Genomic DNA, 57,355 nt, shown 5'->3' with positions numbered 1-57,355 from the left:
CATCTGGCAGATAGACAACAAAGAGTCTACGCCATTGAGAGTTTTAGATTTAACAGGAACGCCTAATACTGGCAGGCTGGTAAATGCTGCAGCCATGCCTGGCAAATGGGCTGCACCGCCAGCACCAGCAATAATGACCTTAATGCCACGTTCTGCTGCTGAGGAAGCATATTCTGCCAACAAATGGGGAGTACGGTGTGCCGAAACAACTTTGGTCTCGTAATCAATACCGAATTTATCCAACATCTCCGCTGCATGTTGCATTGTAGGCCAATCGGACTTAGAGCCCATGATGATGCCAACCGTCATAATTATTCCTCAGTTAAAATTGAACGATTCAGGCGCATATTTTTGGGGTGTGCGCCAACTTCGGGCGTATTATACCGAAGTGGCGCTTCAAAGCGAATCGACATTTCCTACAGCCGTGTTTTCAGCTTTGATGAATACTGTTCTGTGCTTGCGCTTCAGTAATACCTTTAGCTTTGCGCCAGTGATGGAAAAAAGCATCAGGTCCTAAAATAAAAAAGAGTATAACCAACCCGCCGGGAACGAGTACCACTTTGAGCGCCGGGCCCAGCACATAGCTGTAGAACACAATGAATGGAATAAACAAGAGATAACCTATCAACCGCTGCAACATAAAGCCTCCTTAATCAATAATTGAGCGCGCTCATATTTTTAATTGAGCGTGCTCAATTGTCAATGGTTATTACGATTACAATAAGTGCTAACACTCTTTTTGTGTGTAACGAAACCTTGAACGGGCTGGTATGTGATGTGTTAAGGTGCCCTATAGACGTGATATAATGACAAAAAGTTTCCAGCTTAGTACCGATGAAAAAAAGAGAAAAAACAAGGCAGTTGATATTAGACGAAAGTTGGCAACTGTTTATAGCACAAGGCTACACCGATACTTCAACCCGGCAGATAGCGACTGCCGCAGGTATTGCCACAGGCACAGTATTTAGTCATTTCCCTAACAAAATAGATATTCTTAAAACGGCCATGCATCAGCAAATAGACGGTGTTATTACACTAGCCCAAAATACGGATCAGCATCATTCCGCAAGGCTAAAGCTCAGACACTATGCCAGTCATTTATTCGCTTTTTATTTGCAACACAGAGAGTTTAGTAAAGCTTTACTGGGCGATCTACTTTGGCATCAGTCTTACTTTTCAGCGCAACTTGATGCTTTCAAACACCTGCTTTTTGCCGAGCAAGAGTACGATGAAACAAGGGCAACAGTAATGATGGATTGCTACTTTATGACACTGATTCAGGGTTTATCCGACCCCTCTTCTTGTGAAGACTCTATGCTGCGAACTCTTACTAATAAGCTAACATTATTGTATTAACAATAATGTATGATGTGTTCTTTAATGAATATTAAAAAGGCAGAGCCTCATACCCTGCCAGGATTTGCGCGCTAAACAGAATGTCTCGCCGATATCTCAGAGGTCATCGTGGATTCCTTTAAATACCAGATACTACCCGGCTCATTTTGTAGGGCGCGATTCACAATATGTTTAGACAGCAACCAAAAGAACAGGCCAAATAGTGACGACACCACTTCCACCAAAACCGCTTCCAGACTGTTTGGAGTCCAAAGGTCTGTGCCCGGAATAACCGCTGCGATAAATGATGTTACAGGCACCATGACGCACAACAACGCCAGTAGTTTAAGTCCGTAAATTGCAGTTCGTGCCGGGCCGTAAACAAATGCAGATACCACGACACTAAAAAAGCTCATATAGTAAAGGAACAAATAAGCCTGATTTATACTCTCAGTCATTAACGTTAGCCATTTATTACTGGCAAATACCGTCGCGATACCCATAAGTGCTCCAAGGCTGACACCAACGGTGAGAGCGCCCATCACTTTATAACTCCGAGTCTGTTTTACTCCTTTGTTACGCCGTTTCTCGAGCCACAAAATATTCCCAGAATAAAACAAACCCGCGCCAGCCAGCCCCATCAAAAAATATGCCCAACGTCCTAAATCCCCGCCATAACTGCCGAAATGCAGACTAAAAAAAGTAGATACGAGTTTCGCCCAAATGTTTTGATCCGGATGTGCGGCACTCGATGAGGCAATTTCAAATGTATAAGGATTTATAAAGACATAGTCATTTAAAGCTCCTCGCATCAGCTGCTGTTCATTTACGACGCCTACGCTGGCAGATGCAATCGGTTTAGTCAGGTTTCCATATCTAATATACGAGACAGCGTAACCGGGTGCATGCGCTTCTACTTTCGCTACTAGTTCTGATACTTTTGGTAAATCTGCTAAATTCCGTTCTATTTTTGAAGGTTCATTTCGTGGGAATAAAGGCTTATCACCATAAAGTTGCGACAAACCGCCATAAAACAGGTCATGATACGCAAAAACGGTCACGGTAATGGCAATCACAATATGAAAGGGTAAGCTCGCAATACCCAACAAATTGTGACCATCCAGCCAGAAACGTTTTCTTTCTCCGTCCCGGCGCAGAGATTGGAAGCGCTTAACCAGGGTTGGAAGCAGAAATATCACACCAGAAACTAACGCGATAAAATAGGCAAATGCGGCAATACCAAGCACAAAAATACCAGCCTGATGATGATCAATTTCACCAATAATCCCTGCAGTACGATGTAACATATCCAGCATAGCCGAAAGCGTATTAACGGGCACCAGTTGGGTAACCAACTCACCGTCACTATTCAATGTACCGTGCCACTTAACCTCATCCAAGGCAAGCCCTCTCCCATTACCATGCTCATACCAACTTACGGGCGATAACGACTTATCAAAATGCAAGGTTACATTGTCAGCGGCTTTTGGATACGCCTGTAGCACTTTTTGCAGCAATTCATCATATTGTCCGGCTTCTATTGCAGGCATATGTTTTTCCGGAGATGTCGCCCACCGATCGATCTCTGGCGCAAACATCACCAATGCACCAGCAAAAAATCCGATAAACAACAGTAAGCTGGTCGTTATACCAGTCCAGGTATGTAGCGTTTGATAGGTACGCAGAATGTCCGCCCTCACTTTCATAACATACTCCTGAAAACCACCTGCATCGCAAAACATACCGCACTGGCCAATAACAAATAACCCCAGGCCTGTTTTCCCGTTTTAAACAAAAAAGTCAGACTGAGTATTACCAACCAGACAGGCGCGATGATCCACATGTTGAACTGTGTTTTCCACAATAATTCTGAGTTTGTGAGCGTCCCGTTGAGACCATCCGGACCAAACCAAACGATTAGACCAACAAACGCAAAACTCAAAAGCCCCCCGGCTACAACGCCAGCCAGAGACTTACTCAACCAATGTGGCTGAATAGGCGCCACGCTCTTCATAGCTTTCCCTTTTTGTTGCTTTTTAACAGCGCAAAAAAAGGCGAAATAATTAACCCTAACATGATCACGACAAAGCTCTGGAAAATCACTGAGGGCCCTTCGTTCTGAAGGAAGATAATGCCATATGGACAAAACAGTATTAGGTAAGATGCCAATCGAAAACCGTTGTTTAGCGCTTTAGGTAATAACTGCTGGTTTTTATTACTGAGGTAAAATAACAAGGTACCTGCAATCAAGAGCAGAACCTGAAATGAATTTAGCACGATTCCTCCCTGTATATATGGACAATAGCCTGTGCATTATACACAAACGGTATTGATAATCACTACCATTTGATTTATCGGAACAGATTATACGCTATGGTCGACTTTTTTGTTTTTATACAACGCGTGAGTACGTATCAGGTGGTAAGCACGGCCAATCAGAACCAAACAAATTGCACCTGTTAATACCGGAAACAGTAAAAATATCCATCCCTGACCTGTGAGCATAATAAACACTGGATTTGCGCCAGCTGGCGGATGCACCGTTTTTGTAAACATCATTAGCCCCACTGCCAGTCCTGTTGCACAGCCCAGTGAGAAGGCATTTAATGGGACGAGCTCAACAAAAATGACACCCACCAGTGCCGTAATACAATGGCCAGCAATCACATTTCTCGCTTGTGCCAGCGGACTTTCGGGCAAGACAAAAATCAGTACGCAAGACGCACCAAATGCTGCCATTAATAGCAAATGTTCTTGCTCATTCTGGCCTATAAGCGCCAAAACCGTAATAGCCAGCATAGAACCTAAACCTGCAGAAAAATATACAGTCCAGTTTGACATAGCCCCCTCATGTAGACAGATTGTTCTACCCGCATGGTAGACAACTCTTTCTACTCATGTCAAGATATGCGTAACTATTAGGAGATAGATATGTCAGATAAGCGAGAGTTGTTGTTAAGCAAAGCGTTAGAGCTGTTCTATCAAAAAGGGATTTGTAGCGTTGGAATAAACGAGATTATCTCGTACAGTGGTGTAGCTAAGAAAACCCTTTATCATCACTTTAGTTCCAAAGATGATCTGGTACTTTCTGCATTGTCACTTAGGGATCAACAATATTTACAGTGGCTGAAAGGTAAGTTGTCTGGCGCTCAAAGTAATGCAGCGCTGATTGAGCTGCTTTTTCATGCATTGAGCGACTGGTTTCACGACCGTGCACCAGAGCTTGGTCCCTTCAGAGGGTGCTTTTTCATTAATACCGCCAGTGAATCTGCGTCACTGAACGCGCAAATCCTGGATAGCTGTGCCAGACATAAAACAGCTGTCAGACACTTGATCACACAAAGTTTACCTCAGCCAGACGACAGATTGGTTGATACCTTGTGTTTACTTAAAGAAGGAGCAACAGTATCAGCCTTTGTTCAAGGTGACAAACAGGCTGCTTCGCGTTGTATCGAAATTGCGCTCGCGTTCGATGCTCAATCAGCATTTGGGGTGTAATCTGGTGAAATTTAACCCTCACCCCCGGTGCTCTATACTGTCTGTATTATTACTTACTGCATGCTTTGGTCAGATATACCATGCAACAAAATAACTATCTCAAACATGGGGCACTGACACTCAGTGTCTCGGTTATAATCGGCTTTATCGTTGATTATGCATTTAACCTCAGCCTGAGCCGGAATCTCAGCGCTCATGAATACGGCGACTACAAGGTCGCCTATGCTTATGCCACAATTTGCAGTGTGTTAGTACTTTTGGGAGGTGATCGCGTCGCCCCTAAGTTTCTGGCTAAGCCACTGGCGGACAATGCAACCAGTCAAGTCGGCGGGTTCGTCTTGTTCTTTAGCAAAATTGCAGTCGCCCTATCCCTGATACTCTTTATTTTTACTTATTTAAGTGGTTACTGGCACATAGGCAGCTGGTCGCTCGAAGAGCATCATGCTTTACTGTGGATATCTGCAGCTATTCCACTTATTGCCATCGGTGCAATATTGAGCCGTGTATTACAAAGCGCAAAAATGCTGGCTTATGCCAACTTGCCCTGGCGAATTGGCTTGCCGCTGGGGAAAACAATGGCCATCATTGCACTGGCTGCTGTACTGGAAGAAGTGCACCTTTGGCAGGTAATTGCCGCCGGTATTGGGCTGTTGCTTATTATCACCTTCTGGCAATTCAGCATTTTACGAAAGCAAAATCTACTGTCTTTCACTCCTTTCACACCCGTCAATGATGGTACAAAACTCCTTATGACGTCCGTTCCCATGATGCTTGCAATGTTAGTCACAATCGCGATTTCTCAATTGGACCTGTACATGTTGGAGTTACTGGCTTTAGAACATGAAGTAGGTCACTATGCCGGCGCAGTGACGACAGCTCATATGCTTCCGGTCGCTCAAGTTAGCATCATTGCCTTATTTGTCCCCTTACTCGGTCAGGCCTTAGAAAAAGGCGAAGAACATGCAGAGCACGTACTTTGGCAAGCTCAACGAGTCATGGTAGTGGCCGTTGTTTTACTCTCTATAGCATTAATGGCCTCAAGCTCTCACCTTTTAAAATTGTTTGGTGAGGATTTTTTTACAGCTAATGAAGCATTAAGGTACCTGATCCTGGGCTCATGTTTCTGGGCTGTTACTGCATTTATTTCAACCTGGCTTCAATACACGGGAAAGGGGAAATATGTCGTTGTTATTGGGCTTTTAACATTAGTTACTGATGCGATATTGAACTGGCTACTCATTCCAACTCATGGCATTACTGGTGCAGCGATTTCGACCTGTACGGCATTATTCCTCGCTTCTCTGCTAACCTGGGTAACTTTCTTAACATTTAAAAAGCCGCGTCACTCCGGCAGGAATGTACCAACGACGCGATAAGAAAACAGGTAAAACACCACTATTCATAATAACTTGTTAAAATAATTGACACATTCAATACCCTTTTGTAATTTAGGGACAGTGCTAGCTTGCACCATCATAATAAGAATAATAAGGAAAATTATGAAACAACGAGTAAAACAAAGTGGTTTGTTTATACTGATGTTGTGCCTGGGTTTAGGTATAGGCGTAGCATTGAAACATGCATATAACAAACTGTCTTTCCATCCCGAAAAAATTACGCAAAGTTCGACAGTACTTTACTTGATACAACCAGAGTCGCACCTGTCACCTCACTTTAACCAGAGTATCGGGTTTTTAGCTTGACCTAGATAGAGCGTTCTTATAAGTCTCTTAAATAGCGTCCGGAAATACAGCGATTACAGGCATCCCTGTCTCAAAGTTGTATCCGGCCGCGCCATTACTTTGTGCGAATACCTGATATGTAGACGCGCTTTCATTGTTGCGCTATCTTAAAAAGTATTACAAGGTAAGCTCAACATCGGGAGGTAAATTGCGATACATCTTATTCGTGCTTCTCTGCACTTTGTATATCAAGCCCGCAATTGCAGTACCTCAGATCACCTCAAGGTCTTCAGCGGACATTCTAAGAGAAGCCGAGGATTATATCATTGTAGAACCCTCTCATTCTTATCGACTGCTCAGGCAAGTTACGACAATCACCAATCTTTCACCACCGCAACAGATCCGCTGGCATTTAATTAAAGTTCGCTCAGCCATCGCCACAAATAATTTTGGTGATATTGAAGCAGAACTCATTGCGTTGTTGGCGCTTCAGCATCATAGCGACTTCCAAAAACGCCTTGCGAGTATACTAAGCGCAATGGGTATCGCTTTGAGGCGTTTGGGCTACTTTACACAGGCTAAAGCTTTCTACACCTGTGCACTGGATCATAAAATAACGGAAAAGAAGCGAATGGCTTTGCTTATTAACCTGGCGGTGCTTTCACGCCATATGAATGATTACGTACTGGCTAAACAGTCATACAGGGAGGCACGCGACATAGCGCAGAGGCTACACCATGAACGTGCACTCGCAAACGTAAATAACAATCTTGGTACCTTAGCTCTGGATGAAGGTAATATAGAGTTGGCAGAAAAATACTATCGAGAGGCACTAATCGGCTACCAATCCAGCGATAAGCGCAGCGGTAACATAACCGCTGGCACTAATTTATTGCTCATTTTTGCAATTCAGGGCCATACTCTCAACTTTCAGAGGCTAATAAGTCCGATTTCAACTTTAGTTGACGCGTACCCTGATGAGTCAAAAAAAGCCTTACTGTTATGGTTAATCAATGCAAATGAAGCAAACTTGGGTAAGCCTGTTCCTCAGAGTACAAAAAACGAGTTAGTATCTGCATTTGAAAGCCTTGAAAGTGTCAAGCTGCAAATTTTGATTGAACGCTACCTCGCGCCCAGGGTGCATGTAAATGTCATCCCGGGGAAAAGTCCTGCTCAGCTCGCGAAACCCGCTCCCGTCTGGTTAAAGGCTCGTAATTTTTGCGTTAAGCCCTGAGATACCTCTGTCATTTCGCGAAATCCTTGGTTTCCAGATAAAGTGCTTCAATAAACTTATATGATATCGGGATTTGTTCTGTCAGAGGCAAAATTGAACCACTCTCTATCAGGGTTGGAAGAACCGATTGATGGTGACACTTAACCTTAATCATTTGGTCAAAACTGGGTAACTGACCAATTTTATGAATGAGTAAGCAAAGATCCCGTGTAACGGATCTGACGTAAAAATGCCCGTTTTTAACCGGCTCCACTGGCTCGTCTAATATGACTTTGCCCACTTCGAATGTCACGTTCGTTTTTGCTATCTTTCCATCACGCTCAAAATGCCCCTGATACACACTCCCAGACAAAGCCGGGATTTCGCCAAGACGCAATTTGTCAAGTTCAAAGGGGTTCGGCACAAATGTGACCAAAGTTTTAGATCTAAAAAGTCGCTCCAAAATGTGCGCTATCTGTGGTGTTGGTTTAACCTCAAATAAAACCTGCCTGGCATGCATTCCCCGCGGCATAGGTAAATGTGAAGCAATCACCTTTTGACCTACTTGCATCATCACCATTCCATGAACACCAAATGTAGTGTGTTCCTGGTGCGCCAATAGAACTGGACTTAAAAACAACAACAGCCACCTAATCATAAAATACTCCGTAAATGTAACATCTAAGTTGACCAATTTAAGGTATATTTAATTCCATATCATCAACCATAAGAAGATATTAGTTCCAATATGGAAATTACAGAGTTAAAGAGATTTGTAGCTATAGCAAATACACAAAACCTACAGTTAGCTGCCGTAGAACTAAACACAACGCCCGGCGCGCTCTCTAAATCTTTAAAAAAGCTTGAGTTATCATTAGGCGTTATGTTGTTTGACCGAGTTGGTAAGCAGCTAGTTCTAAATGAAAATGGCGCAGGCTTGCTTCCTGATGCGATTAAAATTCTTGATATCGCGCGCAGCGCAAAAACGGCACTGGATCCCACAGGCGCTGTCTTCACCTGCCGAGTATCTGCACCTGCGATCCTTCAATACCGCTGGATTGGACTTTTCGGTGCCACCGCCTCAGGGGTCCTATTTGAGTATCAGTCTGACTTTGAAATGGAGGCACTCAATAAGGTCAAACAGGGATTAGTAGATGTAGCACTGACAACTAGCCTGGTTCGGCCTCACTTAAATGAAGATCTCGAGGCTGTGCCAATTGGAAAGTTAACCCTTGAACTGGCCGTTGGCAAAAGTCATCCGCTTGCATGTAAGGATACTGTAACTCTCATAGAATTATCGAATTACCCTTTCGCGGTGCCTAATACGTCACCATTTTGCGGCGAATTTCGCGGGTCAAGTTGTGATGGCTGGTATCATGATACGATAAGCAGACAAATAAAATGGACTGTTAATGATTACGCTGCACTATGCGAGCTGGTCAAAAATGGGCTTGCTGTCGCCTACCTGCCCGATTATATGATCTCAGCTTGGCAACTACGTAAACTGACACCCCAGTACGATAAAAAGAACCATACTGAGCAAGTATGTGCCATATATCGACGGAATACTCCATTTTGGATAAAATCTTTGGTTGAAGAGATGGGATTAGATCGCGGTAAGTAGGGAATTGTTTTAGAAGCTGCATAGTTACAGTTTGGCTTATACGTAGCGACCACCTGAACTAGTAGCTCAAAGAAAACGAGTAATTAATGAAAAGCCAGCTTTATGCTGGCTTTTATGGTTACAAATACTATCAGGACTAAATGTGACTACTTTTTAATCTCTACCGAAATCACAGGACCTGTCTGATTTCAGTGGATAGCAGCCTAATCCAAAGCCTTTTAAAAGCAATCACCCCTGATCTGCACTCTGTTATCTGACATAAATATACGTAACCTGACTATGCGCGTAGCCATTGACGTTTGTCTGCTTGTACATAGCGCTATTGAAGTTGTATATATTTGCATAGTTAAGCATAGTGTAATCTTGGCCACTACCAGAACAACCTGAAGATTCGTGCCAGAATAAACGGAATCTTGCTTCACCTGTTCTGTCTTTATTCTCTCCAAGTGTGTCCTGAAGCGGAATACAGTTAGCGGTGTTTAACACGCTGAGATCGGCAATGGCGTAGTTATTAATCGCAGGCATCACCATTAGCATTTCTTGCATGCTGTTTTTGTAGTTTACCCACTGTGCATCCGTCAGATGGTAGTTAGCATCAAAACTTGTGATGTTTTGCGTGGCTTCAAACCAGCCATCCAGCGTCGTGTTACTGTTTGCGTAGTTATAACCAACCACTCGACGCAAACCAACCAGCGTCCAGCCACCACCGTGCTCATCCATATTACAGTATGTTGTAAACTCAGGCATAGCACCGTTACCGTCCTGATCAAGCACATAGAACCCGGATGGAGACTGAGGTTCATTTTGTAGTAGCGCATTACAGCTAGCGTAATGAGGACTTGGTAAAGTAATGGCGTCTTTGTTTGCTCGAATACTTACCGTGTCTGAGCCATAAGAGGTCACGTCCTGAGCAAACAGGTGGCCGTCGATGGTCAGGACGTTAACGAATTCCTCAATGTGTGTTAGTTCAGCGTCTTTTGATTGCTCTTCCGACAAAATAAGTTCGTGCTGCTTAAACGCCGCACCAGTGTGGTCCATAACGACTTGATCGATATTGTAGACCTCACCTGAATCAAGCGTCCCTTCCTTATTTGGTGCATAAACAGCCAGATACGCAACACTCTGCTGCGTGGTTGCACGACCAGCAACCGGTTGCTCCTGGTACTCTACATAAGCACTGAAGCCAAACTGATTAACATTACTCGCGCGAGCAACATAAGAAGACTGGTTGGCATCACTTTGACCACTCAAAAATAGGTAAGGCACCTGCGGTAACTGCTGAGTGAAGCGAAACGCTTTTTGTGAAGTTCCAACTACAATACTACCGACTTCCCAAACTGAACCATCCGCCATTTCATGGCGACCTTTATCCAGCGTAAGCGTGGATACCGTTTCGCCTTGGTGAGTCCCATCCAGGTAATCCCACTCAGCAAATCGTACCGACACAGTACCATCGCCATTGTCTGAAACCATCACGTTGCCCGGCTCGGCATCGTTTAAACTTGCCACACCAGTAACGAGGACCTGTTGTGCTGTTTTGGGAACGGCCACGCTTTGATCTGTCACGGTGATCTCTGCCAGGTTAAACGCCTGTGCAGAAGCACCAGCAAGAATACAACAGGTGAGTAGAGTTTTCTTAAACATATAAAAGTCCTTTGTATATAATAAGCAAATAGTATCTTTCCCTTTTGGGAATGTTTTTATAAAAAGTGCTACAGTTAGTTAAAAACAGTGATAATTTTACACAATCAACTAAATTCAAGCATATATTATCTATTTAATCTTTGACTTAATTCAAGCTTATTTTATTTATTATGAATGAATTAATCGGTATTTATCGTTATGCCTGTACCAGTCAGCACTCATTAATTACTCGATAGCACTACCTACCGAATGTCACGTACTGAGAAATAAAAAAGCCAGCGTAAAGCTGGCTTTTTTATGCTGGTTAACTCAATTTACTAAGCTGTTTTAGCTCGTTGCGCATCTTTTTTTGCTTGCTTCCGCTCTTTACGGGCACGCAAAGTTTCCTGTGCTTCATGACCAATGTGTCCTTCACCGCGCTGTTTCGCTAACTCAATTTGCTTTTGACGCTCAGCAAAACGGGCTTTTTGCTCTTCCGTCACATTTTCATGACAGTGGTGGCATGATACACCTTCCATATATTCCGGACGTTGCATTTCTTCTTCAGTGATCGGCATGCGACAGGCATGACACTGATCGTAAGACCCCTTATTAAGGTCGTGGTCAACAGCAACGCGGTTATCAAAGACAAAACACTCACCTTGCCACATTGTTTCTTCTTTTGGCACGTCCTCAAGGTACTTAAGAATACCGCCTTCCAGGTGATATACTTCTTCGAAGCCCTGCTCTTTCATGTACGCCGTTGACTTTTCACAACGAATACCACCGGTACAAAACATGGCTACTTTCTTATGCTTTGCAGGATCAAGGTTTTTCTCAGCCCAAGCCGGGAACTCGCGGAAAGTTTTTGTATTAGGGTCAATGGCGTTTTTGAAAGTACCGATCTCGATTTCATAATCGTTACGGGTATCAACCAATACCACGTCTGGGTCAGAAATCAGGGCATTCCAGTCTTGCGGCTTAACATAAGTACCCACCACTTCTTTAGGATCGATACCCTGAACACCCATGGTGACGATTTCTTTTTTCAGCTTGACCTTAGTGCGATAAAACGGGCAGGTTTCGTCGTATGACTCTTTATATACAATATTGTCCAGGCCTGGCTGCTTGTCTAGCCACGCCAACAAGGCGTCAATGCCTTCACGTTTGCCGGCGACTGTGCCATTGATCCCTTCTTCTGCAAGCAATAAAGTACCGCGCACTTCATTGGCTTCCATCACGTCTAATAAAGGCTGACGGATCGCTTGATAATTTGGCAAAGACACAAACTTGTACATTGCGCATACAACAAAATGGTTATTCATAACTTTCTCTTCGATAAGCTTTAAAACAGCCTACACTTAAGCACGACGTGTAAGCACATAACCGGATCGTAAATCCGGCGCCAGGCGCGATATTTTACGGATTTTAAGGATAATTGCAAAACCGTTTGTCAGCGACCAAAGCAGAACTGACACAAAGCGCGGTAAAGTTATGGTGGTAGGTAGACTTAGTTTGTTATAATACTGCGTTTTAGAAAATAATTACTGGAGAAAAGTACCTTGAGATTTTCCGAACTGGGTCTTGACCTGCGCTTTGAAAAACAATTAGAACACCAGGGGATCACAACCCCAACCGAGATCCAGGCTCAGGCCATTCCCACTGCCCTTGCCGGGCACGATACCTTTGCACAATCAAAGACAGGTTCAGGAAAAACTCTGGCTTTTCTGCTGCCCGCTGTTCAGCGCGTGATGAAACAAAAAGCGCTCAGTAAACGCGACCCTCGTGTACTCATTGTAGCACCAACTCGTGAGCTGGCCACGCAGGTGTTTAACCAATGTCGCCTATTAATTGCCGGTACCGCTATGTCCTGTACTAAAGTGCTGGGTGGTGAGAACTTTAACGATCAGGTCAAAGCCCTGCGTAAAGATCCTCACTTTGTGATCGGCACGCCCGGACGTATTACCGACCATATAGAACAACGCAGCTTACAACTTCATGGCCTTGAATTACTGATTTTTGATGAAGCCGACCGGATGCTGGACTTAGGCTTTGAAAAGCAACTTTCGACCATTAACCAGGCAGCCGATCACCGACTTCGTCAGACCTTATTATTTTCAGCAACGCTTGAGCATGCTCAGATTGAAATTACTTCCAGAGATCTGCTCAAATCACCCAAGCGAATTCTGCTCAGCGGCAGTAACGAGAAGCACGACGATATTCGTCAGGCGATGTATTTTGCCGATCACCTGGATCACAAAGAGGCGTTGTTAAAGCACTTCGTACAACAGGATAACGTGAAGCAATGCATTATTTTCACGGCAACGCGGCAGGACACGACTCGGTTCAGTGAAATGCTTAATGAACTTGGCATCAAAGCTGTTGCACTGGCAGGCGATCTGGCCCAAAGTAAACGTCTTGATATCATGGACGCATTTAGCCGTGGCTTGTATAAGGTCTTAGTCACCACAGACGTTGCTTCTCGTGGCCTAGATCTGCTCAACGTGTCACACGTGATCAATTTCGACTTACCAAAGCAGGCTGAAGAATATGTGCATCGAATTGGCCGTACAGGCCGCGCCGGCTTTAAAGGAGACGCGATTTCTTTTGTCGGTCCTAAAGACTGGAAAAGCTATGAGGCAATTGCAGCTTATCTGAAAGAATCAGTTCAGTTTCAGGCAGTCGAGGGGCTGGAAGCTAAATTTAAAGGGTTTAAGCCAAAAACGACCAAACCGAAACAAAATGCAAAGCCTCAATTAGCGAACACAAAAGCCAAAGCAAAACGCGCCCCCAAACGAAAACCGCAACAACCTAAAAAGGCCGTTCCGGCACCGTTTGATGTCGACGGACACGCACCACTAAGAAGAAAACCTAAAAAGCCAACCGAGGAATAAATATGCTAGGTACTACTCAGTTTTTAATGATCGAAGAGATCTGTGCCGAAGGCGCTTACCTGGATGGCAAGGAACATGGCGACGTTTTCCTGCCGCTTAAAGAGCTGCCCGACCATCTGGAAGCAGGTGACAACGTTGAAGTATTTGTCTTTAGTGATAATCAAGGCCACCCCTGTGCAACCACGCAGAAGCCTCTCGCTCAGTTAGGTCAGTTTGCCCTGCTACGTGCAAAACAAATTAATAAAGTAGGTGCATTCTTGGATCTCGGGATCAGTAAAGATGTATTGGCCCCCTATAACGAGCAGAAGCCAAAAATGCGCGAGGGCTTCAGTTACCTGGTGAAGCTTTACCTCGACAATGCCAGTAAGCGTTTATGCGCCTCAAGTAACCTTGGGAAATTTCTTAACAAAACGCCTGCTCAGTACAAAAAATTTGAGCAAGTCGATCTGATTGTCGCAGCCAAGACTGACCTGGGATATAAGGTTATTGTTAATGAACAACATTTTGGTATGGTGTTTTTTAATACCGTGTTTAAGCGTATGTACATCGGCCAGCGCATGACAGGCTATGTTAAACAGGTCCATGAAGACGATAAGATAGATATCTTACTTGAAAAACCTGGCATGGATAAGATTTCAGAGCTGGGCGAGCAGATCCTTAAAAAGTTGGAAGAAAACAACGGCTTTTTACCACTGGGTGACAAATCAGATCCTGAATTGATCAAAAAGTCCTTCTCCACCAGCAAAGCCAATTTTAAAAAGGCCATTGGTGGTTTGTTCAAACAAGAAAAGATCCAGATTGAAGCAAAATCAATTTCACTTTTAACAACCAAAAAGAAAACTTAAGTCTTAGCCTTACCGCAAGCTTGAGTTTTCCCTGATATGCAAGCGCGCTTGTCATTTGAATACAAGCGCGTATGACATTACTGATGTGTACCATTTTTGCTTTTTGGCTAACCAATTTCAAACGATGTTACGCCAAACGTTTTGTCTATACCAATATCAGGCGCCATTTGCGTGTACATTCGTGCCGTATCAAACACCGGCGTCATGTTGAGTTTTTCTGCAAGTCCAACCGCCGATGAATTACATGCCGGCACATCCAGATAAACGGCACAATCACACTCAACTTTTGAGCTCAATGCACCAATTATAGCCTCAGCCTGCTGTGCATTTTGGGCAAACAAGGGGCCTATTTTATAGCCCTCCCGGCACTGTCTGATAACCCCTACTCCCTGTAATTCTCCTCCAATCAGCAAACCAGTAGACATTGCATTGCTCTGTGCCTGCCAGGCATGCCAAAACCTGGTTCTCTGTACCGGAAAAAACGGCTCAAGAAATCGCTCTATTGTTTTGTGTGGTAACGCGTTCAGATCTGTCATTTCGGTCGTACCTCGAACGGCCAGCATCTGACTGCTCCCCTGATAGCGACGATTGGAATAAGCCAAAGTAAAACCAGACTTCTTGTAGTTCTCCTGCTGTTCGACCACACCATCCAGACCAATATTGCACCTGTCAAGCCTGGCCATGGCGGCCTGCCAGATTTTCAAACCAAAACCCTGTCCTCTATATTCAGGTTTTACTATGTAAAATCCAATAAACCCGAATGTATCATCATATTTGACAGCGGAGATGACTGCGATTGGTTCATCATCCAAAACCCCCACAAGAAACCCATCCGGATCAGCCTGATAGTAGCATTGCGCATCTTCCAGCCCCGGATTCCAGCCTTCCTGTGCAGCCCAGTCAACCGCGAGGTCAACTTCGGCACGAGTCATAGTGCGGATTGTATAGGTGTTACTCATAAATTAGCTCCTTGATGTGAACCCACATCTGACTTTCTTATATACCCGCACTATAACTGGCGTAACAGGAAAAGGAAGTCCGATTAGCTGGGCGCGTACCCTGCCCATGTCCGAGGCTTCAATTCAGATACGAACTGGGCTAATGGTGATAATGAGTATGTTGATTCAGCAGAGCATGCCGCGCAACACTTGATCACAAGAATCCTTAAGAAGTTACCAGAAATTTGTGGTAAAGCTGGATAAGCCTAGTAACCGTTCGGTGAAGGTGGATCTATAATGTGAGTCGATATTGTCTTTCGAGACATTTGACAACGCTTGAGTAAAACGACTCATTGTCTGACGCCAGTTTTGAATAGGCATCAACCGCTCAAAACTGGCATCTTAGGTCGTGTTCAGAACTCTATGTCATTTCAGTATTATGATTAAAATAGGGGGGACACATTACTCAACACTTCGATAGCTAGTTTTTCAGACAATTTTAATCGCTAAACTGTACGCTCCCATGAGTAAGTATATTCCTTTGACCTGAGCAACTCCCAACTTCCAGGTAAACTAGTTTTCGCGCTGCTGCTGCCGAAAGAACTAAGCTATAAAACTCGCTAAAATTCACTGCAGAGCGGCTTATATGGTAAAAGTTTGAGCCACACTCGCCATTAACATTTACTTTATTATTGTCTTTTAAGACAATCACAACATCTGTTGGATCAGCATATAATCGATACACGTAACCGCTTCTCGACTCTGCATTGACCTGAGCAGAACCTGAGAGTAATAACGCAGCAAATACTCTTGTCCAAATTTTCATTCAATACTCCCTATTCGATATAAAAACACATTTAAGAGACACTTTAGTCTCATCTTTACACGACTCACTTGTCGAGTCTAAATAGTCATTTGCATGATACGGAACTCCAACTGTGCGATAAGTGATATTAGGCAAGAAAATTACCGACACTGTTTACCGCTTTACCGGTTCTATCGTTTATCTGAATTAAATTTAAAAGTAATATCAAAACATCGCTGAGCGTATTTTGACTCATTAAACCGCCAGTTTTTTAAAGCCCGAATTGACGCGCGGCTGAAGATTCGGCTCATTTTAGAGTCAGTGATGTGATAACCAAGTAGCTTACCGCTATTGTCAACCGTTGCCCGAATATGGACAAAAGCGACCCCCTCAAGGTGTTCAGTATGTAATGGCCAGACGGGATGGACATGCTCCACCAACTGAAACGGCTCTCCAATGCAAGATTCAACCCTATATGTTTCGGTGTCAATAAAACTGACAAATGTCGAGGCTAAAAACAATCCAATCATTTTTTTATAATAGCTTTAGTGGAAAATGCATCAACAAATAGCTGATCGTAACTTTATTCATGGTCCTCAACCCACTCACAGTGTTGTTCCATGAAGTATTCCCAGTACTCTGTTTCACCCGAAATAGTTTGCAATTGACGCTCGATAACAGCGAGCTCTCTGGGGTCTGTAATTGTATTCTCATCGGGGCTAACTTGAGCAAAGCTCTGCTTACTGAGTTTGTTTAGATACAAGAGCGACTCCAAGAAAGAATTCAATGAAGTTGAAACTTGCTCTGGGATCCATTGCCCTTCACCATGCATAGCTGTATAAACCGGCATCGGAGGGTCACTTGTGTCAACAAAAAACGGGTCGCCCAGCACACTGTCAGTAGCTATGACAATCCAGCTTTGATACCAACTTCCGTCTTCTGTTCCTGTTAAACCTGAGCCATCGGGGTGAATGCTAAAGCCTATTTGTAGCCTGGCCAAAGTTGACTCATCGGCTACGCTAATGCCGGATGCACCAAAGAACACCCCACTTATGGCATGAGAGGTTAATGCTGTACTTATTTTCGTTATTGAACATTCCACTTAAGCGTGCCCTCTTGTTGCGATTAAACTGCTATTCAACAAAATCCTTGATAACCACGTAAAGAAAATAATTCCCACCATATCAGCAATATAGTCGTGCATATCTAACGTTCTTGTTGGTATAAGATACTGACTTAATTCTTCCACTGTGACAAAAACAAACACAGCGGCTGTGCCCCAAAAGACATCAATCGTACCGAGCTTGAAAACTTTAAATTTGCTGGCAACGTTAACGCATAAAGTGAGGGTACCAAACAATACGAAATGGCCAACTTTATCTCCATATGGAATCATTTTCACCAATTCAAAAAAGGCTTGGCTGAGCTGTAATACCCGGTAATGGTAACTTCTTTAAATTGCTCTAGAGTTAAGGTGACCGTCTCGATATTGAAAGGAATTTGTTATGCCCCCCCTCAAGCTTTCTCTGCTCAGTGCTGCACTCACGACCTTGCTTGCATGCTCTACTGAACCTTCAGGTCCAACGACTGGCTCTGACAATACAGCCAGCCAGGATCCCTTGTTTTGCCCTGCAAATATTAACTGGGTAACGAACCCCAATAGTCCACCAAACGAAATTCCGGGTGGTGGGCAAAATCTGTGTCAGTTCTATCAGTTTTCCTGGCAATGGTTTATCTCTTTAATCAACGCCCCAAATGGCAAGGATCGGACCTTCTTAAATGAGGACCGCTATGCTATTTATCTCGGCAGTGATCAGGACTCTTGTGCGCCCAATACACTGGAATCCAAACTGTTTGTCAGAGGGGATAAAGATCCACACACCACCAGTGAAGACTTCACAGCGCCCCATGAGATGAATCAGGCACTGAATAACGCCGTTCTGTATGACCAAAATGGGAATATCGTACTTTACGAGACTCGTTTTGACCGAGGTATGTGTAATGTTGCCAGGGGCTCTGCAACTTTACCCGCCGGTACTACTGAGATTAAAACATCGTGGCGTAAGATCACTGAAAAAGACATGCTTAATTACGTGTGGGTGCGCTCCGATACCAACAATAATGGCGAAATCGATGCCGATGAGCTGTATGGCATGGTGGGGTTTCATCTGGTAATTAGCACCAAAGACCACCCTGAGTTTATCTGGGCAACTTTTGAGCATAAATACAATGCACCTGATTGCCAAAAAGCAAATCAGCCAGCCTCTGACTGGAGTTTTGCCAGTGAGCAATGTGCAGCTAGCCTGCCAAATCCAGATGTAAATTGTGAGTTTAACAAAACAATCGACCCCTCCAAAACCGGCAAATCTCCTTTAACAGGTAAACCGACGGAAGTCTGTCAGGTTTATGCTCAGGGTACGGCCGAGGGAGACAATCAGGCAGAGCATAATCGGGCTAATATCATTTCTCTTAACGAACAGTTAAACAAAGTATTTAAGCGTATGCCAACCTATAACTCATTACGAGTACTGGCTGAGTACGAACTTGTTGGCGGGCTGTGGTTAAATGATGTGAGTCAATCTTCTAAGAATCGCGACAACCAGCGTGGATCGATACAATTGGCAAACACGACGATGGAAACCAATGCACAACAAGGGTTTAGTGAGGTTGTCTATACAGGCCCGAACAATCTGCAACCAGCTGCAAACTGTTTTAATTGTCATGGCTATTCTGGTCCAACTGAGAATGCGAAAGTAAGCCACATCTTTAGTTCTATCCATGGATCAAGCAAATAGCTTGTCTATACCGGTGATAACTCGCACCGACAGGGTTATCACCAGCTCCTTGCTCTCCTTTTTTCAGAAATTAGTTAAACCTTATTTTTTGTCCGTGTTTAAACACCGCTTTTACGTCTAGAATAGAGCTAATCTCCATAACATCCGATGAGGAAAAATCATGATTGAACAAGGACACGCCTTGCCCCAAGCCACTTTGAGTGAACTGACAGCTGATGGCATGGTCACGCACCAGAGTGACACCCTGTTTTCTGACAAAAAAGTCGTTGTGTTTGCCGTGCCAGGCGCTTTTACTCCGACCTGCTCTGCAGCTCACTTGCCAGGTTATGTTACCCTGGCTGACAAAATCAAAGCAAAAGGAGTCGATGCCATTGTCTGTGTTTCAGTAAACGACGCCTTTGTGATGAAAGCCTGGGGTGACGCGCACAATGCAAGCGAAATTATGATGCTAGGCGACGGTGATGCCAGCTTTACCAAAGCGCTTGGTCTGGATATGGATACAGACGGCTTTGGTGGGATCCGCTCTCAACGCTACGCTATGATTGTTGAAAACGGGGTTGTCACCACTTTACTGGTTGAAGCACCGAAGACGTTTGAAGTCAGTAAAGCAGAAGTGATCCTGGAAAAACTATAAGTTTCGTTAACTCAGGGAGCGTCAGCTCCCTTCCATTTGATAGTAGACGTGTTTTATACCATAAACCTGCGTTCGCTGCTGTTTTGTACTTGAAGCCTTGTAAAAGATACAAAAAGGCGAGAGTAATAGAAATTGGCAGACAAGTGTGAATTGATTGGAGAAATACAGTGACAATCAAAATAGAACAAGGATGGGATCGAAAGCATAGTCACTCGATTGCCAGGCTTTACGACCAGGCTTTCGGAAACAAGTTTGCCAATGCAATCCCCTGTCAAGCAAAGCGACTTGCAGTCCTGGAAAGCTGTTTCCTACCCGAATATTCGTTCATTGCACTGAAAAACGATGAACCGGTAGGGATTGCAGGTTTTAGTGAAGTCAGTGGTTCATTAACAGCAGGCCTTGATATAAGCGGACTGTTCGAGCATTTAGGGATATTAGGCGGCATACGTGCCTGTTTATTGTTTAGCCTATATGAGCGTAAGCCACGACAGAATGAAATGATTATGGACGGTATAGCCGTGCAAGAATCCTGTCGCGGGCTGGGCGTAGGCTCCAGGTTATTGGATAGCATCACCTCTCATGCTCGGACACACGGCTACGCATCGGTGCGGTTGGATGTGATTGACAGTAATGCCAGAGCAAAAAAACTCTATGCGCGTAAAGGGTTTGTTGCCACGAAAACGGAGCACTTTCCTTACTTGAACTGGTTGCTCGGCTTTTCAGGTTCTACAACCATGCAGCTGTTTCTATGACTTAACGAGTGTCAATCAAACGCCTCAATAAAGGTCGGTTCAGCGTTATTTGAAGCGATGTCCTTACAAACCAACAATCTCTCTGAGCGCCGCGACATGACCAAGATAAGCCGCTTCACCTAACTCAGTCAAAGACAGCCAGGTGCGGGGACGAGATAAGCTTACTCGCTTTGCCACTGAGATGTAATTAGCCTGCTCAAGTGCTTTGACGTGTTTGGATAGCACGGAATCGCTGACTTCAAGCTGTGCCTTAACCACAGAAAACTCAAGCTCTGAGACGGGGTGAAGTAACGCACAGATCTGTAGCCGATTGTGGGCATGAATAAGTGAATCAAAGCAGGCTTTACTCATTGCCAGAATCCTTTGTCAGCCACTCTCCCGCCGGCAGCTTATAAAAAGCAAAGCTGCTAAACAGGAAAATCATCGCACCTGCGACATATGCAGACTGCCAGATACCCTGTTTGGTCAGATAAACTGCGAGCAATACAATAAAGGCACTCAAAAACGCCAGAGCAACAGTAGTTAGCGTTTTTCTTGATACACCTTTCAGGTGTTTTGCTTTTACGCCTGACACCCGCAGATAATGAGACCAGCCCAGTGCCAATGCAATAACACTCAGTGCTGCGCCTATCGCTATCAAAGTCCAGAAACTACTTTGACTTGCCTGAGCGCTTGCTGTTGTAGCCAGTGCGGCCAGCAGGCTAATAAGTACGTTTAACCAAACGGGCGGCCTTAAAAGCAGATTAGCCTTACGCTTAGCGCCATTCGCCGCAATAAGAGACGCACGTGCTGCCTCTGCCCCGATATTTGAATTTTTGTTCATAGTCATTCCTTTACTTTCCGTTATGGAAAGTAAAGGTTAGCAGTGACTTTCCAAAGTGGCAAGTAATTAATATGAAAGCGCCCAGGCACAAAGCTATGCAGTATTATACTGCTTCCAAATGGCTTAAGGTTGCTTACAGGTTCTTATAGACAACGAGTAACCCGCTCATTGTGAACCTGGCAGATTATGTATTGTCCGGAGCAGTCAGCAGAGCTGGAAGCTTGACCAGAGATCACGATAAGGACATTAATTTGGTGTACAGTGGATACCCAGGACAGGAACCCCTTGGAGCGCACATCAACAACCGCCCCAGCGGCAACAACGAGCCAATTAGCTTTCACCGATAAGAGATAGCAACTGTTCACCCGCCATAATCGCATTGCTTTCGCCACTAAACACATTGTCAGTCTCTTTCTCAACAAAAACATCATTGAGCCAGCTGTTAATGTCTTTATTAAACATCAGCAAAAACTCGATTGGGAATGCGGGATCCGCGGCCTGAGACTCTAGACGATCTGCTACCTCATCGATCATTAATGCCCCATCGTTGAACTCAATGCAAAAATACAAGGTATTGGCCAGTTCTTTGTAGAGTCTTGCAACATTTTTAAACCGAGCTTCAGAATAGCCGTTCAGCTCTATTAAACCTGTCTCTGATTCCAACTCGTTCAGAGCCCCAACAATGGATTCAACATCATCCTCTTCAATTGGACTATCGGTCCAGAACGCCTCAGCAGACATAGCTTGTTTGTTTAAGCGCTGATCAGCACCACTGCCTGAATCTTCGTCGAGATCAAAAAATAGCTCATCAAAGCTGTTTTCATCTGGCTCCTGATACGGAAAAGCCTCCTGAAAAAGCTCAACATTGTCCTTGAGATGCAATCGGCCGTTGAGCAATTTCGCACTTCTTTTCAGGGCATTCAGTACGGAATCAGCTCCCTTACCGAAGCGACTGCCCTGGCGAGCCGACTCCTGATAAAACTGCTTAAACACGTCCGTCGATTCTCGGATCTGCCGCACCAGACGGCGCATGTTGGTGAGATCTTTTTGCAGGGAAATGTAATGTGTCACCTCACCCGCTTCATTTGTTATGGCTGAGATATTCCATTCAACCGGATACATAGATCCGTCTTTTCTGTAATTGACCGAAGAACCGTAAAAATAGCCGTTTTTTTCGAGCGCCGGGCTTAATCTGGCCAGCACTCTGCGGTTGCTCTTGGGTCCTTGTAATATAGCAGTTGACTGGCCGACTAACTCGGCAAGCTCATAGCCGGTATGACGACAAAATACCCTGTTAGCATACACAATACGGTAACCCTCATTACGATTAGCGTCGGTAACGACTATAGCGTGCTGCGAGCGCATTAGAACTTGTTTAAGTAGTTCAATTGGAGAGGAGTTTTCCAATAACTGGCCGAAAAATAGGGTTTCTTCCATGGAGGGATCATTGGTATTCATTGGCAGCTCAACTCATATTCGACAATAACAGTACCTAGCTCGCCTGACGGCAGTAAGTGGTGTACGCATGTCTGTTTGCGTGAGTTTAACTATAGTGCAAATTACCGAATACCATGAATTTTTTGCTCTGAAACACTGACAGCTTGAGTGGGATAGCCCCAGCACTGGCCTACGTGCTATCCCTTTGCTTATCAGTCACTACGTTTCGCAAAACTAAATGACTGTTCAGCCTCAAGCTTGCCACTTTGGTCATGTGGCGTCGTGTAAAAAGACACGTTCAGTTTGTCCAGATTGTTATCCAGCTCAATATGGGCGAAGCCCCAGATGAAACTTTTTGACCATACCAGATCGTATTCTGGATAGCGTTTCTCCTGCTGCTGTGCAAACGGTGTATGTGTTCCGCGCATTTTTGCTGCAGCTCCGCTGATAATCAAGGGCAGCTTAGGTTTAGCGTTACCAGGCATCACACGACTACAATCGTCTGTTAACAGCTCCAGATCGTGTTCATGCCCCGCAATATAGGCGTCTGCATACTGGCATAGCTCAGGTAAAATGAGTCTTCTCAGTACATGGCCCTCGTCATATTTGGAGCCACCGATTGACCACAAAATATGGTGCCCGTACACCAGTTTCCACTTAGCCTTAGAGTGCTTTAATCCATCTGCCAACCAGGCAAGCTGCCGATGATCTTCGCCGTTGACTGGGACTTCATGACGCTCTATCTCTTCAACCTCTGCCTGGCCGGATGCAAGCGCGCTGGCTAAGCCCTGCTCACTGCCATCGGGGCGTAGCGGCACCTCGTAATAATGCTGACCTGAGAGTAGCATATTAGTATCCAGTACAAACAGCTCTACATCGTTGCCAGGTTCACCTATGGTGTAGCTGTAGTAGCCTTTGGGCGACATATAAAAATTTGGTTGTTTTGCCATCCATTCTGTCTGAAGCTTCACGCCTTTTCGTGACGTTTTCCAGTCATGGTTGCCTAATGCGGAGTATACGACCAGATCCGGTTGCTGCTCAAATAACGGACGCAGCGGTTTTAGGATCAGGTCGTTCATGCGCTGTTGATCATCTTTGCCATCGTTGGCACCGGCACCATCCGGATATATGTTGTCGCCCAACTGAATAGCAAAGTCGCATTTTTTCTGCTGGCATAAACTAGCCATCGCTTTGCCAGTTGCAAGTGCACCTGTTTGCTCAGTGGCGATGTCTGTGCCCGGATAAACGTAAACCGGCGCGTGATTGAACTCGTCAACTGGTCGATGCTCCGCTATCCAGTCTGCCCGCTCAGCAGCAATGAATTGTGCTTTGTTCTTTGGCTTATGGATGTGTTTTAACTTGGGGTAGTCAGGGTGGTAGCCGCCATCACCAAACGCCAGGAAGGACACCGAATTATCTGACTGGGCTGCAAAAGATACCAGAGCAGACACACTCAGACAGGACACTACAAATCGCTTTAAAGTCATAAATAAAACACAGCGCCGGGTTTCCCCGGCGCGCTCCGCTAAACAGGTTAGAAAGAAGTGTATGTGAAGCCGAGCTCGAAAGAACGGCCATATTGCTCATACTGGAAATTGTACTTTTGCTCACCGTGATAAATGTATAGCGGTTCATCGGTCAGGTTAATGGCATTGAAGTACACCTGCATTTGCTCAGTGAAATAGTATTTAACGCTTAAGTCCAGCTGCATATGGTCGTCCTGATATACACGGGCATCGTTTTCTGTGCTCAGGTAAGCTTTACTTTTGTAGTTGCCGCTCAGACGCGCACTCACAGAGTCGTCTTCGTACCCGACCATCAGGTTCGCCACGGTATCTGACTGGCGGGTCAGCTTGTCATCGGCATCAATTAAGGTGGTATTGGCAGAAAACATCAACCCGTTTTTAAAGTTTTTGCTGTAAGCCAGCTCAATACCTGTCAGGTCTGCCTCGCCACCATTAACGTACTGCATGACTTTTTTATAACCTGCCCATTGGGCCTGATCTTGCACTTCCTGCTCAGTAATGAAGTTATCTATTTGCTTGTAGAACAAGCCTGCTGACATAACACCAATGCTGCCTGTGTAATATTCAACAGACAAATCTAAGTTGTGAGACTCATAAGGGTCCAGCTCGGGGTTGCCTACCTCTCCTTCTCGCTCAGTCACGACTTGTCCGTCGTCTTCATCCGTTTCGCTTTCCAGCAGCTGATAAGCAGCGGCTTCCTCAAATCCTGGACGGGCAATCGTCTGAGTATAAGCAAATCGAGAGATCACATCGTCTGCCAGCTCATAACGCAAAGTCAGATTCGGCATTAGGTGGTCATATGACTTATCCACTTCCCATGGACTGATATTGACCTGTTCGCTGTCGGTTAGTTTGTCTTTTTCGAGTGCAACCCGATAGCCTCGGGTGGTGTAATCTGTGTCCTCGTAACGTACACCCGTGATCAAATTGAGTTTACCAAAATCTATGTTAACCATGGCATATAACGCACTGACTGTTTCTTCAGAGCGATAGCTGCGCCCTTTAGACTCTATGCTGGTTTCCTGGTCATTGCGCTCGAAGGCACTTTTGTTATTTGCAAAATAGCTTTGCAGGGCCTGCTCAGACAGACCCGGACCAAAGTCACCCAAGTCATACTCAGGTGCGACAGCCTTGAATTGCTCTGCCGTCACATCATCAAATCCGCCGTCATAGACTACCGCATTGACAGAGTTGAACTTCTCACGGTCGCGATATTTAACCCCAAATTTAAGCTCAGCATTGTGACCTGAAATCACCAGATCTTTTGTCAGGTCCAGCTTAAAACTGGTCGCCTCGTCTTCACTCAGGTTATTTTCATGAACGATTTCATCCAGTTCGAAGCCATTTAATTGATGAGCGCCTTCACTGCGAGACAAAGTAGGCGTATCACCCAGGCTGGCATACCCTAACGTCAAATCCTCAGCCGCAAATGCCATATCTAAACGATCCGGCTCCTGCTCATCAGACTTTGAGTACACCAAGCTGTATTCTATAAACCAATCGCTGACCAAATGCTCACCACCGGCCACCACAGACAAGATGCTTTGCTCTTCATACCTATCTTTGCTGTCCCGATCCATTTCGGTACCACTGAAGTAGGCCATAGTATCGCCAGATTGATCGCTCAGATACTCGCCTTTGTCGAACTTGTATTCGTTACGCAGACGGAATTCGTTATCCGAGAATTCACTGTACATGGTTCTCAGGTAATACTTATTGAACAGACCCTGGTGCAGATCCAGATTCAATGCAGCCCCCAGACGTTCACGCGTGATGGTATACAGACGCTGCTCAATTTCTTCGGCGCCAAAAAATGTCACTTCTTCACCTGTATTGGCGTCCTCCATTTCCAGCTCCATCCAGCCGCCATCGGTTTCCATATTATGCGAGCCAAACTTGCGCTCGAACCAGGAAACCGCGGTTGCAACACCCAGCTGTGTCTGGCTGCTGATCTCATAGATATCGCTATAACTGGCTGACAATTTGGGGCTGCTCTTTTCAACTTGCTCGTTGTATGCGCCCTGAACGTTAAAACTGTAGCTTTCCCCTTCGCGGTCAAACGCACTTAAGCTTTTCACTTCAATACTGCCACCAATCGCATTAGCATCCATATCAGGGGTGACTGTTTTGCTGACTTCCAGACTCTGAATAATTTCGCTCGGAAGTACGTCCATGGCGACACTGCGAACACCTCCTTCCGGTGAAGGCACAGCAGCCCCATTGATGGTGACGTTGTTCAGGTTCGGATCAATGCCCCGGATCCCAACAAAACGCCCTTCCCCCTGATCTCGCTCAATGAATAAACCCGGTAAGCGTTGCAGCGCTTCTGCTGCATTCTGATCAGGTAACTGACCAATGCTGTCTGCACTGACAATAGATTTGATACCATCGGCATTTTTCTGTCTGTTCAGGGCTCCGGCCTGTCCTGCACGCTGCCCTTTGACAATAATATTATCCATTTCGCCCTGATAGGCACTCAGCACAACTCGTGTCTGAGTAACCTCTTGGTCTTTAATCACGACTTGCTGAGTGACAGATTGTGCGCCAATGTAGCGAACTTCCAACGTGTAAGTCCCGGCAGGCAGGTTGATGAATCTAAACTCACCATTTCGCTCAGAGCTGACTTCACGGCCCAATTCCTTGATGATGACCTTTGCCCCCTCAAAACGCGCCTTATTTTGCGCATCAGTCAATTCGCCCTGTAATGTATTCGCTGAGGCAGACGTACTCAGCAGGCCCAGTGCAATGGCAACGCCAGTACAGATTTTCGATATACCAGTCGGTAGAGTGTTTTTCATGTTTTTTTCTCGCACAGAAAAGGGGTTTTAATAAATTTCGGGACGACCTTAACGGTGCTCAATGAACGAATTATTGCAGCCTGATAGAGAATACGACTCATGTACCACCAAATTGAATGTTTTTACTCCACAATGAGCTGAAATGACCCCTTTTGGTGCGGTAACACTGTGGTTTTTTTGAAATAAATGTGCATATGTCACATGCTTGCTGACTTGTATGAGCTATTTTGACCCGGTGCCAAAATAAACAAGCAGATATGTTTTTCAACTCAGATGTTTTCTTACAGGAAGCTGGCCTGCTCTACTGACATTTTGCATTGACTGGCTTAGGTAGGTGCATATCACGCCTAGACGGCAAAAAACACGCAGTGTGACTTAGTTTACTCCGTAATAAACGAAAAAAGCCGCGGCATATAAGTGCTCACGGCTTTAACAACCAGAATTTGTTGTTACAGGGCTTGCTCAAGCTGAGGTAATACCTCGAACAAATCAGCCACCAGACCATAGTCTGCCACCTGGAAAATAGGCGCTTCCGGATCTTTATTGATAGCAACGATGACCTTTGAATCCTTCATACCTGCCAGGTGCTGAATAGCACCGCTAATGCCCACTGCGATATACAGGTCCGGTGCGACAATTTTACCTGTCTGCCCGACTTGCATGTCGTTTGGTACAAAGCCTGCGTCTACCGCAGCACGTGATGCGCCAATGGCAGCACCCAGTTTGTCTGCAATTCCTTCAAGTAAAGAGAAATTCTCACCATTTTGCATGCCACGACCACCGGAAATAACCACAGGTGCCGCTGTCAGCTCAGGACGCTCTGATTCAGTTTGTTCAACACCGACAAAGCTGCTGCTGGTGTTTTCGACCGACGCACTAAGTGTTTCGACAGCAACAGGGGCTTGCTCACCGGCCGCGTCAAACGCACTGGCACGCACGGTGATAACTTTTTGTGCTTCTAATGATTTAACCGTAGCAATGGCGTTACCAGCATAGATTGGACGCATAAAGGTGTCTGCATCTACCACGTCTACAATTTCAGAAATTTGCGACTTATCCAGCAAGGCCGCAACGCGAGGCATGATATTTTTGCCTGTAGTCGATGCCGCAGCCAGAACATGGCTGTAACCTGCAGCAAGTGTGATAACCAAATCCGCTGTGCTTTCAGCCAACTGATGATCAAGCGCGCCGTCATCCGCCAACTTGACCGCCGTTACGCCTGCGATTTGTGCCGCAGCCTCAGCCACCGATCCAACGTTATGACCCGCGACCAGAACATGGATCTCTGCGCCAAGCTTGCTCGCGGCATGAACCACTTTTGCCGTTTCTGGCTTTAGTACACCATTTTCGTGTTCAGCAATAACTAGTACGCTCATGAGATCACCTTAGCTTCAGTTTTTAGTTTATTAACCAGTTCTTCTACACTTTCAACAACGATACCCGCTTCACGTTTAGCGGGCTCTGCCACACGAACCAGCTCCACACGCGGCGCCAGATCTACACCCAGCGTATCTGCTGCAATCACATCAAGTGGTTTACGTTTGGCTTTCATAATGTTTGGCAGAGATGCATAGCGCGGCTCATTCAGACGCAGATCTGTAGTTACAACCGCTGGCAAGTTAAGTGCTACCGTTTGCAGACCACCATCTACTTCACGCGTGACAACCGCTTTGCCGTTAGCAATTTCGACTTTAGACGCAAACGTGCCCTGAGGGCGTTTAGTAAGTGCTGCTAACATCTGACCAGTTTGATTGTTGTCAGAATCGATAGATTGTTTGCCCAGAATAACCAATTCAGGGCTTTCTTGCTCTACCAGCTTTGCCAGTAGTTTAGCAACGTGAAGCGACTCCAGCTTAGCATCTGTTTCAATATGAATGGCTTTGTCAGCGCCCAGAGCAAGTGCCGTACGCAGTTGTTCCTGGCAAGCTTTATCGCCGATTGATACTGCGATTACTTCGCTGGCGGTACCGGCTTCTTTAAGGCGGATTGCTTCTTCTACCGCTATCTCACAGAACGGGTTCATTGCCATTTTTACATTGGTCAGATCAACATCACTGTTGTCGGCCTTGACTCTTGCCTTGACATTGTAGTCAATCACGCGTTTGATTGGCACAAGTACTTTCATGGTTACTCCATCATCTGGTTATTCTATAGGGCTGACGTAAACGTCAACAAAACAATTTAATGAATCCAGACTACTTCCTGTTGACGTAAACGTCAACCTAAAATAACCTTAGCTTAACCTTAACAAAACTAAAGCCTCGTTTTAGTTAAACTACCGTCAATCTATGTGAGGTAAAAATGGTCGAACGCGAAACCATGGAATTTGATGTCGTGATTGTTGGCGCGGGCCCTGCGGGCCTGTCGTGTGCGATCCGACTTGCACAACAGGCACAGGAAAAACAACAAGAACTGATGATCTGTGTCGTTGAAAAAGGCTCAGAGGTCGGAGCACATATATTGTCTGGAGCTGTGTTTGAAACTAAAGCGCTGGACGAATTAATCCCGGATTGGGCTGAAAAAAATGCCCCTGTCACCACAAAAGTGACTGAAGACGAAATCTACCTGTTTAAAGATCAGAGCAAAGCGACCAGCATCCCGCATTTTGCTGTTCCTAAGACCTTTAAAAATGATGGCAATTATATTGTGTCTATGGGCAATGTCTGTCGCTGGCTGGCTGAGCAGGCTGAACAACTGGGTGTGGAAGTATTCCCCGGATTCAGCGCGCACTCGCTGATAGTCGAAGATGATGAGGTGAAAGGCATCATCACCGGTGATATGGGTGTTGGCAAAGATGGCGAGCCAAAAGACAGTTACATGCCAGGTATGGAACTGAGAGCCAAGTACACCGTATTTGCAGAGGGTTGTCGTGGCCATCTGGGTAAACAGCTGATCAGCCAGTTTGCACTGGATAAAGATGCAACCCCTCAGCACTATGGGATTGGCTTTAAAGAGATCTGGCAAATTGACCCGGCAAAACATCAGGAAGGTAAAGTTGTCCATGGTACGGGCTGGCCGCTCGATAACGAAACCCACGGTGGGTCGTTTATGTACCATGCCGAGAATAATCAGGTCGTAGTCGGATTAATCATAGATCTTAACTACAAAAATCCGTACCTGAGCCCGTTTGATGAGTTTCAGCGCATGAAACATCAGCAAGTATTTAAAGACACGCTGGAAGGGGGTGAACGCGTTGCATACGGTGCCCGAGCGATTGCCAAAGGGGGTCTACATGCGTTGCCTAAAATGCACTTCCCGGGCGGTTTGCTGGTTGGCTGCGATGCCGGTACTCTGAACTTTGCCAAAATCAAAGGCAATCACACGGCAATGAAGTCGGGTATGATAGCTGCGGATACCATTTTAGCTGCGCTAGGGGAAGAAAACCTTCGCGCAGATTTAAGCGAGTTTGCCGATAACTTCAAAAGCAGCTGGCTGTATGACGAGCTTTACCAGTCCCGTAACTTTGGCCCGGCCATGCACAAGTTTGGTCGCATATTGGGTGGTGCCTACAACATGGTTGACCAAAACCTGTTTTCAGGTTCATTGCCATTCACACTCAAAGATACCACGCTGGATCATGCTTCTCTCAGGCTGGCAAAAGACTCTCAGGAAATTAACTATCCTAAACCGGACGGTAAACTGAGTTTTGACAAGCTGTCGTCTGTGTTTTTATCCAACACCAACCATGAAGAAGAGCAACCTTGTCATTTGCAACTCAAAGATGTCTCTATTCCTATCAAAGTGAACCTTGAACAGTATGCAGAGCCTGCTCAGCGCTACTGTCCGGCTGGCGTTTATGAGGTCAACGAAGATGAAAACGGCGATAAACAGTTCGTAATTAATGCACAAAACTGTGTCCACTGTAAGACCTGCGACATCAAAGATCCAAGCCAAAATATCACCTGGGTGACGCCAGAAGGCGCAGGTGGTCCTAACTACCCTAACATGTAAGCCTATCCTAGCGGGGGCAGCTCCCCCGCAACCATCCGATTTTATCCTAAATTGCCGGGGCAAAATGCCCCTTTTTTTCTATACTTAAGCAAGTATATTTAGAAGATGAGGTGCCCTATGGCGCAGCAATCGGAAGTGGTATTTCGCTTTTTAGCAGAACCAACCGACGTAAACTTTGGCGGCAAAGTGCATGGTGGTGTGGTAATGAAATGGATCGATCAAGCTGGGTATGCTTGTGCCGCAGGCTGGAGTGGCGCCTATTGTGTCACTGTATCGGTTGCTGGTGTGCGTTTCCACCGCCCTATTTTGGTTGGCCAAATTGTTGAAGTCTCTGCACGCATTGCCCATACCGGCAAAACCAGCATGCAAATATTTATTCAGGTACGTTGTGGCGACCCACAAAAGCAACACATGGTCGAAACCAATCATTGTATCATCAGTTTTATTGCCATGGACCAGGCGGGTTACCCTATCCCTGTTGCCAAATTTGAAGCAAAAACCCAGGAACAAAAAGCGCTGGAGCAATATGCCATTAAGATGAAAGAAATTGCGATTCAGACCGAGTCTCTGTTACAAAACACGCTGGATCAGGGTGACTGACCCAGCGTGTGTAACGAGTTTGCAAGTGTAGCAAGTACGCTTAAAAGGTGTACAGTGCGCCGATAAAGGCCACATCCATAGTATCGTCACCAACCAGAGGGCTCTTGCTGATGACGCTATCCAGCTCTGTTCTGCTTACACTGCCTATCAGGGTAACTTCTGGCGTCAACTGGTAGTAGGCGTTTAAGCCAAACGTGACGTTCACGGCACTGTCGTCAGTCTGATACGCTGTCCGCCCAACTGATGCATTGATATTTTTGCCGCTGATCCCGTATACGGTATTCACGTAATCTGAATCCAGCCAGCGCACCTGTGCCTGTGCCGAAATACCGAATCCATGAGCACTTTCATACAAAGGAACTTCTGCACTGAGTGCAAAATTGGTGGCGTCTGATTCGTCGGACAAATCGGTATGTCCGGATACACCGAACCATAAGAATCTGGCGCCATAGTTCAACACTAGCTCACCATCAGGTGCGTCATAGCCGTCAAACACTTTACTGTCTGAGCTGGTGTTACCAAACAGACTATCATACCCTTCGTTGCGATATCCAAGACCTGCGTAAGCTGTAAAAGTATCATTTAAATTCAAAAATTGATAACCGATGGTGCTGTCTTCATTGGAAAACCAGTTACCTTTTTTGATGTCGGCCATCGGTACTATCGCAAATTCATTGCCAACTCCTTTCCAGGGCAAGTCTGCCACTAATACACCTGCACCAATTTTGACTTCCCAGTCATCCTGCCCTTGCTCGGAGGCGTTACCATACATGCTTGCCAGACCCAAAAATAAACCGCCAGCCATGGCCACTGAGTTTTTAAATATCCCGATCATTATGAGCTCCTAGTCTCTAAAAGTGTTATTGCGCTGAGATTGAAAGTTCGGGAGTCTGCCGATAACGGCTAAGCGAATGCGCTGACTTCCTCTTGAACTCCACGTACTCATGATGTGATAAAAACATGCAAAACTCAGTGAGAGCCTTGTGAGCAACTGTAACTTTGTGCGCCATATCACAACAGTTATTCACATTTCAGGTGCCTTCATGTATTTAAGTCACCCATTTTGGAACGGTTTAAATTTATCCAATGTAGCTCTTACCTGCTGGTAAGAGCTGTGCTATGATTGCCGCCGGCTTAAATTGTGGTCAAAGAAAGAGCAAATAGTAGTGAGAAATGTCCGGTTTTTAGTGGTTGACGATTGTACCGCAGTGCGCAATGTCGTACGTAATATCATAAAGACACGCCTGGGGTCAGATCAGGTGATCATGGCAGCTAATGGTAAGCAGGCAATTCAGATCCTCGAGTCAAAGCCCGTCGACATTATTATTTCTGACTGGCAAATGCCTGAAATGAATGGCGAAGAGCTGCTCTACCGAGTCCGCAATAGCGCAAAATTTAAAGACCTGCCTTTTATCATGATGACCTCGAACGGTGAGCGCGATTTTGTGATAACCGCGATTAAAAATGGCGTTAGCCACTTTGTCGTCAAGCCGTTTAGGGCAGAAAAACTTGAAGCTGCTGTGAATAAATCATGGAATGGCGCTTGTAAACGTAACTCAGTGCGCCATTCAGCCTTGCCAGCACACGCCATGCGTATTGTTGCATCCGACGCCCTGCTTGAAGCCAAGGTAAATAACATCAGCCACACAGGTATGCAGGTTTATTCAGATTATGTGGACGCGCTTAAACTATACAAAACCACCGAATTCAACCTGAGCTTTGACAACTTTAACGGCCCTCACGCTTTGAGTATTTCCCCTTTGTATGGGTCGATTGTGCGTATAGAAGCAAACGAAGGCCCAGAGCAAGACTGCTTGCTGGGCGTGCGCTTTGAGCTGGATAAATGCAGCGAGCAGGTTCGTAATAACCTGGACAAACTGATGATACACCTGGATAACGCAGCCCCGGACGTTGTAGATAATAATTAGATAGCTTGCCTGGCCAGCTCGAACATTGTTGTATTTGTTTGCCTGATAAGCTCGTGGCGCGGCATATCGCATTGAGACATGACCTTACTCACTACCAGCTCAATCTCGCATTGCAGGGCAGTGTTAAGTTGAGTGGCCCTAACAGTGCCATCACCTACCCCCGCAAATAATGGTTGTAAAAATACACGGCGTTTACAAAGTTGCTCCACGACCAGCGGCATCACTGGAGACTGCTCTGTAAAAACCCGACGGCAAATACTACTTACCAGACGACTGTATGTCGGTTCCATCATATTAGAGACAAGACGACCTTTTTGCTCAGACTGCGGAGCACTTTCTATACTAAACATTTTCAAACCAATACATTATGTAATAACCCGATCCTAGCTACAAACAGCAAACTGGGGAATTACACAGGATTACAGCGTAATTTCACTTCCATTTGTTACAACGCTTTTAGGTCGCTACAATACGCGCAAACTTACTAACCGGAATATTGCGTGCACTTCGATATACAGCCCATTGGTGTGATTCATTCACCCTATAAACAAAAGTTTGCCATTCCAAGACAACCTCGCCTTGTACCAGAAGCCAAAGCTAAGCTGGTATTCTGTGAGGACTTTAATCGAGAAGAGTTTGTACGCGGTATTGAGGAGTTTAGCCACCTGTGGTTGTTATTCCGCTTTCACGAGACCGCAGACAAAGGGTACTCTGCTTTGGTACGACCGCCACGGTTAGGCGGCAATGCGCGCAAAGGTGTATTTGCGACCCGCGCCACCTTCAGACCCAATGGCATTGGTATGAGTGCCGTAAAGCTCGAAGGTGTCGAGTACAAAAATGGTCAACTCGCACTACTGCTATCTGGAATAGACTTACTCGATGGCACGCCGATAGTCGATATTAAACCCTATTTGCCCTATTCAGATGCCCTGACAGATGCTGCCGCGGGTTTTGCAGATACCCGCCCAGAGACGCAAATGACGGTGACTTTTAGTGATCAGGCCGAAGATTTTATCTCTCAACAGAGCCATTACCCGGAACTGAGAGCTTTTATTGGTAATGTACTCAAACAAGACCCTCGCCCTGCATACAAAAAAAAGCAGGAAAATCCGCAAAACTATGGCATGAATCTCTATGACTTTAATATTCGCTGGCAAGTAGATGGCGAACACAACCATGTGCTTGAAGTGGCTATTGCTGAGTCGGATTGAACAAAAATCCCCCAGCCTCCTGAACTGTCGCTTTTTCACGATAAATAAAGCTTTTTAAGCGGTTTTAGCACTGTTAAACTAACCCGACAAAAATACTACAACAACGTATGACTACCTGGGCCAAGGCCTGAGTAATCATCAATTGAACGGAACAAGTATGCGTACCAGTCAATATATTTTAGCGACTCAAAAAGAGACGCCTGCAGATGCAGAAGTGATCAGCCATCAGCTGATGTTACGCGCGGGCATGATCCGCAAATTAGCCTCCGGTTTATACACTTGGTTACCTTCCGGCCTGAAAGTGCTGCGTAAAGTAGAAAAAATCGTCCGTGAAGAAATGGATAAAGCCGGTGCCATTGAAATGCTGATGCCCATCATTCAGCCTGCTGATTTATGGCAAGAGTCGGGCCGTTGGGAGCAGTTTGGTCCTGAACTACTGCGTATCAATGACAGACACAATCGTCCGTTCGCACTGGGCCCAACCCACGAAGAAGTGATCACTGATCTGGTACGCCGTGAAGTCAGCAGCTACAAACAACTGCCACTGACCTTATATCAGGTTCAGACCAAAGTCCGTGACGAAGTGCGCCCTCGTTTTGGTGTCATGCGTGCCCGTGAATTCACCATGAAAGATGCGTATTCTTTCCACCTGGACGAAGCGTGCCTGGAAAAAACCTATCAGGCAATGCACCAGGCCTACTGTAATATCTTTGAACGCCTGGGCCTGGATTACCGCCCGGTTATCGCAGATACCGGTTCTATCGGTGGCAGTGTGTCGCACGAGTTCCACGTTTTGGCTGAATCGGGTGAAGATGCTATCGCTTTCAGTACTGAAAGTGACTATGCTGCAAACATTGAAAAAGCGGAAGCAATTGCGCCATCTGAGCCTCGTCCAGAGCCATCAAAAGCGCTTAACACCTTTGACACGCCTGAAGCCAACACGATAGCCGAGTTAAAAGCAAAGCACGGTGTTAAACCACATCGTGGTGTGAAGACTCTGATAGTCTATGGTGCACCGGACGAAGACGATAAGCGTGGTCTGGTTGCGCTTATTCTGCGTGGTGATCACGAGTTGAATGAGCTTAAAGCTGAGAAACTACCTCTGGTTGATTCGCCGCTGGAAATGGCCAAAGAAGAAGACATTATTGCAGCCATTGGCGCTAAGCCTGGTTCACTGGGCCCGGTTGGTCTGAGCATGCCTGTTATCGTCGATCGCAGCGCTGCTGTCATGGCCGACTTCGTTGCAGGTGCGAATAAAAATGGCGTTCACTACAGTGGTATTAACTGGGATCGTGATGTGACAGACTATACGGTTGCAGATCTGCGCAATGTGGTTGAAGGCGATCCAAGTCCGTGTGGTAAAGGCACGCTGCAGATCAAACGTGGTATTGAAGTTGGTCACATTTTCCAGCTAGGTACTAAGTACTCAGAAGCCATGAGCGCTGGCGTACTAGGTGAAAGTGGTAAAAACCAGGTCATGACCATGGGCTGTTACGGTATTGGTGTTTCGCGTATCGTTGCGGCTGCCATCGAGCAGAATAATGACGATTACGGCATTAAGTGGCCACAGGCCATTGCGCCGTTTGAGCTGGCTATTGTACCAATGAATATGCATAAATCGCATCGCATCCCTGATATTGCACAGAAGTTTTATACAGACCTGCAAGCGGCCGGTGTTGAGGTACTATTTGACGATCGTAAAGAACGTCCGGGTGTGATGTTCAACGACATGGAGCTATTGGGCGTGCCATTTACACTGGTGATAGGCGAGCGTAACCTGGATAACAATCAGGTTGAGCTTAAAAACCGTCGTACTGGTGAAAAACTGATGCTGGACATCGACTCTGCAGTAGCAGAGATCGCCAAAGCATTGGGTAAATAACCCCCTTCTTCGGCAGAGTACACTGAGCTGTGCTCTGCTTTATCCCCACTGTCACAATAGCTTCTCTTAACTGCCCTGTTTTTGTCATCCCTCGTCTCTAACTTAGGGTTTATTACGCTCGAGAGTATGGCTATGACACAAACCTACTATCCAACAATTTGGATCTCTGATGTACATCTGGGCTATAAAGACTGCAAAGCCGAGTTTCTGCTGGACTTTCTGAACAGCACACGTTGCGACACCCTGTATCTTGTCGGTGACATCGTAGACCTATGGTCACTCAAGAGGCAGTTTTTCTGGCATTCCAGCCACTACCAGGTACTCGAATGTATTCAACGCAAGGCTGAAAATGGCACTAAAGTTATTTACATTCCCGGTAATCACGATGAGACTTTTCGCAGTTACGTAGGTAAAACTCTGTTTCATGTTGAAGTACACAAAACCTATATTCATACTACGTCTGCAGGTAAGCAATTTTTGTTGTTGCATGGTGATGATTTTGATTCAGCAACCCGCTACAACAAGCTGATAAGCATCATAGGCGATGCAGCCTATGACTTCTTGCTGTTTCTTAACCGCTGGACCAATCGAGTACGCAGGCTTTATGGCGGACACTATTGGTCTTTGGCTTCATGGCTAAAGAACCGGGTTCATAAAGCCCGTGAAGCCATCCATGCTTTCGAACAAGCTGCGGTGCACGAAGCGAAAAAACGCGGTGTTGATGGCATTATTTGCGGTCATATACATCAACCAAGGATTGCTGTCATGGATGGTATCGTGTACTGCAATGATGGCGACTGGATAGAAAATTGTACTGCGCTGGTAGAAAATGAACAAGGCCGAATTGAATTACTACATTGGTCTGACATTAAGAAAGTTCTGACCGTGATCGAGCCTGAAGTAGCCTCCTCTGAGGACGTCAAGGCTGCCTGAACCATTGGGTAGCATGGCGTTAACCATGCTACCTATCTATCTGAATAATACAGATTCACGGCTGAACCAACGAACACAACAAGCCAACAGTGCTGCAGCGAGCATAGTTGAAGCTAAGAAGATCAGCGCAACAGCTTGGTAATCAACAGTCCCTTTAACAATTTCCTTGATGGCCAGGGCCACATTAGTAATTGGGATCCAAGCGGTTTTAGCATCTAATACCATATTCGGCAAAACGGAAATCACAATCGGCACAAACACCAGCATACTCAGCGGCCCCATGTAATTTTGTGCTTCTTTAAAGCTGCGAGCATAAATGGATATCGCCAGCACCAGAGACGATAGCATCATGGCAACGGGCAATAGCAGAGCAAAAATCAAAAGAAAGTCCCACTGAGTAACCGTTGCAAACGCACTCAGGATTGGATCGAGTGCACCAAACCCGCTCGCGACCCATATCCACACGGACATACTAGATACGGTCACCAGCGCACAGGCAATGGAGCTGATCAGAATGGTGAAAAATTTTCCCAACACCAGCTGAGTGCGGGTCAGTGGCGTTAGCAACAAGGTTTCGAGTGTGCCACGCTCTTTTTCACCCGCTCCCAGATCAATGGCCGGGTAACTGGCGCCCATCAATACCAGAGGAATCAACATATACGGAATAAACGCACCGATTTTCTCACCTATGTTTTCGCGCCGGTCAGCCGTATCCACCTTTTCCATCAAAACGGGCTTAAGCACAGCCGCTTGTTTATTCTCTTCAACACCCAAATTGATAAGCGCCTGCTCTGTCAGTTTGGCTGAATACTCATCTATAACCTTTTTTATGCGATCATAGATGTAATTAATGGACTGGGCATCATTGAAGATAACCTGAAATCGAGTTTGGTTACCCTGGGACAGCTGTTCCTGAGGAGATGACGGAATGTAGATACCCACGTCAATAATCCCTCTTCTCACAGCATCTCTGAGTGCTTCAACAGTGTCGAACTTAGTATCACCTGCATAGCGTTTAAAACTACGATGATAGAACAAGGTATCAGCGAAAGGACGAGCGAAATCCTCGTTAACCACATAAAAGGTATGGACTTTTTGCTCAGCCTCTAACGCTGCCTTAGAAGTCAGAAAAGCAACAAAGCCGAATAAAACGGGAAAGATAACAATCGGCAGCGCAATTACAAAAAACAGCGTTTTGCGGTCTCTCAGTAATTCACGCAGCTCCTTTAACATGACTTCAAACATGTTGCCCTCCCTGAATGATATTTAAAAACGCCTGATTGAGCTCGCTGTTTTGTCCTTGCTCGCGAAAAGCTCCCAGGTCGCCTTCAAAACAGCTGATGCCTTTGTCAATCACGCAAACCCGATCACATAGCATATCTACTTCATCAAGATGATGGGTAGAAAATATAACCGGCGTACCCTGCTCTTTTAATTGTCTGATAAAAGACAGTAAGGTTTGCTTAGTCATAATATCCAGACCCGTTGTTGGCTCATCCAGGATAACCACCTGCGGGTCATGAACCACCGCTCGGGCAATGCTGGTTTTCTGTTTCATACCTGTAGATAAGCTGTCTGAGCGCTTGTCGAGGAAGGAAGTCATATCCAGCGTTTCGAACAACAGCTCACAGCGGTCTTTTAACTTTTTGCCTTTAAGGCCATGTAATCTGGCAAAGTACTCAACATTTTCTTTTGCACTCAGGCGCCCATAAAGGCCGGTCGTGCCAGACAAAAAACCGATATGACGCCTGCCATGTAGCGGGTTTTTGACGATATCTTGCCCTGCGACAATGATAGCCCCGCTGTCAGGAGACAGTGCCGTTGACAACAACCTGAGCGTTGTTGTTTTGCCAGCCCCATTAGGGCCGAGTAGCCCCAGTACTTCCCCTTTTTGACACTGAAACGATACAGATTCAACTGAATGAAAATGACCGTCTCTTTCTCTGGAGTCGTCACTGGTTTTATTTTTGTTATGCTCCCTGCTGAGCTTAAAACGTTTTTTTAAACCCTCAACCTGTATCACTGTGTGTCCTTTTTTGCTGTCGGCAGTCGTTTGGGGCGGAAATAATCGGTATCGCTATAAAAAGCCAGATCCTGCTGACCCTGATGCCATTGGGGTATCCCAAGTAATGGTAGCGGTGACATCTGCTTATTATTATCCAGCAATCCCTGACGCTCTATCATATCTACCAGTTTTTGGTCTAAATGGCGATACTGAAGCTTTAAAGGCAAGTGATAAAAAGCTTCATCTACTTCGATGCAAATGACCTTGCCCGTAAGACCAATAAAAGGTTTGGTCAGCATTTCGTAGTTTGCATGACCAAATACAAAGGGTAGCAGGTTGTGATGCCACATCGCACTGTATTCATAAAATACTTCCTGCCACTGGTGAGCGCGCAATGCCGTTTGCCAACTGATATCTGGTACTGCCAATATCACTCCACATTCATCGAATAATGTCAGTGCATTGCGCTTTTTACTGCGCTGTTTAAGGCCATGTTCACCGATTTCCTGCATATGTAAACGATTCAACAAAGATTTCGTTTGTGGAAACAGACACCAGATCAGGGCGCCAAAAAAATCATGCCAGTTATGTTCACGGGTAGGAATGCGGTTTGTATGAGCAATGATCTCTTCGTAATACAGAGTTTCCCCTTCCAATTCACTATTGGGTGTAAATACTACATCCCGATTGAGTTGCTGATCTTTTTGGCCATTCAGCCAGTCGAATGACGGCCAGTCAGTATGATGACTGAGCAAAAATAGTTCTTCTAAATGTTCAAACGGTGCCTGACTGAACAGGTCTGCATGCCAGTGCTCTGGCGCGGTGAATTTATTCATATTGCCGATATGTCTTTCTCTGGCAGTGTTCAAAGCTGGCATTTTACCTCACCCGCACCCAATACCCCAAGCCTACTTTGTTTAGTAAATCGTCAATTCCGTCAATTATCGCCAAAAGTCGAAATAACGGTTTAAATAACGTTATACTAGCGGCATATAACAACAAGCGAAGATAAATAACACTATGAAATTAAAACTAGCGCTAAGCGCACTGTCTGTTGCTGTGTTAGCTGGCTGTATGGCAACACAAACCAACCAGCCTGGCGATGTAACCGCCGCTTATAACAGCATCAATGCCGACCAACTGGCAACCCACATTAAAACCCTGGCCTCTGACGAGTTTGGTGGTCGTGCCCCTTCTACCAAAGGCGAAGAACTGACCCTAGCCTATCTTAAAAAGCATTTCACTGAGCTGGGATTCCAACCTGGCAATGGTGACAGCTTCTTCCAGGAAGTCCCTTTAGTATCTATCGAAGCTGACCCGAATATGACACTGAGCATTGGCGGCAAAGACTACGAATATAAAAAAGATATGGTGATGGGCACAGGCCGTATCAGTAAATTGGAGTCTATTAAAGATTCTGAACTGGTGTTTGTCGGCTATGGTGTCAATGCACCTGAATATGGCTGGAATGATTATGAAGGTCTGGATGTGCGTGGCAAAACCGTCGTCATGCTGGTAAACGACCCGGGCTTTGCACATAAAGATCCTGCTTTGTTCACGGGTGAGGCTATGACTTACTATGGTCGCTGGACTTACAAATATGAAGAAGCAAGCCGTCAGGGCGCTGCAGGTGCTATTATCGTTCACGAAACCGCACCAGCCTCTTACCCCTGGAGCGTTGTTGAGAATTCGTGGAGTGGTCCTCAATTTGGCTTCCAGAAAGAAAACAACAACATGGACCGCGTAGCTGTTGAAGGCTGGGTAACCAGTGATGTCGCCAAAGAGCTGTTTGCAAAAGCTGGTCTGGACTTTGCCGAAGCAAAAGAAAAAGCAGCTGCTGGTGCATACCATGTCGACATGGGCGATTTAACAGCGTCTGTTACTGTAAAAAGTAAGATCAGCACTTCAACGTCTTATAACTTCATCGCGACTTTGCCTGGAACAAAACACAGTGATGAGCACATCATCTACTCAGCTCACTGGGATCACTTAGGCACAGATCCTAACCGCAAAGGCGATAAGATTTATAACGGTGCTCATGACAATGCAACCGGCACAGGTGGCATGATCGAAGTCGCTGAAGCTTTCAGCAAACTACCCGTTAAACCAGACCGTTCAGTCACGTTCCTGGCCGTCACCGCGGAAGAACAAGGCCTGCTGGGCTCAAAGTTCTACGCAGCAAACCCGGTTATCCCTGCCGATAAAACGGTTGCCAACATCAATATGGACAGCCTTAACCTGCTGGGTAAAGTAAAAGACATCAGCGTTGTGGGTATTGGTAAATCATCACTGGACGAAATGCTGGAAACCGCAGCGAAAGCGCAAGACCGCGTTGTCTCTGGCGACCCGCGTCCGGCAGCTGGCGGATACTACCGCTCTGATCACTTTGCCTTTGCCAACATGGGGGTTCCGGCCATGTATGCCGGCGGTGGTACAGAAGCGCGTGACGAAGCCACAGCACAATACCGTAAACGCATGAGCTTGGTACTACGTGGCTGCTATCACCAACCTTGTGACCGCTACCGTGATGAATGGGACTTAAGCGGTGCTGTACAGGATCTTCAGTTATTCTTCCAGGTTGGCTACGACATTTCTCAGCAGAACGACTGGCCTACGTGGAAAGCAACCTCTGAGTTCCAACGCAACAAATAAATACAAATGATATTGATTTTCATTTAATATCATTCTAAAGTGCAACTGTGTTTTCAATCGGTTGCACTTTTATGCTCTCACAATCCTACTCTGTCACAACCAGAAGCAGATCTGCGCTCTCCTCCTTGCTGGTAAACAAACGATTATTACTGCCATTTTTACTCTGCCTGGCTGTCGCCTTTGAGCCTCTGCGCGCCCTTACTATCGCCACACTCGCCGACGCATTTTTTCAGGTAAGTGTGTTTGTTGCCGGAACACTGGCAATCTATTACTTTTTGATCGACAGATTACCTCAACTGGAACTCAGTTACCTGAAAGCCAAGTCCCCTGTGCTGGAAATTGCAATGGCAGCGGTGCTGGGTGCACTACCGGGCTGCGGCGGCGCAATCATAGTAGTCACGCAGTTTACCAAAGGACAGGCAAGCTTTGCTTCTGTGGTTGCTGTACTTACGGCAACCATGGGAGATGCTGCTTTTTTACTCCTGGCAAAACAACCAATCGAAGGGTTGATAATTATCGCTTTAGGTATCGCTGTAGGCATTGCCAGTGGTTTGATTGTGAACTTGCTCCACAAGCCTGAGTTTTGCCAGCCAAACCTGCAAAGCAAAAACGCCATACAATGCAAAGCGCCTTCTCCTGCCATTCGGTTCAGTGAGCCAGTCTGGCGCTGGGCACTTATACCCAGTCTAATCATTGCGTTGCTGATTGCATTTAACACAAACCTGGGCGTCTTCACACAGCCTGTAGAGCTGGCTGGGGCTGCCTTAGCCATATTTGCGCTCACTATCTGGGCACTTTCTTCAAAGGGGCAAAGTTACCGCGAAGTCACAGCTGAAGATGATGAACAGGATCCCCCATCCAAGCTGGCTAAAGTCATACACGACACCCACTTTGTCACAGCCTGGGTCGTTGCCAGCTTTATGCTCTACGAACTTTCTGTGGCGTTGTTTGGCCTGGATCTGGCTGCCTGGTTTAATGAATACGCAGTATTTGCCCCTCTTATCGCGGTTGCCATTGGGTTACTGCCTGGCTGTGGGCCACAAATAGTGGTGACCACTCTTTACATTCAGGGGATTTTACCTTTCAGTGCACTGGCGGCAAATGCGGTTGCAAACGATGGTGACGCGCTGTTTCCTGCCCTTGCGCTGGCACCAGGGGCGGCTGTTTTGGCAACAGTTTATTCCGCCATACCCGCGCTGCTTGTCGGATATGGCCTGTACTACTTTGCTGTATAGTAAAAGCAAAAGGCCTGCAGACGCAGGCCTTTTTAATTACATGGTGACAAATGAAGTGGTGCTAAAAACTAGGCTTCATGTTTTTCGATGATCAGAATCACTTCACCAACTTTGAAGCCCCATTTGATAATTTCTGTACGATTGAATAATCGCTTTTCATTGACCAGATACATCCAGTCATCCAGTGTGACTTCCAGTGGCTTGCCCTGATATTGGATCTCCAGTTGATATCGCCAGTACAAAGCAGAGCCAGCTGTTTCGCCTTGAGCAACACCAATAACGTCTCCCGCAGTGCCTTTATACCTATTATCTGCGATTTTCTCCAGTTGCCATACTCTCGTCGATTTCTCTCCATCGTCGAAACGAAACCACTCTTTCAGCTCGCCTTTATTGCCGCGCCAGGTGCCTATCAAGTCGGCCTCAAAGCGACGGGTCAGATTGCCACTGCGATCCAGCACTATCCCGTAGGCAGTGAGCTCACCTTCAAAAAATTGTTCAAGTGCCAGCTCTGGCTTGGTATCGCTGTAATCCGCAATCGTTTTGCTGGTGCAGCCACTCAGAGCCAACGCCAGCAGCAAAGTTATAACTAGTTTCATTGTGTTACCTTCTTCCTATGAGCTGCTTTCTTAGCTCAGGCTCTGTGGTTTTCTCAGACAGCCAGATCCCTAAAAAGGCCGGTCCAAATGCACTGTCCTTAATCGCTCCTAAAAAACGCGCCGATGCTTTAAGATCAGATTCGGACAGCGACGCACTCAGCTCAGCTGGCGGTTCAGGGCGGAAATAAAAGCGACTTTGCAGGTCCTCATCGACCACCAGGATCAGCTGATTACCTTTGCGTATGTCAGGCCAAAGCTGCACAAGCTGCCGCAGCCATTGTTCACTGTTATCAAGCGAAAGCTGCTGTTTTTGCCATTGCTCTTCGGTGGCGTCAACCAACTCCTGCGCTTCGATGTCACGCTTGTAGGTCAGGCTCAGTATCTGAGGATATTCAGTTTCCCGATAATCCTCACCGCCAGTGTAAAGCGCAGCTGAGTAAATATCCCAGAACAAATAGCGCAAGTCTGCAGTACCGCGTAAATCAAGCTCCGACAGCTCAGTTGATGTTGATGCCTCAGCCTGCGTCGAAACCGCAGCGGGCGCCACAATTAATGCAGCTGACAAAATCAAGCCGTTTAACTGTTTAAACATGTTGTACTCCTGTTTTCGCGACAAAACGGCTGTTAAGGTGAACCACCAGGGGCAACACAACCGCCCAGACAGCGCCGAAGACTATAAACAAATTGAAAACGGACAGCGCGCTATCAAGTGCACCGAGCTTTATGCCGCCAATGTAGCTCAGAGCGCCAAACACCGCACCGAGTACAGACTGAACGCCCAGATGGCAACGTCCTAACCAGCTCAGACTGTGGTTGAGCGTCAAGGTGAAATGCACCCACAAAAAAGCAAGCCACACAGGAAGCCAGGGCTGATCACCGGCAAACTGAATGACGCCCGCTGCCGCCAGCGCTTGATCTACCAATAAACCTACCGGTAAAACCATCAGACTACTGAGGTCAGCCTTACGACTTGGCGACAACGCAAAGTGCAGCGCCAGCAACACTATGACCCCAATCAGTGCCTGGTGAGTGAACAAAGCACTCAACCACCACACTGACTGGAATATAACGAGGTTAACTAGCCAGAAATTGCTCATCATTGACCCCAACATATCTGGGTTTACGTGCAACTAAATGATGCGTACTGATCACCCGCTCCAAAAATGCGCCTTCACAATATTGCAGATAAAAGAGCCATAAACGTCTGAACTGCTCGTCAAACCCGAACGTGCGGATCTGCTGCCAGTTCTGCTCAAACTGAAGACGCCAGCGTTTAAGCGTTTGCGCATAATGCAGGCCGATATCGTCTATATCTCGCACCACCATATCTGTCTGTGTGGCCAGGTGTTGTGACATCACAGCCACAGATGGCAAACACCCGCCTGGGAAAATATAACGCTGGATGAAATCCACGTTGTTGCGGTAGTGGTCGTAGCGGCTATCAGAGATAGTAATAGCCTGCAATAGCATCAGGCCATCGTCTTTTAACAAGCTGCTACACTTGGCAAAAAAGCTTGCCATGTAACTATGCCCAACGGCCTCAATCATCTCGATGGAAACCAGCTTGTCGAACTTACCCTCAAGTAAGCGATAATCTTGCTTTAACAGGGTTATCTGCCCCTGCAAACCAGCCGCTTTGATTCTTTGCGCTGTAAAGTCGTGCTGAGCGTCGGAAATCGTCGTGGTCGTGACCTTACAGCCATAATTTTGCGCAGCAAATAACGCCAGCGCTCCCCAGCCCGTTCCAATTTCAAGTAAGTGATCATCTGCGCTCAGCTCTAGTTTGTCGCAGATGATTTTTAGCTTGTTATGTTGGGCCTGCTCGAGGGGCTGCTCCAAGGTTTCAAAGACCGCGCTGGAATACATCATGGTTGGGTCAAGAAATGCCTGATACAGATCATTACTTAAATCATAATGGGCCAGTATATTTTGCTTAGAGCCCGACTCACTGTTGCGATTGCCAAAGTGAAAGAGGCGATTTTTCACGGCGGTAAGCCAGGACATTTTGCCTTCCAGCTCATCCAGCTGAGATTGCGCGCGGGCAAACATGCGGATCACTTTGGTCAGGTCTGGGCTATGCCACTTCCCTTCAATAAACGCCTCAGCGGCGCCAATACCACCTCCTTTAAGCACATCCAGGTAAAAACTAATGTCATTGACGAAAATGGTCGCCTGTAGTCTGGGTTGCATCGCCCCCAGCACAACTTTTTCACTGCCCTCAATGATCTCGAGACGATCATGTTCCAGTTTTTCAAGCAACTTAAAAATGACTGCTCTGGCTTTATTTATCATCAACTGATGCCACCAGGATACCGTGGCAGGCTTAGAGATGGTTTGGCTATTTTGTTCCATGTATCACTTCGCTTTATTACAGTTAGAATGCGTTTCGGGGTGCGGTATGAAAGGCACACGCTTCACCCAAAGTTTGAGTGCCTGCCAGTAAATTGCCAGGCATATTTTCAATGTCATAGAGGGCAAACACAGGCCCAGCCCCAACAGGCTTTTAACCGACAAGGGTGTTGACTTGAGTGCCATGGTGGCATCAAACAGCTTGTCGTCTTGTAAAGCGCCCTTTTGCTTGTACTCATGTTCGGCCGTAGCGTGGTTTTCTATGTGCACCAGTAATCGCCCCGACCCTTGTGCGGGCGGTGCACTAACACGCCACAAATACTGCATATCCAGAGTCATAAATGGCGACACATGAAATACCTTATCGGTTCTGTGCACCTGACTGATATCGACCAGATAATAATGTCGCTGATTCCATGGGGTGTTGCTTACTTCTGCCAGCATCAGGTTACACTTGCCCTGCTCGTCGTAACAAAAGTACACATTAAGCGGGCTGAAATATAATCCCAGGCAACGCCCCTGAACCAGTGCTTTTACGCGACCTCCGGGCCATTGCCCGCCAAGCTCTATGACTTTGTTTTTTATACGTTGTTGCAGCGTGCCGGGATCACCTTTGAGATAGTCTTGTTGGCAAAAACGAATGGGCCGATACCACTGGGGACCAATGAGTCCCCGGCCTTTTTGCACAAAGGTGTCTTCATCCAGATCCAGGCACAGCATATAGAGGCGATAGGAAAAGCCATGAGTCACAGGCGCAAAGCGCCGATGCCTGACCTGGCCGACATACAAAGGTGAACTCTGAGCTACACCAGTCATTACAGGTCATCCAAGCTAATGCCGAACCGTGCTGCTACATCGACCGCACTGCGCACGCCGTCTTCGTGAAAACCGTTGTACCAATAGGCGCCCGCAAAATGAGTATGCTGAAGTCCACAAATTTCCTTGCGACGTTGTTGTGCCGCCATGCTCTGGGTATTAAATACCGGATGCGCGTATTGATATTGACCAATCACCTTGTCTTCATCGATCGGCTGGTTCAGCGTCACACAAAAGGTGCATGGCGCCTCGATACCCTGCAATATATTCATATTGTATGTTACTGCCGCTGGGCGGGATTCATTGTTGTCGAGCAAGTAGTTCCAGGCAGCCCAGGCTAAACGACGCTTTGGCAGTAAATCCGTATCAGTATGCAAAATCACGCTGTTTTTTGCGTAAGGAATAGCCGACAGCACATTGCTTTCTTCTGCGCTGGCATCGCCGAGTAAGTTGAGCGCTTGGTCGCTATGACAGGCCAGTACCACCTCATCAAACTCACTGACAGTATCAGCAAAGTGCAACTGAACACGGCCGTTTTCTCGGGTCACTTTTTTGATGTCTGCATCAAGATGGATATTGGCCTCCAGACCACTTAATAGCGGCGCAATATACTGCTTTGAGCCACCCGGGATCACATACCACTGGGGCCTGTCGCTGATATTGAGTAAGCCGTGATGATAAAAAAAGCGGACAAAAAATTTGAGCTCGAATTCCTTCATTTTCTGTAAGCTGGTAGACCAGATTGCAGCACCCATAGGCAAAATGTAATGCTCAGCAAAAAACTCGCTGAAATTTTGCTCCCTGAGGAAGCTGCCCAGTGTTTCTTCACCAGAAAAGTCGTCTTCTGCAAAGCGCAGTTTTGCTGTTTTATTAAAACGTACAATCTCGCGAATCAGGCGCCAAAATTTAGGACGAACTAAGTTACGTCGTTGGGCGAACAAGGTATTTAGGTCATGACCGTTGTATTCCAGCCCGGTGTCTTTATTGTGCACACTGAAACTCATTTCAGTGGGCTTGCCCTGGATCCCCAGTTTATCCATCAATTTAATGAAGTTTGGATAAGTTCGGTCGTTATAAACAATAAACCCGGTATCAACCTGATAGGTTTGGCCCTGGTACTCAACCTCTTTTGTGGCAGTGTGGCCACCAAGGCGGTCTCTTTTTTCGAACAAATGTACATCGTGTTGGGTACTGAGCAAACGTGCACAGACCATACCTGAAACGCCACTACCAATGACGGCTATTTTTTTCATCTTTTTATCCATTTTGCCGCAACATGTCGCCAAACGTTATGCGGCAACCAACCAAAAAATTTAAGCAGGTAGGTAAACCTGCGAGGAAAGTGAATATCAAACTGTTTTTTTTCTACCCCTTGAAAGATACGCTCCGCGGCTTGTTCGCTGGTTACCTGACAAGGCATTGGGAAATCATTTTTTTGGGTAAGCGGGGTATCCACAAAACCCGGGTGTACAACACTTACCTGAATACCGCTTCCGGCCAAATCCACATCCAAAGTCTTGGCCAGATAGGTCAGTCCAGCCTTGGAAGCGCCGTAGGCCTCAGCACGTGGCAGTGGTAAAAAACTGGCCGATGAGCTGACAAAAACCAAAAATGCGCTGCCGTTAAGTTTGCCAAGCCAGGCATCCAGGCAGTAGCCGACCGAGATCAGGTTAACGCGGATGATGCGCTCAAACAGCGCTGAATCGAATTGTTTGGCGTCGTCTATGTATTCACAGCCACCGGCGTTGAGGATAATCCCATCCAACTGTGGCAGCTTGTCCGCCACATCAAAAATGGCAGTCTTATCGTTAAGGTCAAAGCATATATGACGGACTTGCTCAGATTCAGGCAAAACCGATTGCAGCTTGTCTTTATTACGACCACAAACATGCACTGTGTATCCTGCGTCTTTATAGCGCTTGGCCAGTGCCAGCCCTATTCCGGAGCTGGCACCTGTAATTAGAACTTCGGGCATGCCTGCTCCCCTCCATTGTCTGTACTAGTCGCTTGTTCCCCAGAAACGCGAGATTTAAGCCAGCGTACCCCCATCCCCATGACGGGAATGTGTTCATACAGCAAACTACCTGCATCGAAGTAGTCTCGGTGCATTATCACTTTGCCATCCTGTACTTTTAAAAAGGAGTGACCTTCTACGCTTATCTCACGTCCTTTGCTCAGGCGCTTGTGTCTGTAGTGCATGGTCCAGTATAAAGCAGCCTGATCGCCCTGAGATAAGCTGTGCCGAATATCAAACTGACAGCTGATCACATTGCTGTACATGTCGCTAAAATACGCATTCAGATTCTGCAATCCACTGATCCCGTGAAGCGGGTCACTAAACTGAATATCAGGATGGTAAATTTCTTCCAACAGGTGTAAGGTTTCTTTGTCCAGCTTATTGTAAATCCTTACAAAATCGCTGAGCCAGTCTGGTTGTTTGGTCATTACTCTGTCCTTTTTGCTACTATGCTTTGTTGTACGCGTGCAACAGGTCATAAGATCAAGCGTACTCAGGTTATGGCAACCTTTTGTCCTGGCGGTAACCTTCAGCGGTATGTCAGTTAGCTTAGTTACTACATTAGCAGCATTTGTGATAAAACGCCTGAAATCAGCACCCTATAAACGAAAAAAGCACAAAGGCGGCCTTTGTGCTCAAATCGAAGGAGGAATTAAGAACTGTCTTACTGCTGGGCTAGTAAATCAGCTTGCCAATGGGATTAAACAGCTGACTGAGGCCCTGACTGAAGTGGAGTGCATCGTCTGCCAGCGTAAAGCACAGGCACGACTCGGTCGCGACTGGCGAGTGTTCATGCTCCCCGTCAAGCATAATGAAATCGCCCGGCACATAGCTGTCCATTTCATCTTTGAAAGTGCCCGAAAGCAGCAACGTCAGCTCGAACCCTTTGTGGGTGTGTTGTGGCACACTGCCACCTTTTTCAATGTGCAATAAACTGGCATGAAGCTTTCCATCGCCCAGATTCAACCTGGAGCGAGACAGCTTACCGAGTTTTAACCAGCCACTCAGACCCACATTTTGTAAACTGGATGGCAGTACAAACTGCTCTCCTTTCACTTCTATTTCAAGCGGTGCCGGTGCGAGGTCTTCAGCGAGCATCGTGTCTTCTGTTATTTGGGCGATCAAATCGTCCCAGTTTTCATCACCTTGCAGGTCCAACTCTTCACCAGCAAAGCTATGCGCACAGCTTGTTTCAAACTGACTAGTCAGCAGCTGACATTGCGGGCACATAGCCACATGCATACTCACAGCCACACTGAGTGACGCGCACAGTTCTCCCTGAACATAAGATTGAAGAATGTGTTCGGATGGGTGATATTTAATCATGGTGCTCCCCCATATGTGCTTTCAGTTTGCCCAGTGCCAGTCTCAGTCGGGATTTTACGGTGCCCAAAGGTATGCCAAGTTGATTGGCCAGCTCTTCCTGGCTCATCTCTTGAAAATAAATGCCTTTCACAACATTTTTTTGTTCTTCAGGTAGCTTTTCTACATACTCTACGAGCTGCCTGTCCAACAAATGATCGGAAAATTCGGCACTGTCATCGCGTTCGTTGCTATGTTGCTGCCAGATGTCCTCACTGAGGTTATCCTCGCGATTGGTCTGCATCTTTCTGAGCATATCGAAGGACTGATTACGCACCAAGGTATAAATCCAGGTGGTTACCGCGCCTTTCTCTGCATTAAAGAGATGCGCTTTTCGCCACACATTAGCCATGCTCTCCTGCAACAGCTCTTGTGCCTGGCTTGCATCGCCAAAGCGCTGACGCCCAAGGTGCAAGACCTTAGGTGCGAACCACTTGAATAAACAGGCGAATGCTTTTCTGTCCCTTTGCTTGGCAATGCGGTGCATCCAGTCGCACAACTGCGCCTGTTGTTCGGGACTGAGCAGGCGTTGCTCCGAAGTTTGTGTAGCAGCAACGTCTTTCATAACTGACCCCTGTGGCGTTTCGGTACTTTGCTGACGGCTTTTCTCTATCATTAGCTCACATCCATACATAATGGAAGTTTAAAAACGGATTTTTTATTTCTGTAGATTCAATACGTCGAACGAATAGATTTGGATCACACACGCTGACGAATATATCAGTCGTCCTGACCCGTTAAAATGGTATCAAGGAATTTCAATGCCTGAGGCAATGTGCCAGGCTCGCAAAAGCCCTCCTTATGCTCAGGAGAAAACGGTAAAATCTCCAAGAAACGTCCAGCTACCCAGGCGGCATCCTCAAAGCGCGGCTCAGGATAGAGCGCTGCAAGCTCTGGATTTTGTTTGAATATACGCAGCAGCTCGTCACTGATGTGCTGATATCTGGGCGCCAGCTCGCAATGCGACCAATGTGGTCTTACGTCAAAGCAAGCCTGACGTAATCCATCCGCTTCCATCCAGACTTCGGTAACATCCAGCAAGCCCTTAGAGCGCACATCTATGGTCAAAATATCATCTTCCGCAGAGCCAAAATCAATAATCTCTACCCAGCTTGCCCAAGGGGCTGTCTGATATTCAGTCGCAGACTTATACAAGCTCAGCGCAAAGTGGCGGTCGTCGCCCGCTTCTTTCACCATACGTAAATACTTTTGTTCAAATATCCGCAACCGGGTGACGCCACCGGGCAGCAGAAATACGGGTAGTGGAAAAAGTGCCATTTGCACGCTTTGCATCATAAAATCAGGCCAAACAGTTAAATCTGACTTATAATACGCATCAGCGATTTACACGGATCAACGAAAATCTATCTCGCTAAGCCAGTAGGTGCTTTTTAGTTTTTGATCGGCGGGGGCATTAAAAAAGGGCCGTAAAGGCCCTTTACAACAAGTAAGAAACTAGCAAAAAGCGATGATTAGCACATGGCCATCATCATTTTAGCCGGCTCCTCTAAGTAAGACTTCCACAAATTGTTGAATCTTGCAATCGTTCCGCCATCAATAACCCGGTGATCGCCAGACCAGCTCACCTGCATAATCGCGCGAGACACCACATTGCCCTGCTCATCAAAGCGCGGCAGATGCTGCAACTTACCCAGCGCAACAATGGCTACCTCTGGTTTATTGATAATAGGGGTTGCAGTCGTTCCGCCGATTGCGCCAATGTTCGAAATTGAGATCGTACCGCCTTTCAGGTCATTAGGAGACACTCGCCCTTCACGCGCAGCATCTGTAAGTTGCGTGACCGCTTGAGCAACATCGACTATCGACTTGTTCTGACACTGTTTTATGTTTGGTACCAGTAATCCAAGCTTGCTGTCGACCGCCATACCGATATTGTGGTCGTCAAAGTATGTGATCTCTGTGCACTCGTCATTGACCTGCGAATTAAGAATTGGAAATTCTTTAATCGCCAGTGATAGCGCTTTGATAAAGAACGGCATCATTGTAAGTTTAATGCCCTGCTTTGCGTACTGATCTTTTAGCGATTTGCGCAGTGCGATCAGATCCGTCAGATCAATCTCATCACTGTAAGTGAAATGCGGAATAGTTGAAACCGATGCGACCATCTGCTTGGCCATCGCAGCCTTCATGCCACGGATAGACTCCACACGTGTACCACCTGATGATACTGGTGCTGGCGTTGATTGCTCTGCCTGAGCAAGCGTAGACGACTGAGCAGCGGTGCCACCTTGCGCAAAGCGCTCAAGGTCTTCTTTAAATACACGACCGTTTTTACCTGAGCCTGGTACCTGGGTGATGTCGATGTCCATCTCGCGCGCGCGGCGTCTGACCGCAGGCGAGGCAACGGCTTTGCCATTCACTTTAGTCGCTGTCGCTGGTTGTGCAGACGGCGCTTTGTTCTCTTTAACCGGCTGGGGCTTATGGACCGCCAGTTCGTCTTGTTTCGGAGTGTGATCCGCACCTAAGCGCATCTGGAATAACGGACTGTGCACCTGTGCAATGTCGCCTTTCTGATAATACAGTTTTTCAACCACACCATCGTACTTGGCTGGGATTTGCACCAGCGCTTTGTCTGTCATCACATCACACACAGCCTGATCTTCTTTGATTTCATCGCCTTCTGCGACCAACCACTCGACGATTTCACACTCAACAATACCCTCACCGATATCCGGCAAAATAAAGTCTTCTAAATGCGCCGCAGATTCAGCTGGCGCTGAACCGCTGTCACCTGTATTGCTGGCAGGTGCAGGCGCTTCACCGGCAACATCCATTGCAAACAAAGGTTCATGGACTTTAGCAATATCGCCTTTTGCATAGTGTAGCTGAGTGATCACACCATCATGTACCGCTGGGATCTGGACCAGCGCCTTATCTGTCATTACATCACAGATAGGCTGATCTTCTTTTACTTCATCACCAACATTCACCAGCCATTCGACCAGTTCACATTCGACGATCCCCTCGCCGATATCCGGTAAAATAAATTCTTTAGACATGATCCGTCCCTTAAAACTCTACTGACTTCTTAATTGCAGCGAATACTTTAAGTGCATCCGGTACATACTCTTTTTCCAGTGCCAGCGGATAAGGTGTATCCAGGCCACAAACACGCTCAATAGGCGACTCAAGATGCAGGAAACACTCTTTCTGGATAGTCGCTGCGATTTCAGCGCCGAATCCATTCGTGATCGGTGCTTCATGGCTGATAACCAGGCGACCGGTTTTAGTTACAGACTTAGCGATGGTTTCAACATCCCAAGGTAAAATTGAACGCAAGTCAATGACTTCACAGCTGATCCCAGCTTCTTCGGCCTTGGCTGCAGCCTGCTCAATGATCTCCATCTGTGCGCCCCAGGCAAGTAGTGTCACGTCTTTACCTTCTTTCACTACTTCCGCTTTACCAATTTCAATGGTGTAATCACCCTCAGGTACTTCACCCGTAGAAGCGCGATACAAACGCTTTGGTTCAAAGAAAATCACCGGGTTGTCATCTTTGATACATGCGCGTAGCAGGCCCTTCGCCTGATATGGATTACGCGGCACGACCAGCTTAAGGCCCGGGGTGTGTGCGAAATAAGCTTCGGGTGATTGTGAATGATACAAGCCACCGGCAATACCGCCGCCGTAAGGTGTGCGAATGGTCAGATTGCCAACATTAAACTCATTACCAGAGCGGTAACGGAACTTGGCCGATTCATTTACTATCTGATCGAACGCCGGGAAAATGTAGTCAGCAAACTGGATCTCAGCCAGCGCAGGTGCACCGAAAGCCGCCAGGCCATTTGCAAAACCCAGGATCCCCTGCTCAGTCAGTGGTGTATTAAACACACGGTGTTTACCGTATTTTTCCTGTAAACCTGAAGTGGCACGGAATACACCGCCAAAATAGCCCACATCCTCACCAAAAATACACGCCTGCGGGTGCTCTGCCATAGTGATGTCTAGCGCCGAGTTAATGGCGTGCAGCATGTTCATTTTAGCCATTATTTTATCCTCCCAGCCGTGATTGGATACGCATCCGGATGCTGTTTAATATGCTCTTTAAGTTCTTCGTATTGTTTTTTTAATGCCGGGATAGGCGTATCGTAAACGTCAGAAACCAGCTCTTCCAGTGCCGGTTTTTGAACCTTTTCAGCCACCTTCAGCGCAGCCAGGATCTCTTCACGGATCTTGTCTTTTTGTGCTTCATCTTCTTCTTCGTTCAGCCAACCTTGTTTTAGCAACCAGGCCTTAAAGCGGGCAACCGGACAGTTTGACTTAAATTCGGCTTCTTCGTCTTTAGTACGGTAACCCGACGGGTCGTCCGACGTAGAGTGCGCACCTAAGCGATAGGCAATCGATTCAATGAGGACAGGCTCACCTGTGGTGACTGCGATTTCACGGGCTTTTTGCGTTGCCGCATACACCGCCAAGGTATCCGCTCCATCGACACGAATGGTCTTAATGCCATAGCCGACACCGCGAGAGGCAATACCGTCGCCTTTAAATTGTTCATCAGCTGGCGTAGAGATGGCGTAACCATTGTTGCGGGCAAAGAACAGTACCGGTGCCTTATGCACCGCGGCCATGTTCAGACCAGCGTGGAAGTCGCCTTCCGACGCGGCCCCTTCCCCGAAGTAACAAATGGTGACGTTGTCGATTTCGCTGCTTAGCTCACCGCTTTGTGCGTCAATATGCTTCAATTTCTGGCCGTACGCATAGCCCGTTGCTTGCGGGATCTGTGTGCCCAGTGGCGATGAAATGGTCAGGTAGTGTAATTCATTTGAGCCATAATGCACTGGCATCTGACGACCTTTACCCAAGTCTTTTTCGTTAGAGAACAGCTGGTTCATAAACTGCTCAAGCGAGAATCCACGATAGTGCAGCGCCGCCTGTTCGCGATACTGCGCCATGATCATGTCTTCTTGTTTTAGCGCAGCCGCACTGGCGGTAATAGCAGCTTCTTCACCGAGACACTGCATATAAAAGCTGATCCGACCCTGACGCTGAGCCGCCTGCATACGTTCATCCAGCAGGCGGATAAAACGCATGGTAGAATAAATACGCAGCGCCGTGTCTTTGTCTAACTCAGGTGCCGTTGCACCGTCCAAAATCTCACCGTCTTCGCTGAGAATTTTCAGCGTCGGGATGTTAAGCGCATGGCCATCGATAAATTCGAGCGCATGGCTGATATTCAACGATATGTTATTGGGGTTAGTCATAACCTACCTTCTCTTGTTGTCATAACTAATTTGCAACGCCAAAGCCGCTTAAAATGGGCCGGATCCGCGGTTAGAGATTTGAATAATTAGTGCGGTAAATGCAAATTAATTAAATTAAAGCTTTTGCCACTTTACGTTAACGTAAACGGTTATTCAACTAATCCTAGATGAATAACCGTTAATTTGCACATTTTGCGGTGGAAAGTTTTTGATACGCTTTAACAAGCGCTTTATTTACAATGAGTTATACGAAGTTTTCGTCTACTTCCAGCGGGATCACAGTCAGTAACGCACGCTGACCCAGCGCGACTTTAGCATTCGGGAAAATGATGGCTTCGCCCTCAACTTCTGCAAAGTAGGCCGTATCACCGTCGGTTGCGAGCAATTCACCTTTCGCAAAACCGGTGAAATTTACCGCAGAATCAGGGAATGGGAATGAAAACGCCTCACAGGTGCGGTTTATCGTACGATGCACCTGGAACAACTCGAAATCATTTGCATTAAACTCACCAAATTCGATATTTTTCTGGCTAATTAATGCTTTTAGCGTTTGTTTTACTGCGGCAAAGCGTGACATATCATTCTGACCAAAAGGTTTCACCTGCCCCAGCTCAACTGTAAAGGCGTCAGCACCAAACTGAAAAGATGAGAAGTAGCTGAAGGTAGTCGCTGCTGAGCGCATCATTAAAATGGTATTGACACCACAGGCCAGCATAAATTGCAGCTGTGACTTCTTCCACGGCTTGCCGTGTAAGAATGGATAAACTGCAAATTTCTCGTTTTTCGAGCCACGAATGGCAGTATGCAGATCATAGTGGCAGCGATAACGCCCCTCTGGCACGCTGGTGAAAAAGTCGCGCACATAGCCTTCAAGTTTTGCAGCGCGGATCTGCTCCGGGTTTTCGGTGCGGTTTTCGTGCGCCCCGTTGAACAATCGGTTAAGGTTTTCATCCACAAAGCGCTCTGCGATATTGATAGACTTAGGGTTACCAAACACAAATAACACACGATGTGCCAGTTCAATGCGCTCCAGGATCACATCCTGAATAAACTCGTCGCATATTTCGATGGGGGCGGTTTCATTGCCATGCACCGCGCTCGACAACACGATGTCTTTGTTACCATAAGTGGCAGGCGTAAACTGAATAACACCCGTGTCTTTTACTTCAACCAAAGTGCCGTTGCTCAGCGTAAATTGCTCAGCGGCAAGGGAAAACTCGTTATTGCGAGTCAGAGTCAGGAAGTCTCCAGTTTGTTTTAACGTATCAAGGTACATACGAACATCACCTTTTGTGAGAGAAATGAGCGTCGCTGAGGAATTATACCAAATTCACTAAATACCTATTCAATTTGACGGAGCAAATATGACGC

59 protein-coding genes (1 of these 59 cut by a window edge) are annotated in these 57,355 nt (G+C 46.4%); 19 read left to right on the top strand and 40 right to left on the bottom strand.

Annotated features, from left to right (window positions below; all coding sequences use genetic code 11):
* Together purE and CWB98_RS14510 are read right to left on the bottom strand one after the other, a co-directional pair.
* A protein-coding gene (gene purE / locus CWB98_RS14515) for a 5-(carboxyamino)imidazole ribonucleotide mutase (RefSeq protein WP_138545515.1) crosses the window boundary here: on the bottom strand, nt 1-309 show its 5' portion. Its footprint begins 174 nt before the window's first position; only the first 309 of its 483 coding nucleotides appear in the window; the start codon lies at nt 307-309; its stop codon lies beyond the left edge, outside the window.
* A 121-nt stretch (nt 310-430) separates the two neighbouring features.
* Nucleotides 431-640, bottom strand: coding sequence for a hypothetical protein (locus CWB98_RS14510; protein WP_138545514.1), 210 nt, complete (start codon nt 638-640; stop codon nt 431-433).
* A gap of 194 nt (nt 641-834) precedes the next feature.
* Here CWB98_RS14510 and CWB98_RS14505 point away from each other — a divergent pair, with 194 nt between their 5' ends.
* Nucleotides 835-1,356, top strand: coding sequence for a TetR/AcrR family transcriptional regulator (locus CWB98_RS14505; RefSeq protein WP_138545513.1), 522 nt, complete (start codon nt 835-837; stop codon nt 1,354-1,356).
* 71 nt (nt 1,357-1,427) lie between these two features.
* Here the strand turns inward: CWB98_RS14505 and CWB98_RS14500 are convergent, their stop codons facing one another.
* From CWB98_RS14500 to CWB98_RS14490, 3 genes are all read right to left on the bottom strand, one after another.
* Nucleotides 1,428-3,041 (bottom strand): PepSY-associated TM helix domain-containing protein, encoded by a 1,614-nt coding sequence (locus CWB98_RS14500; protein ID WP_138545512.1) that lies wholly within the window; start codon nt 3,039-3,041, stop codon nt 1,428-1,430.
* A complete protein-coding gene (locus CWB98_RS14495; protein ID WP_138545511.1) occupies nt 3,038-3,349 on the bottom strand; it encodes a hypothetical protein in 312 nt (103 codons plus the stop codon). Before CWB98_RS14495 ends, CWB98_RS14500 begins: the two co-directional genes overlap by 4 nt.
* 350 nt (nt 3,350-3,699) lie before the next feature.
* The gene (locus CWB98_RS14490; protein ID WP_249364684.1) at nt 3,700-4,176 is read right to left on the bottom strand and encodes an HPP family protein; all 477 of its coding nucleotides are present in this window, start codon (nt 4,174-4,176) and stop codon (nt 3,700-3,702) included.
* 90 nt (nt 4,177-4,266) lie between these two features.
* Here CWB98_RS14490 and CWB98_RS14485 point away from each other — a divergent pair, with 90 nt between their 5' ends.
* The 4 genes from CWB98_RS14485 to CWB98_RS14470 all read left to right on the top strand — a co-directional run bounded on the left by CWB98_RS14485 (nt 4,267) and on the right by CWB98_RS14470 (nt 7,749).
* Entirely contained in the window at nt 4,267-4,833 is a 567-nt protein-coding gene (locus CWB98_RS14485) for a TetR/AcrR family transcriptional regulator (RefSeq protein ID WP_138545510.1), read from the top strand.
* Between the two features lie 80 nt (nt 4,834-4,913).
* Nucleotides 4,914-6,209 carry a polysaccharide biosynthesis C-terminal domain-containing protein gene (locus CWB98_RS14480; protein ID WP_138545509.1) on the top strand — a complete coding sequence of 432 codons (1,296 nt, stop codon included), beginning with the start codon at nt 4,914-4,916 and terminating at the stop codon, nt 6,207-6,209.
* A gap of 123 nt (nt 6,210-6,332) precedes the next feature.
* Nucleotides 6,333-6,536 (top strand): hypothetical protein, encoded by a 204-nt coding sequence (locus tag CWB98_RS14475; RefSeq protein WP_138545508.1) that lies wholly within the window; start codon nt 6,333-6,335, stop codon nt 6,534-6,536.
* A 133-nt stretch (nt 6,537-6,669) separates the two neighbouring features.
* Nucleotides 6,670-7,749 (top strand): tetratricopeptide repeat protein, encoded by a 1,080-nt coding sequence (locus tag CWB98_RS14470; RefSeq protein ID WP_138545507.1) that lies wholly within the window; start codon nt 6,670-6,672, stop codon nt 7,747-7,749.
* A gap of 10 nt (nt 7,750-7,759) precedes the next feature.
* Here CWB98_RS14470 and CWB98_RS14465 read toward each other — a convergent pair whose 3' ends face one another.
* Nucleotides 7,760-8,386 (bottom strand): hypothetical protein, encoded by a 627-nt coding sequence (locus CWB98_RS14465; protein WP_138545506.1) that lies wholly within the window; start codon nt 8,384-8,386, stop codon nt 7,760-7,762.
* Between the two features lie 90 nt (nt 8,387-8,476).
* Here CWB98_RS14465 and CWB98_RS14460 point away from each other — a divergent pair, with 90 nt between their 5' ends.
* The gene (locus tag CWB98_RS14460) at nt 8,477-9,352 is read left to right on the top strand and encodes a LysR family transcriptional regulator (protein WP_138545505.1); all 876 of its coding nucleotides are present in this window, start codon (nt 8,477-8,479) and stop codon (nt 9,350-9,352) included.
* A gap of 249 nt (nt 9,353-9,601) precedes the next feature.
* Here the strand turns inward: CWB98_RS14460 and CWB98_RS14455 are convergent, their stop codons facing one another.
* Together CWB98_RS14455 and CWB98_RS14450 are read right to left on the bottom strand one after the other, a co-directional pair.
* Entirely contained in the window at nt 9,602-10,996 is a 1,395-nt protein-coding gene (locus CWB98_RS14455) for a fibrinogen-like YCDxxxxGGGW domain-containing protein (RefSeq protein ID WP_138545504.1), read from the bottom strand.
* 317 nt (nt 10,997-11,313) lie between these two features.
* A complete protein-coding gene (locus CWB98_RS14450; protein WP_138545503.1) occupies nt 11,314-12,300 on the bottom strand; it encodes a rhodanese-related sulfurtransferase in 987 nt (328 codons plus the stop codon).
* A gap of 237 nt (nt 12,301-12,537) precedes the next feature.
* On the opposite strand from CWB98_RS14450, the gene CWB98_RS14445 reads away from it, so the two are divergent.
* Both CWB98_RS14445 and CWB98_RS14440 read left to right on the top strand, forming a co-directional pair.
* Nucleotides 12,538-13,869, top strand: a complete 1,332-nt coding sequence (locus CWB98_RS14445) for a DEAD/DEAH box helicase (protein ID WP_138545502.1) — start codon at nt 12,538-12,540, stop codon at nt 13,867-13,869.
* Between the two features lie 2 nt (nt 13,870-13,871).
* The gene (locus CWB98_RS14440) at nt 13,872-14,714 is read left to right on the top strand and encodes a CvfB family protein (RefSeq protein WP_138545501.1); all 843 of its coding nucleotides are present in this window, start codon (nt 13,872-13,874) and stop codon (nt 14,712-14,714) included.
* A 107-nt stretch (nt 14,715-14,821) separates the two neighbouring features.
* Here CWB98_RS14440 and CWB98_RS14435 read toward each other — a convergent pair whose 3' ends face one another.
* The 5 genes from CWB98_RS14435 to CWB98_RS14415 all read right to left on the bottom strand — a co-directional run bounded on the left by CWB98_RS14435 (nt 14,822) and on the right by CWB98_RS14415 (nt 17,853).
* Nucleotides 14,822-15,673, bottom strand: a complete 852-nt coding sequence (locus CWB98_RS14435; protein ID WP_138545500.1) for a GNAT family N-acetyltransferase — start codon at nt 15,671-15,673, stop codon at nt 14,822-14,824.
* A 478-nt stretch (nt 15,674-16,151) separates the two neighbouring features.
* Nucleotides 16,152-16,478, bottom strand: a complete 327-nt coding sequence (locus CWB98_RS14430; RefSeq protein WP_138545499.1) for a hypothetical protein — start codon at nt 16,476-16,478, stop codon at nt 16,152-16,154.
* Between the two features lie 170 nt (nt 16,479-16,648).
* Entirely contained in the window at nt 16,649-16,987 is a 339-nt protein-coding gene (locus CWB98_RS14425; RefSeq protein WP_138545498.1) for a TonB family protein, read from the bottom strand.
* A gap of 53 nt (nt 16,988-17,040) precedes the next feature.
* Entirely contained in the window at nt 17,041-17,559 is a 519-nt protein-coding gene (locus CWB98_RS14420; RefSeq protein ID WP_138545497.1) for a hypothetical protein, read from the bottom strand.
* Nucleotides 17,560-17,853 (bottom strand): VanZ family protein, encoded by a 294-nt coding sequence (locus CWB98_RS14415; protein ID WP_138545496.1) that lies wholly within the window; start codon nt 17,851-17,853, stop codon nt 17,560-17,562.
* Nucleotides 17,854-17,962: 109 nt separating this feature from the next.
* Between CWB98_RS14415 and CWB98_RS14410 the strand changes: the two genes are divergently transcribed.
* The 3 genes from CWB98_RS14410 to CWB98_RS14400 all read left to right on the top strand — a co-directional run bounded on the left by CWB98_RS14410 (nt 17,963) and on the right by CWB98_RS14400 (nt 20,638).
* Nucleotides 17,963-19,252, top strand: a complete 1,290-nt coding sequence (locus CWB98_RS14410) for a hypothetical protein (protein WP_138545495.1) — start codon at nt 17,963-17,965, stop codon at nt 19,250-19,252.
* 160 nt (nt 19,253-19,412) lie between these two features.
* Nucleotides 19,413-19,886 carry a peroxiredoxin gene (locus CWB98_RS14405; protein WP_138545494.1) on the top strand — a complete coding sequence of 158 codons (474 nt, stop codon included), beginning with the start codon at nt 19,413-19,415 and terminating at the stop codon, nt 19,884-19,886.
* 167 nt (nt 19,887-20,053) lie between these two features.
* Nucleotides 20,054-20,638, top strand: coding sequence for a GNAT family N-acetyltransferase (locus tag CWB98_RS14400; protein ID WP_138545493.1), 585 nt, complete (start codon nt 20,054-20,056; stop codon nt 20,636-20,638).
* Nucleotides 20,639-20,701: 63 nt separating this feature from the next.
* Here the strand turns inward: CWB98_RS14400 and CWB98_RS14395 are convergent, their stop codons facing one another.
* From CWB98_RS14395 to CWB98_RS14365, 7 genes are all read right to left on the bottom strand, one after another.
* Entirely contained in the window at nt 20,702-20,989 is a 288-nt protein-coding gene (locus CWB98_RS14395; RefSeq protein ID WP_138545492.1) for a transcriptional regulator, read from the bottom strand.
* Nucleotides 20,982-21,461 carry a hypothetical protein gene (locus CWB98_RS14390; RefSeq protein WP_138545491.1) on the bottom strand — a complete coding sequence of 160 codons (480 nt, stop codon included), beginning with the start codon at nt 21,459-21,461 and terminating at the stop codon, nt 20,982-20,984. Before CWB98_RS14390 ends, CWB98_RS14395 begins: the two co-directional genes overlap by 8 nt.
* A 330-nt stretch (nt 21,462-21,791) precedes the next feature.
* Nucleotides 21,792-22,919 (bottom strand): PAS domain-containing protein, encoded by a 1,128-nt coding sequence (locus CWB98_RS14385; protein ID WP_249364683.1) that lies wholly within the window; start codon nt 22,917-22,919, stop codon nt 21,792-21,794.
* A gap of 191 nt (nt 22,920-23,110) precedes the next feature.
* Entirely contained in the window at nt 23,111-24,385 is a 1,275-nt protein-coding gene (locus CWB98_RS14380; protein ID WP_138545490.1) for a metallophosphoesterase, read from the bottom strand.
* Nucleotides 24,386-24,432: 47 nt separating this feature from the next.
* Nucleotides 24,433-27,222: a TonB-dependent receptor gene (locus tag CWB98_RS14375; protein WP_138545489.1), complete on the bottom strand. Its 2,790-nt coding sequence runs from the start codon at nt 27,220-27,222 to the stop codon at nt 24,433-24,435.
* A 449-nt stretch (nt 27,223-27,671) separates the two neighbouring features.
* A complete protein-coding gene (locus CWB98_RS14370; RefSeq protein ID WP_138545488.1) occupies nt 27,672-28,598 on the bottom strand; it encodes an electron transfer flavoprotein subunit alpha/FixB family protein in 927 nt (308 codons plus the stop codon).
* A complete protein-coding gene (locus tag CWB98_RS14365) occupies nt 28,595-29,347 on the bottom strand; it encodes an electron transfer flavoprotein subunit beta/FixA family protein (RefSeq protein ID WP_138545487.1) in 753 nt (250 codons plus the stop codon). Before CWB98_RS14365 ends, CWB98_RS14370 begins: the two co-directional genes overlap by 4 nt.
* 176 nt (nt 29,348-29,523) lie before the next feature.
* On the opposite strand from CWB98_RS14365, the gene CWB98_RS14360 reads away from it, so the two are divergent.
* Complete coding sequence (locus tag CWB98_RS14360; RefSeq protein WP_138545486.1) at nt 29,524-31,173, top strand: electron transfer flavoprotein-ubiquinone oxidoreductase; 1,650 nt, start codon at nt 29,524-29,526, stop codon at nt 31,171-31,173.
* A 117-nt stretch (nt 31,174-31,290) separates the two neighbouring features.
* Nucleotides 31,291-31,773, top strand: a complete 483-nt coding sequence (locus CWB98_RS14355; RefSeq protein WP_054015173.1) for an acyl-CoA thioesterase — start codon at nt 31,291-31,293, stop codon at nt 31,771-31,773.
* A 40-nt stretch (nt 31,774-31,813) separates the two neighbouring features.
* Here the strand turns inward: CWB98_RS14355 and CWB98_RS14350 are convergent, their stop codons facing one another.
* Nucleotides 31,814-32,608: a MipA/OmpV family protein gene (locus tag CWB98_RS14350; RefSeq protein ID WP_138545485.1), complete on the bottom strand. Its 795-nt coding sequence runs from the start codon at nt 32,606-32,608 to the stop codon at nt 31,814-31,816.
* A 331-nt stretch (nt 32,609-32,939) separates the two neighbouring features.
* Between CWB98_RS14350 and CWB98_RS14345 the strand changes: the two genes are divergently transcribed.
* Nucleotides 32,940-33,701, top strand: a complete 762-nt coding sequence (locus CWB98_RS14345) for a response regulator (RefSeq protein ID WP_138545484.1) — start codon at nt 32,940-32,942, stop codon at nt 33,699-33,701.
* Here CWB98_RS14345 and CWB98_RS14340 read toward each other — a convergent pair.
* Nucleotides 33,698-34,051 (bottom strand): hypothetical protein, encoded by a 354-nt coding sequence (locus tag CWB98_RS14340; RefSeq protein ID WP_138545483.1) that lies wholly within the window; start codon nt 34,049-34,051, stop codon nt 33,698-33,700. The two genes, CWB98_RS14345 and CWB98_RS14340, sit on opposite strands and share 4 nt — an antisense overlap.
* 150 nt (nt 34,052-34,201) lie before the next feature.
* Between CWB98_RS14340 and tsaA the strand changes: the two genes are divergently transcribed.
* The 3 genes from tsaA (at nt 34,202) to CWB98_RS14325 (ending at nt 37,727) form a co-directional block, all read left to right on the top strand.
* Nucleotides 34,202-34,912: a tRNA (N6-threonylcarbamoyladenosine(37)-N6)-methyltransferase TrmO gene (gene tsaA, locus CWB98_RS14335; protein WP_138545482.1), complete on the top strand. Its 711-nt coding sequence runs from the start codon at nt 34,202-34,204 to the stop codon at nt 34,910-34,912.
* Between the two features lie 157 nt (nt 34,913-35,069).
* Complete coding sequence (locus CWB98_RS14330) at nt 35,070-36,794, top strand: proline--tRNA ligase (RefSeq protein ID WP_138545481.1); 1,725 nt, start codon at nt 35,070-35,072, stop codon at nt 36,792-36,794.
* Nucleotides 36,795-36,926: 132 nt separating this feature from the next.
* Entirely contained in the window at nt 36,927-37,727 is an 801-nt protein-coding gene (locus tag CWB98_RS14325; RefSeq protein WP_138545480.1) for a UDP-2,3-diacylglucosamine diphosphatase, read from the top strand.
* 36 nt (nt 37,728-37,763) lie between these two features.
* Here CWB98_RS14325 and CWB98_RS14320 read toward each other — a convergent pair whose 3' ends face one another.
* Genes CWB98_RS14320 through CWB98_RS14310 form a run of 3 tightly spaced genes read right to left on the bottom strand, consistent with a single transcriptional unit; the run spans nt 37,764 to nt 40,610 of the window.
* On the bottom strand, nt 37,764-38,972 hold the full coding sequence (locus tag CWB98_RS14320) for an ABC transporter permease (protein WP_138545479.1): 1,209 nt from the start codon (nt 38,970-38,972) through the stop codon (nt 37,764-37,766).
* The gene (locus CWB98_RS14315; RefSeq protein WP_138545478.1) at nt 38,965-39,750 is read right to left on the bottom strand and encodes an ATP-binding cassette domain-containing protein; all 786 of its coding nucleotides are present in this window, start codon (nt 39,748-39,750) and stop codon (nt 38,965-38,967) included. Before CWB98_RS14315 ends, CWB98_RS14320 begins: the two co-directional genes overlap by 8 nt.
* Nucleotides 39,747-40,610, bottom strand: coding sequence for a DUF3025 domain-containing protein (locus tag CWB98_RS14310; RefSeq protein WP_432765891.1), 864 nt, complete (start codon nt 40,608-40,610; stop codon nt 39,747-39,749). The genes CWB98_RS14315 and CWB98_RS14310 overlap by 4 nt, the downstream gene beginning before the upstream one ends.
* A 142-nt stretch (nt 40,611-40,752) precedes the next feature.
* Here CWB98_RS14310 and CWB98_RS14305 point away from each other — a divergent pair, with 142 nt between their 5' ends.
* Together CWB98_RS14305 and CWB98_RS14300 are read left to right on the top strand one after the other, a co-directional pair.
* The gene (locus tag CWB98_RS14305; protein ID WP_138545477.1) at nt 40,753-42,384 is read left to right on the top strand and encodes a M28 family metallopeptidase; all 1,632 of its coding nucleotides are present in this window, start codon (nt 40,753-40,755) and stop codon (nt 42,382-42,384) included.
* Between the two features lie 71 nt (nt 42,385-42,455).
* Nucleotides 42,456-43,619 (top strand): putative manganese transporter, encoded by a 1,164-nt coding sequence (locus tag CWB98_RS14300; protein ID WP_138545476.1) that lies wholly within the window; start codon nt 42,456-42,458, stop codon nt 43,617-43,619.
* A gap of 68 nt (nt 43,620-43,687) precedes the next feature.
* Here CWB98_RS14300 and CWB98_RS14295 read toward each other — a convergent pair whose 3' ends face one another.
* The 15 genes from CWB98_RS14295 to astE form a co-directional block, all read right to left on the bottom strand.
* The gene (locus CWB98_RS14295; RefSeq protein WP_138545475.1) at nt 43,688-44,215 is read right to left on the bottom strand and encodes a DUF3833 domain-containing protein; all 528 of its coding nucleotides are present in this window, start codon (nt 44,213-44,215) and stop codon (nt 43,688-43,690) included.
* A 4-nt stretch (nt 44,216-44,219) separates the two neighbouring features.
* On the bottom strand, nt 44,220-44,807 hold the full coding sequence (locus CWB98_RS14290; protein ID WP_138545474.1) for a hypothetical protein: 588 nt from the start codon (nt 44,805-44,807) through the stop codon (nt 44,220-44,222).
* Nucleotides 44,800-45,315 carry a DUF2878 domain-containing protein gene (locus CWB98_RS14285; RefSeq protein WP_171045660.1) on the bottom strand — a complete coding sequence of 172 codons (516 nt, stop codon included), beginning with the start codon at nt 45,313-45,315 and terminating at the stop codon, nt 44,800-44,802. The genes CWB98_RS14290 and CWB98_RS14285 overlap by 8 nt, the downstream gene beginning before the upstream one ends.
* Complete coding sequence (locus tag CWB98_RS14280; protein WP_138545472.1) at nt 45,290-46,567, bottom strand: SAM-dependent methyltransferase; 1,278 nt, start codon at nt 46,565-46,567, stop codon at nt 45,290-45,292. The genes CWB98_RS14285 and CWB98_RS14280 overlap by 26 nt, the downstream gene beginning before the upstream one ends.
* 3 nt (nt 46,568-46,570) lie before the next feature.
* A complete protein-coding gene (locus CWB98_RS14275) occupies nt 46,571-47,380 on the bottom strand; it encodes a DUF1365 domain-containing protein (protein ID WP_138545471.1) in 810 nt (269 codons plus the stop codon).
* Nucleotides 47,380-48,633 (bottom strand): NAD(P)/FAD-dependent oxidoreductase, encoded by a 1,254-nt coding sequence (locus tag CWB98_RS14270; RefSeq protein WP_138545470.1) that lies wholly within the window; start codon nt 48,631-48,633, stop codon nt 47,380-47,382. Before CWB98_RS14270 ends, CWB98_RS14275 begins: the two co-directional genes overlap by 1 nt.
* On the bottom strand, nt 48,630-49,355 hold the full coding sequence (locus tag CWB98_RS14265) for an SDR family NAD(P)-dependent oxidoreductase (RefSeq protein ID WP_138545469.1): 726 nt from the start codon (nt 49,353-49,355) through the stop codon (nt 48,630-48,632). Before CWB98_RS14265 ends, CWB98_RS14270 begins: the two co-directional genes overlap by 4 nt.
* Nucleotides 49,340-49,825 carry a nuclear transport factor 2 family protein gene (locus tag CWB98_RS14260; protein WP_138545468.1) on the bottom strand — a complete coding sequence of 162 codons (486 nt, stop codon included), beginning with the start codon at nt 49,823-49,825 and terminating at the stop codon, nt 49,340-49,342. Before CWB98_RS14260 ends, CWB98_RS14265 begins: the two co-directional genes overlap by 16 nt.
* A 247-nt stretch (nt 49,826-50,072) precedes the next feature.
* Nucleotides 50,073-50,723: a ChrR family anti-sigma-E factor gene (locus CWB98_RS14255; RefSeq protein WP_138545467.1), complete on the bottom strand. Its 651-nt coding sequence runs from the start codon at nt 50,721-50,723 to the stop codon at nt 50,073-50,075.
* Nucleotides 50,716-51,375: a sigma-70 family RNA polymerase sigma factor gene (locus CWB98_RS14250; protein WP_125717486.1), complete on the bottom strand. Its 660-nt coding sequence runs from the start codon at nt 51,373-51,375 to the stop codon at nt 50,716-50,718. The genes CWB98_RS14255 and CWB98_RS14250 overlap by 8 nt, the downstream gene beginning before the upstream one ends.
* A gap of 104 nt (nt 51,376-51,479) precedes the next feature.
* Complete coding sequence (locus CWB98_RS14245; protein ID WP_138545466.1) at nt 51,480-52,037, bottom strand: LON peptidase substrate-binding domain-containing protein; 558 nt, start codon at nt 52,035-52,037, stop codon at nt 51,480-51,482.
* Nucleotides 52,038-52,231: 194 nt separating this feature from the next.
* Nucleotides 52,232-53,779 carry a dihydrolipoyllysine-residue acetyltransferase gene (locus CWB98_RS14240; RefSeq protein WP_138545465.1) on the bottom strand — a complete coding sequence of 516 codons (1,548 nt, stop codon included), beginning with the start codon at nt 53,777-53,779 and terminating at the stop codon, nt 52,232-52,234.
* Nucleotides 53,780-53,789: 10 nt separating this feature from the next.
* Nucleotides 53,790-54,767 (bottom strand): alpha-ketoacid dehydrogenase subunit beta, encoded by a 978-nt coding sequence (locus CWB98_RS14235; protein ID WP_046004494.1) that lies wholly within the window; start codon nt 54,765-54,767, stop codon nt 53,790-53,792.
* Nucleotides 54,767-55,984 (bottom strand): thiamine pyrophosphate-dependent dehydrogenase E1 component subunit alpha, encoded by a 1,218-nt coding sequence (locus tag CWB98_RS14230; RefSeq protein WP_138545464.1) that lies wholly within the window; start codon nt 55,982-55,984, stop codon nt 54,767-54,769. Before CWB98_RS14230 ends, CWB98_RS14235 begins: the two co-directional genes overlap by 1 nt.
* A gap of 244 nt (nt 55,985-56,228) precedes the next feature.
* On the bottom strand, nt 56,229-57,260 hold the full coding sequence (astE, locus tag CWB98_RS14225; protein ID WP_138545463.1) for a succinylglutamate desuccinylase: 1,032 nt from the start codon (nt 57,258-57,260) through the stop codon (nt 56,229-56,231).
* Nucleotides 57,261-57,355 lie beyond the last annotated feature (95 nt).

It is taken from the genome of Pseudoalteromonas rubra (genome assembly GCF_005887115.1).
In the GTDB taxonomy this organism is placed as follows: domain Bacteria; phylum Pseudomonadota; class Gammaproteobacteria; order Enterobacterales; family Alteromonadaceae; genus Pseudoalteromonas; species Pseudoalteromonas rubra_F.
The sequence above is the reverse complement of the archived record's forward strand: the minus strand, read 5'-3'. Positions and strand labels throughout refer to the sequence as shown.

Coding starts and splice junctions, on each gene's coding strand:
- CWB98_RS14265 (WP_138545469.1), bottom strand. CDS start 49,355: ATGCCCGAAGTTCTAATTACAGGTGCCAGCTCCGGAATAGGGCTGGCA.
- CWB98_RS14440 (WP_138545501.1), top strand. CDS start 13,872: ATGCTAGGTACTACTCAGTTTTTAATGATCGAAGAGATCTGTGCCGAA.
- CWB98_RS14235 (WP_046004494.1), bottom strand. CDS start 54,767: ATGGCTAAAATGAACATGCTGCACGCCATTAACTCGGCGCTAGACATC.
- CWB98_RS14405 (WP_138545494.1), top strand. CDS start 19,413: ATGATTGAACAAGGACACGCCTTGCCCCAAGCCACTTTGAGTGAACTG.
- CWB98_RS14385 (WP_249364683.1), bottom strand. CDS start 22,919: ATGAATACCAATGATCCCTCCATGGAAGAAACCCTATTTTTCGGCCAG.
- CWB98_RS14480 (WP_138545509.1), top strand. CDS start 4,914: ATGCAACAAAATAACTATCTCAAACATGGGGCACTGACACTCAGTGTC.
- CWB98_RS14505 (WP_138545513.1), top strand. CDS start 835: ATGAAAAAAAGAGAAAAAACAAGGCAGTTGATATTAGACGAAAGTTGG.
- CWB98_RS14370 (WP_138545488.1), bottom strand. CDS start 28,598: ATGAGCGTACTAGTTATTGCTGAACACGAAAATGGTGTACTAAAGCCA.
- CWB98_RS14415 (WP_138545496.1), bottom strand. CDS start 17,853: ATGATTCCATATGGAGATAAAGTTGGCCATTTCGTATTGTTTGGTACC.
- CWB98_RS14270 (WP_138545470.1), bottom strand. CDS start 48,633: ATGAAAAAAATAGCCGTCATTGGTAGTGGCGTTTCAGGTATGGTCTGT.
- CWB98_RS14275 (WP_138545471.1), bottom strand. CDS start 47,380: ATGACTGGTGTAGCTCAGAGTTCACCTTTGTATGTCGGCCAGGTCAGG.
- CWB98_RS14425 (WP_138545498.1), bottom strand. CDS start 16,987: ATGATTGGATTGTTTTTAGCCTCGACATTTGTCAGTTTTATTGACACC.
- CWB98_RS14460 (WP_138545505.1), top strand. CDS start 8,477: ATGGAAATTACAGAGTTAAAGAGATTTGTAGCTATAGCAAATACACAA.
- CWB98_RS14360 (WP_138545486.1), top strand. CDS start 29,524: ATGGTCGAACGCGAAACCATGGAATTTGATGTCGTGATTGTTGGCGCG.
- CWB98_RS14355 (WP_054015173.1), top strand. CDS start 31,291: ATGGCGCAGCAATCGGAAGTGGTATTTCGCTTTTTAGCAGAACCAACC.
- CWB98_RS14485 (WP_138545510.1), top strand. CDS start 4,267: ATGTCAGATAAGCGAGAGTTGTTGTTAAGCAAAGCGTTAGAGCTGTTC.
- CWB98_RS14305 (WP_138545477.1), top strand. CDS start 40,753: ATGAAATTAAAACTAGCGCTAAGCGCACTGTCTGTTGCTGTGTTAGCT.
- CWB98_RS14250 (WP_125717486.1), bottom strand. CDS start 51,375: ATGATAGAGAAAAGCCGTCAGCAAAGTACCGAAACGCCACAGGGGTCA.
- CWB98_RS14375 (WP_138545489.1), bottom strand. CDS start 27,222: ATGAAAAACACTCTACCGACTGGTATATCGAAAATCTGTACTGGCGTT.
- CWB98_RS14240 (WP_138545465.1), bottom strand. CDS start 53,779: ATGTCTAAAGAATTTATTTTACCGGATATCGGCGAGGGGATCGTCGAA.
- CWB98_RS14475 (WP_138545508.1), top strand. CDS start 6,333: ATGAAACAACGAGTAAAACAAAGTGGTTTGTTTATACTGATGTTGTGC.
- CWB98_RS14290 (WP_138545474.1), bottom strand. CDS start 44,807: ATGTTTAAACAGTTAAACGGCTTGATTTTGTCAGCTGCATTAATTGTG.
- CWB98_RS14340 (WP_138545483.1), bottom strand. CDS start 34,051: ATGTTTAGTATAGAAAGTGCTCCGCAGTCTGAGCAAAAAGGTCGTCTT.
- CWB98_RS14435 (WP_138545500.1), bottom strand. CDS start 15,673: ATGAGTAACACCTATACAATCCGCACTATGACTCGTGCCGAAGTTGAC.
- CWB98_RS14280 (WP_138545472.1), bottom strand. CDS start 46,567: ATGGAACAAAATAGCCAAACCATCTCTAAGCCTGCCACGGTATCCTGG.
- CWB98_RS14350 (WP_138545485.1), bottom strand. CDS start 32,608: ATGATCGGGATATTTAAAAACTCAGTGGCCATGGCTGGCGGTTTATTT.
- CWB98_RS14330 (WP_138545481.1), top strand. CDS start 35,070: ATGCGTACCAGTCAATATATTTTAGCGACTCAAAAAGAGACGCCTGCA.
- CWB98_RS14455 (WP_138545504.1), bottom strand. CDS start 10,996: ATGTTTAAGAAAACTCTACTCACCTGTTGTATTCTTGCTGGTGCTTCT.
- CWB98_RS14390 (WP_138545491.1), bottom strand. CDS start 21,461: ATGAACAAAAATTCAAATATCGGGGCAGAGGCAGCACGTGCGTCTCTT.
- CWB98_RS14245 (WP_138545466.1), bottom strand. CDS start 52,037: ATGGCACTTTTTCCACTACCCGTATTTCTGCTGCCCGGTGGCGTCACC.
- CWB98_RS14285 (WP_171045660.1), bottom strand. CDS start 45,315: ATGATGAGCAATTTCTGGCTAGTTAACCTCGTTATATTCCAGTCAGTG.
- CWB98_RS14500 (WP_138545512.1), bottom strand. CDS start 3,041: ATGAAAGTGAGGGCGGACATTCTGCGTACCTATCAAACGCTACATACC.
- CWB98_RS14430 (WP_138545499.1), bottom strand. CDS start 16,478: ATGAAAATTTGGACAAGAGTATTTGCTGCGTTATTACTCTCAGGTTCT.
- CWB98_RS14365 (WP_138545487.1), bottom strand. CDS start 29,347: ATGAAAGTACTTGTGCCAATCAAACGCGTGATTGACTACAATGTCAAG.
- CWB98_RS14295 (WP_138545475.1), bottom strand. CDS start 44,215: ATGAAACTAGTTATAACTTTGCTGCTGGCGTTGGCTCTGAGTGGCTGC.
- CWB98_RS14450 (WP_138545503.1), bottom strand. CDS start 12,300: ATGAATAACCATTTTGTTGTATGCGCAATGTACAAGTTTGTGTCTTTG.
- CWB98_RS14465 (WP_138545506.1), bottom strand. CDS start 8,386: ATGATTAGGTGGCTGTTGTTGTTTTTAAGTCCAGTTCTATTGGCGCAC.
- CWB98_RS14490 (WP_249364684.1), bottom strand. CDS start 4,176: ATGTCAAACTGGACTGTATATTTTTCTGCAGGTTTAGGTTCTATGCTG.
- CWB98_RS14395 (WP_138545492.1), bottom strand. CDS start 20,989: ATGAGTAAAGCCTGCTTTGATTCACTTATTCATGCCCACAATCGGCTA.
- CWB98_RS14320 (WP_138545479.1), bottom strand. CDS start 38,972: ATGTTTGAAGTCATGTTAAAGGAGCTGCGTGAATTACTGAGAGACCGC.
- astE (WP_138545463.1), bottom strand. CDS start 57,260: ATGTACCTTGATACGTTAAAACAAACTGGAGACTTCCTGACTCTGACT.
- CWB98_RS14260 (WP_138545468.1), bottom strand. CDS start 49,825: ATGACCAAACAACCAGACTGGCTCAGCGATTTTGTAAGGATTTACAAT.
- CWB98_RS14380 (WP_138545490.1), bottom strand. CDS start 24,385: ATGACTTTAAAGCGATTTGTAGTGTCCTGTCTGAGTGTGTCTGCTCTG.
- CWB98_RS14410 (WP_138545495.1), top strand. CDS start 17,963: ATGCCCCCCCTCAAGCTTTCTCTGCTCAGTGCTGCACTCACGACCTTG.
- CWB98_RS14325 (WP_138545480.1), top strand. CDS start 36,927: ATGACACAAACCTACTATCCAACAATTTGGATCTCTGATGTACATCTG.
- CWB98_RS14300 (WP_138545476.1), top strand. CDS start 42,456: ATGCTCTCACAATCCTACTCTGTCACAACCAGAAGCAGATCTGCGCTC.
- CWB98_RS14510 (WP_138545514.1), bottom strand. CDS start 640: ATGTTGCAGCGGTTGATAGGTTATCTCTTGTTTATTCCATTCATTGTG.
- CWB98_RS14230 (WP_138545464.1), bottom strand. CDS start 55,984: ATGACTAACCCCAATAACATATCGTTGAATATCAGCCATGCGCTCGAA.
- CWB98_RS14310 (WP_432765891.1), bottom strand. CDS start 40,610: ATGCCAGCTTTGAACACTGCCAGAGAAAGACATATCGGCAATATGAAT.
- CWB98_RS14495 (WP_138545511.1), bottom strand. CDS start 3,349: ATGAAGAGCGTGGCGCCTATTCAGCCACATTGGTTGAGTAAGTCTCTG.
- CWB98_RS14255 (WP_138545467.1), bottom strand. CDS start 50,723: ATGATTAAATATCACCCATCCGAACACATTCTTCAATCTTATGTTCAG.